43 protein-coding genes (2 of these 43 running past the window's edge) are annotated in these 57671 nt (G+C 71.9%); 13 read left to right on the top strand and 30 right to left on the bottom strand.

Translation table 11 applies throughout. The annotated features are described in order from the left end of the window. Window positions 1-702 carry the start of an alpha-glucan family phosphorylase gene (gene glgP / locus ASG95_RS06570; protein WP_057376941.1) on the bottom strand. Its footprint begins 1878 nt before the window's first position, so only the first 702 of its 2580 coding nucleotides appear in the window; it begins with the start codon at window positions 700-702; the stop codon falls past the left edge of the window. A gap of 155 nt (window positions 703-857) precedes the next feature. Here glgP and ASG95_RS06565 point away from each other — a divergent pair, with 155 nt between their 5' ends. From ASG95_RS06565 to pgm, 5 genes are read left to right on the top strand one after another with little or no spacing between them, the layout of a single operon-like run. Next, entirely contained in the window at window positions 858-2936 is a 2079-nt protein-coding gene (locus ASG95_RS06565; protein ID WP_082593083.1) for an alpha-1,4-glucan--maltose-1-phosphate maltosyltransferase, read from the top strand. Then, window positions 2936-4645, top strand: a complete 1710-nt coding sequence (gene treS / locus ASG95_RS06560; RefSeq protein ID WP_056922763.1) for a maltose alpha-D-glucosyltransferase — start codon at window positions 2936-2938, stop codon at window positions 4643-4645. The genes ASG95_RS06565 and treS overlap by 1 nt, the downstream gene beginning before the upstream one ends. After that, complete coding sequence (locus tag ASG95_RS06555) at window positions 4638-6074, top strand: hypothetical protein (protein WP_057378770.1); 1437 nt, start codon at window positions 4638-4640, stop codon at window positions 6072-6074. The genes treS and ASG95_RS06555 overlap by 8 nt, the downstream gene beginning before the upstream one ends. After that, window positions 6071-8689 (top strand): 1,4-alpha-glucan branching protein GlgB, encoded by a 2619-nt coding sequence (gene glgB / locus ASG95_RS06550; RefSeq protein WP_235543514.1) that lies wholly within the window; start codon window positions 6071-6073, stop codon window positions 8687-8689. The genes ASG95_RS06555 and glgB overlap by 4 nt, the downstream gene beginning before the upstream one ends. Then, a complete protein-coding gene (gene pgm, locus ASG95_RS06545; protein WP_057376939.1) occupies window positions 8682-10325 on the top strand; it encodes a phosphoglucomutase (alpha-D-glucose-1,6-bisphosphate-dependent) in 1644 nt (547 codons plus the stop codon). The genes glgB and pgm overlap by 8 nt, the downstream gene beginning before the upstream one ends. Window positions 10326-10707: 382 nt before the next feature. Here the strand turns inward: pgm and ASG95_RS06540 are convergent, their stop codons facing one another. The 4 genes from ASG95_RS06540 to ASG95_RS06525 form a co-directional block, all read right to left on the bottom strand. Beyond that, window positions 10708-12021: a RimK family alpha-L-glutamate ligase gene (locus ASG95_RS06540; RefSeq protein WP_057376938.1), complete on the bottom strand. Its 1314-nt coding sequence runs from the start codon at window positions 12019-12021 to the stop codon at window positions 10708-10710. Window positions 12022-12088: 67 nt separating this feature from the next. Next, the gene (locus tag ASG95_RS06535) at window positions 12089-13081 is read right to left on the bottom strand and encodes a tetratricopeptide repeat protein (protein WP_057376937.1); all 993 of its coding nucleotides are present in this window, start codon (window positions 13079-13081) and stop codon (window positions 12089-12091) included. Between the two features lie 15 nt (window positions 13082-13096). Further along, a complete protein-coding gene (locus tag ASG95_RS06530) occupies window positions 13097-14086 on the bottom strand; it encodes a hypothetical protein (RefSeq protein WP_057376936.1) in 990 nt (329 codons plus the stop codon). Continuing rightward, a complete protein-coding gene (locus ASG95_RS06525) occupies window positions 14083-14841 on the bottom strand; it encodes a hypothetical protein (RefSeq protein ID WP_057376935.1) in 759 nt (252 codons plus the stop codon). Before ASG95_RS06525 ends, ASG95_RS06530 begins: the two co-directional genes overlap by 4 nt. 161 nt (window positions 14842-15002) lie before the next feature. On the opposite strand from ASG95_RS06525, the gene ASG95_RS06520 reads away from it, so the two are divergent. Continuing rightward, the gene (locus ASG95_RS06520) at window positions 15003-15644 is read left to right on the top strand and encodes a TetR/AcrR family transcriptional regulator (protein WP_082593081.1); all 642 of its coding nucleotides are present in this window, start codon (window positions 15003-15005) and stop codon (window positions 15642-15644) included. A gap of 44 nt (window positions 15645-15688) precedes the next feature. Here the strand turns inward: ASG95_RS06520 and ASG95_RS06515 are convergent, their stop codons facing one another. The 11 genes from ASG95_RS06515 to ASG95_RS06470 form a co-directional block, all read right to left on the bottom strand. Continuing rightward, complete coding sequence (locus ASG95_RS06515) at window positions 15689-17428, bottom strand: methylmalonyl-CoA mutase (protein ID WP_057376933.1); 1740 nt, start codon at window positions 17426-17428, stop codon at window positions 15689-15691. A gap of 195 nt (window positions 17429-17623) precedes the next feature. Further along, the gene (locus ASG95_RS06510) at window positions 17624-18139 is read right to left on the bottom strand and encodes a MarR family winged helix-turn-helix transcriptional regulator (protein WP_056922771.1); all 516 of its coding nucleotides are present in this window, start codon (window positions 18137-18139) and stop codon (window positions 17624-17626) included. A 10-nt stretch (window positions 18140-18149) separates the two neighbouring features. Continuing rightward, window positions 18150-18860 carry an ABC transporter ATP-binding protein gene (locus tag ASG95_RS06505; protein WP_235543505.1) on the bottom strand — a complete coding sequence of 237 codons (711 nt, stop codon included), beginning with the start codon at window positions 18858-18860 and terminating at the stop codon, window positions 18150-18152. Beyond that, window positions 18853-19731, bottom strand: coding sequence for an ABC transporter ATP-binding protein (locus tag ASG95_RS06500; protein ID WP_235543494.1), 879 nt, complete (start codon window positions 19729-19731; stop codon window positions 18853-18855). Before ASG95_RS06500 ends, ASG95_RS06505 begins: the two co-directional genes overlap by 8 nt. Continuing rightward, complete coding sequence (locus tag ASG95_RS06495) at window positions 19728-22847, bottom strand: FtsX-like permease family protein (RefSeq protein WP_057376932.1); 3120 nt, start codon at window positions 22845-22847, stop codon at window positions 19728-19730. Before ASG95_RS06495 ends, ASG95_RS06500 begins: the two co-directional genes overlap by 4 nt. 150 nt (window positions 22848-22997) lie before the next feature. Further along, window positions 22998-23306, bottom strand: a complete 309-nt coding sequence (locus ASG95_RS06490; protein WP_057376931.1) for a thiamine-binding protein — start codon at window positions 23304-23306, stop codon at window positions 22998-23000. A 74-nt stretch (window positions 23307-23380) separates the two neighbouring features. Further along, on the bottom strand, window positions 23381-24442 hold the full coding sequence (locus tag ASG95_RS06485; RefSeq protein WP_082592390.1) for a GNAT family N-acetyltransferase: 1062 nt from the start codon (window positions 24440-24442) through the stop codon (window positions 23381-23383). 42 nt (window positions 24443-24484) lie between these two features. Beyond that, a complete protein-coding gene (locus tag ASG95_RS20750; protein WP_200961880.1) occupies window positions 24485-24631 on the bottom strand; it encodes a hypothetical protein in 147 nt (48 codons plus the stop codon). Between the two features lie 93 nt (window positions 24632-24724). Continuing rightward, the gene (locus ASG95_RS06480; RefSeq protein WP_057376930.1) at window positions 24725-25162 is read right to left on the bottom strand and encodes a DUF4265 domain-containing protein; all 438 of its coding nucleotides are present in this window, start codon (window positions 25160-25162) and stop codon (window positions 24725-24727) included. Window positions 25163-25176: 14 nt separating this feature from the next. Then, a complete protein-coding gene (locus ASG95_RS06475; RefSeq protein ID WP_057376929.1) occupies window positions 25177-26865 on the bottom strand; it encodes an FAD-dependent oxidoreductase in 1689 nt (562 codons plus the stop codon). A 10-nt stretch (window positions 26866-26875) separates the two neighbouring features. Further along, window positions 26876-28417 carry a serine/threonine-protein kinase gene (locus ASG95_RS06470; protein WP_057376928.1) on the bottom strand — a complete coding sequence of 514 codons (1542 nt, stop codon included), beginning with the start codon at window positions 28415-28417 and terminating at the stop codon, window positions 26876-26878. 89 nt (window positions 28418-28506) lie between these two features. Between ASG95_RS06470 and ASG95_RS06465 the strand changes: the two genes are divergently transcribed. Further along, on the top strand, window positions 28507-28974 hold the full coding sequence (locus ASG95_RS06465) for a group II truncated hemoglobin (RefSeq protein WP_057376927.1): 468 nt from the start codon (window positions 28507-28509) through the stop codon (window positions 28972-28974). A 76-nt stretch (window positions 28975-29050) separates the two neighbouring features. Here the strand turns inward: ASG95_RS06465 and meaB are convergent, their stop codons facing one another. Together meaB and ASG95_RS06455 are read right to left on the bottom strand one after the other, a co-directional pair. Next, window positions 29051-30013: a methylmalonyl Co-A mutase-associated GTPase MeaB gene (gene meaB / locus ASG95_RS06460; protein ID WP_056922778.1), complete on the bottom strand. Its 963-nt coding sequence runs from the start codon at window positions 30011-30013 to the stop codon at window positions 29051-29053. Window positions 30014-30016: 3 nt separating this feature from the next. Next, window positions 30017-31231 (bottom strand): acetyl-CoA C-acetyltransferase, encoded by a 1215-nt coding sequence (locus ASG95_RS06455; RefSeq protein WP_057376926.1) that lies wholly within the window; start codon window positions 31229-31231, stop codon window positions 30017-30019. A gap of 381 nt (window positions 31232-31612) precedes the next feature. Between ASG95_RS06455 and ASG95_RS06450 the strand changes: the two genes are divergently transcribed. Further along, on the top strand, window positions 31613-33484 hold the full coding sequence (locus ASG95_RS06450) for an HNH endonuclease signature motif containing protein (protein ID WP_157581771.1): 1872 nt from the start codon (window positions 31613-31615) through the stop codon (window positions 33482-33484). 45 nt (window positions 33485-33529) lie between these two features. Here the strand turns inward: ASG95_RS06450 and ASG95_RS06445 are convergent, their stop codons facing one another. Beyond that, window positions 33530-37348: a hypothetical protein gene (locus tag ASG95_RS06445; RefSeq protein WP_057376924.1), complete on the bottom strand. Its 3819-nt coding sequence runs from the start codon at window positions 37346-37348 to the stop codon at window positions 33530-33532. Then, window positions 37348-44163, bottom strand: coding sequence for a hypothetical protein (locus ASG95_RS06440; RefSeq protein ID WP_057376923.1), 6816 nt, complete (start codon window positions 44161-44163; stop codon window positions 37348-37350). Before ASG95_RS06440 ends, ASG95_RS06445 begins: the two co-directional genes overlap by 1 nt. Window positions 44164-44567: 404 nt before the next feature. On the opposite strand from ASG95_RS06440, the gene ASG95_RS22195 reads away from it, so the two are divergent. Then, window positions 44568-44690 (top strand): hypothetical protein, encoded by a 123-nt coding sequence (locus ASG95_RS22195; RefSeq protein ID WP_255358316.1) that lies wholly within the window; start codon window positions 44568-44570, stop codon window positions 44688-44690. Between the two features lie 45 nt (window positions 44691-44735). Here ASG95_RS22195 and ASG95_RS06435 read toward each other — a convergent pair whose 3' ends face one another. From ASG95_RS06435 to ASG95_RS06405, 7 genes are all read right to left on the bottom strand, one after another. Then, window positions 44736-45152 (bottom strand): pilus assembly protein TadG-related protein, encoded by a 417-nt coding sequence (locus ASG95_RS06435; protein ID WP_057376922.1) that lies wholly within the window; start codon window positions 45150-45152, stop codon window positions 44736-44738. Window positions 45153-45229: 77 nt separating this feature from the next. Then, entirely contained in the window at window positions 45230-45694 is a 465-nt protein-coding gene (locus tag ASG95_RS06430) for a pilus assembly protein (RefSeq protein ID WP_235543486.1), read from the bottom strand. Further along, a complete protein-coding gene (locus ASG95_RS06425; protein WP_057378764.1) occupies window positions 45691-46041 on the bottom strand; it encodes a TadE family protein in 351 nt (116 codons plus the stop codon). Before ASG95_RS06425 ends, ASG95_RS06430 begins: the two co-directional genes overlap by 4 nt. Window positions 46042-46094: 53 nt before the next feature. Then, complete coding sequence (locus ASG95_RS21995) at window positions 46095-46304, bottom strand: hypothetical protein (protein ID WP_235543484.1); 210 nt, start codon at window positions 46302-46304, stop codon at window positions 46095-46097. A gap of 37 nt (window positions 46305-46341) precedes the next feature. Further along, complete coding sequence (locus ASG95_RS06415; protein ID WP_057376921.1) at window positions 46342-47274, bottom strand: type II secretion system F family protein; 933 nt, start codon at window positions 47272-47274, stop codon at window positions 46342-46344. After that, entirely contained in the window at window positions 47271-48137 is an 867-nt protein-coding gene (locus ASG95_RS06410) for a type II secretion system F family protein (protein WP_057376920.1), read from the bottom strand. The genes ASG95_RS06415 and ASG95_RS06410 overlap by 4 nt, the downstream gene beginning before the upstream one ends. Window positions 48138-48141: 4 nt before the next feature. Further along, complete coding sequence (locus ASG95_RS06405; protein ID WP_057376919.1) at window positions 48142-49365, bottom strand: CpaF family protein; 1224 nt, start codon at window positions 49363-49365, stop codon at window positions 48142-48144. A 155-nt stretch (window positions 49366-49520) separates the two neighbouring features. On the opposite strand from ASG95_RS06405, the gene ASG95_RS06400 reads away from it, so the two are divergent. Then, the gene (locus ASG95_RS06400; protein WP_057376918.1) at window positions 49521-53870 is read left to right on the top strand and encodes an FtsK/SpoIIIE domain-containing protein; all 4350 of its coding nucleotides are present in this window, start codon (window positions 49521-49523) and stop codon (window positions 53868-53870) included. Then, window positions 53867-54277 carry a PPOX class F420-dependent oxidoreductase gene (locus ASG95_RS06395; protein WP_200961290.1) on the top strand — a complete coding sequence of 137 codons (411 nt, stop codon included), beginning with the start codon at window positions 53867-53869 and terminating at the stop codon, window positions 54275-54277. The genes ASG95_RS06400 and ASG95_RS06395 overlap by 4 nt, the downstream gene beginning before the upstream one ends. A gap of 21 nt (window positions 54278-54298) precedes the next feature. On the opposite strand, the gene ASG95_RS06390 is transcribed toward ASG95_RS06395, so the two are convergent. Beyond that, the gene (locus ASG95_RS06390; protein WP_235543482.1) at window positions 54299-54715 is read right to left on the bottom strand and encodes a hypothetical protein; all 417 of its coding nucleotides are present in this window, start codon (window positions 54713-54715) and stop codon (window positions 54299-54301) included. Window positions 54716-55148: 433 nt separating this feature from the next. Here ASG95_RS06390 and ASG95_RS06385 point away from each other — a divergent pair, with 433 nt between their 5' ends. Next, entirely contained in the window at window positions 55149-55397 is a 249-nt protein-coding gene (locus ASG95_RS06385) for a WhiB family transcriptional regulator (RefSeq protein ID WP_056922793.1), read from the top strand. 88 nt (window positions 55398-55485) lie between these two features. Here ASG95_RS06385 and ASG95_RS06380 read toward each other — a convergent pair whose 3' ends face one another. Next, window positions 55486-56979 (bottom strand): sensor histidine kinase, encoded by a 1494-nt coding sequence (locus tag ASG95_RS06380; RefSeq protein ID WP_056922794.1) that lies wholly within the window; start codon window positions 56977-56979, stop codon window positions 55486-55488. 89 nt (window positions 56980-57068) lie between these two features. Between ASG95_RS06380 and ASG95_RS06375 the strand changes: the two genes are divergently transcribed. Beyond that, a complete protein-coding gene (locus ASG95_RS06375) occupies window positions 57069-57620 on the top strand; it encodes a cyclic nucleotide-binding domain-containing protein (protein WP_056922795.1) in 552 nt (183 codons plus the stop codon). Here ASG95_RS06375 and ASG95_RS06370 read toward each other — a convergent pair. Then, window positions 57597-57671 carry the end of a metallophosphoesterase gene (locus ASG95_RS06370; RefSeq protein ID WP_056922796.1) on the bottom strand. Its footprint extends 645 nt past the window's final position, so 75 of the gene's 720 nt are visible here — the last part of the coding sequence; the start codon falls outside the window, past its right edge — the gene reads right to left on this strand; its stop codon occupies window positions 57597-57599. The genes ASG95_RS06375 and ASG95_RS06370 overlap by 24 nt on opposite strands.

The raw sequence follows: 57671 nt of genomic DNA, 5'->3' as shown, positions 1-57671 counted from the left end.
CTCGTCGTTGTCGGGCACGTCGGAGTCGAGCAGGAGCAGCGGCACGCGGCCGACCTGCGCCTTGAGGACGTGGGCGTGCAGCTCCCGGCCACCGGGCAGGTCGAGGGTGATGACGCAGGGGGTGCCGTCCTCCTCGCGCAGCAGGCTGAGCGGCAGGCCGTCCGGGTCGAGCACCGGGTAGGTCTCCTGCTGCCAGCCGTCGCGGTTGAGGCTCTGCTTGAAGTAGCCGGTCTTGTAGAACAGGCCCACGCCGACGATCGGGACGCCGAGGTCGGAGGCCGTCTTCAGGTGGTCACCCGCGAGGATGCCCAGGCCGCCGGAGTACTGCGGCAGCACCTCGGTGATGCCGAACTCGGGGCTGAAGTAGCCGATCGCCTTCGGGGCGCCACCCTCGACCTCGTCGGCCCAGGCCTGGAACCAGCGGGGCTCGGTCAGGTAGGTGTCGAGGTCTGCCTTCGCGGCGGCGACCGCCGAGACGAACTCGGCGTCGCCGGCGAGGTCACTCAGCTCCTGCGGGGACAGCGCCGACAGCAGCCGGACGGGGTCCTTGCGCACCTTGTCCCAGCGCTGCGGGTCGATGCGCTGGAACAGGTCACGGGTGGGTGGGTGCCAGGACCACCGAAGGTTGCTCGCCAGGTCGCCGAGGGCGGCGATGGGCGCGGGCAGGACTGTACGGACGCTGAAGCGTCGGATCGCCTTCACGTGGGGCATCCTAAGGCCTCGAGGGCAGAGTGAATGACGCGTTCTTGCAGAACTTTCAAGAATTTTCACGAGACCGTCCATCTCTGCACGTGGGGAGGTGCGCGAGGGGCCGACCGAGTAGCGTCGGGCGCGTGACAGCGAAGCCCCAGGCAGCCATGCCCAGCCCTCCTGACGCACCCAGTGCCGGCAGCACCGGCCAGAGACCCACGGTGACCAAGGCACCGACCACCTCGCACCCGCAGGTCCCCATCGGCCGGATCCCGGTCCAGGGGGTCAGCCCCGTCGTCGACGACGGCGCCCGGCCCGCCAAGGCGGTCGTCGGCGAGCAGTTCACGATCGGCGCCACGGTCTTCCGCGAGGGCCACGACGCGGTCAACGCGTCGGTCGTCCTGGTCGCCCCCGACGGGTCCGAGCGGGTCACCGCCATGACCCCCGTGAACCCCGGGCTCAACACCTGGGCGGCCGTGGTCGAGCCCGACGCCGTGGGCTGGTGGTCCTACCGCGTCGAGGGCTGGTCCGACCCCTACGGCACGTGGGACCACGACGCCACGATCAAGGTCGCCGCCGACGTCGACGCCGAGCTGATGCTCGAGGAGGGCGCCCGCACCCTCGAGCGCGCCCTGGCCGAGGTCAAGCGGTCCAAGGACCAGAAAGCCGTCCTGGCCGACGCGATCACGGCGCTGCGCGACACCCGGCGCCCACCCCTGGCGCGGCTGCACGCCGGCACCGACCCCTCCGTGCGCGCCGAGCTCGCCGCCCGCCCGCTGCGCGACTACGTGAGCCCGTCCGCGGCATACCCGTTGCTCGTGGAGCGCGAGCGGGCCCTGTATGGCGCGTGGTACGAGATCTTCCCGCGCTCCGAGGGTGCGGTGCAGGACCCCGAGACCGGCAAGTGGACCAGCGGCACGCTGCGCACGGCGGCGAAGCGGCTGCCGGCCATCGCGCGGATGGGGTTCGACGTGGTCTACCTGACCCCGATCCACCCGATCGGGACCACCAACCGCAAGGGGCCCAACAACACCCTCGAGGCCGGTCCCGACGACCCGGGCAGCCCCTACGGCATCGGCAGCGCCGCCGGTGGCCACGACGCCATCCACCCGGACCTGGGCGACTTCGACGACTTCGACTTCTTCGTCGCGCAGGCCGAGGAGCTGGGCCTGGAGGTCGCGATGGACATCGCGCTGCAGGCCTCCCCCGACCACCCCTACGTGACCACGCACCCCGAGTGGTTCAAGCACCGTGCCGACGGCACGATCGCCTACGCCGAGAACCCGCCCAAGAAGTACCAGGACATCTACCCGCTCTACTTCGACAACGACCCCGCCGGGTCGTACGCGGAGATGCGCCGGGTCATCCAGGTGTGGATCGACCACGGGGTCAAGATCTTCCGCGTCGACAACCCCCACACCAAGCCGGTGGAGTTCTGGCAGTGGCTGATCGCCGACGTGGCGCGCGACCACCCCGAGGTGATCTGGCTGGCCGAGGCGTTCACCAAGCCGGCGATGATGCACACCCTGGGCAAGACCGGGTTCCAGCAGTCCTACACCTACTACGCCTGGCGCAACCAGAAGTGGGAGCTCGAGGAGTACGTCACGGAGCTGGCCGGGGACGCCGCGTCCTACATGCGGCCGTCGTTCTGGCCGACCACGCACGACATCCTCACCCCCTACATGCAGTTCGGTGGTCCGGCCGCGTGGAAGCTGCGGGCCGCGCTCGCCGCCACCCTGGTCCCCACCTACGGCATCTACGCCGGCTACGAGCTCATCGAGCACGTGGCCCGGCCGGGCGCCGAGGAGCAGATCGACAACGAGAAGTACCAGTACAAGAACCGGCACTGGGAGGACTACGAGCCCGGCGGGGTCAAGGAGGGCCAGTCGCTGGCCGGCTACCTCACCCGCCTCAACGAGATCCGGCGCGAGCACCCCGCCCTGCACTGGCTGCGCAACATCACGTTCCACCACGTCGACGACGAGAACATCATGGCGTTCTCCAAGCGACGCGTGCTGGCCGACGGCACCGAGGACACCCTCGTGGTGGTCGCGAACCTCGACCCGCACAGCACCCGTGAGTCCACCATGCACCTCGACATGCCCGCCCTGGGCCTCGACTACCACGACGGGATCGCCGCGCAGGACCTCCTCACCGGGGCCTCCTGGCACTGGGGTGAGCACGTCTACGTCCGACTCGGGCCCGAGACCGAGCCCGTCCACATCGTCGCTATCCGGAGGTTCTGATGCAGGGTCTCAACCTCGCCCAGCCCGGGCTGAAGAACGACCCCGAGTGGTTCAAGACCGCCGTCTTCTACGAGGTGCTCGTCCGCGGGTTCGGTGACTCCAAGGGCTCCGGCTCCGGCGACTTCACCGGGCTGATGGCCCGGCTCGACTACCTCGCCTGGCTCGGGGTCGACTGCCTGTGGCTCCCGCCGTTCTACGCCTCACCGCTGCGCGACGGTGGCTACGACATCGCCGACTACACCGCGGTGCTGCCCGAGTTCGGCACGCTGCCCGACTTCCAGGAGCTGGTGTCGCAGGCGCACGCCCGTGGCATCCGGGTCATCACCGACTTCGTCATGAACCACACGAGCGACGCGCACCCGTGGTTCCAGGCCTCGCGATCCGACCCCGAGGGCCCGTTCGGCGACTTCTACGTGTGGTCCGACACCGACGAGCCCTACTCGGACGCCCGGATCATCTTCATCGACACCGAGGTCTCGAACTGGACCTTCGACCCGGTGCGCCGGCAGTTCTTCTGGCACCGGTTCTTCTCCCACCAGCCCGACCTCAACTTCGAGAACCCGGCCGTCCACGAGGCGATGTTCGACGTCGTCCGGTTCTGGATGGACATGGGCATCGACGGGTTCCGGCTCGACGCGGTCCCCTACCTCTACGAGGAGGAGGGCCACAACTGCGAGAACCACCCGAAGACGCACCAGTTCCTGGCCAAGCTCCGCAAGATGGTCGACACCGAGTACCCCGGGCGGATCCTGCTCGCCGAGGCGAACCAGCCCCCGGCCGACGTCGTGGACTACTTCGGCACCGAGGAGGAGCCGGAGTGCCAGATGTGCTTCCACTTCCCCGTCATGCCCATGCTCTACTACTCGCTGCGCGAGGAGAAGGCCGCGCCGATCGTCGACGTCATGGCCGACACCCCCGACAAGCCGGCCGGCACCCAGTGGGGCACCTTCCTGCGCAACCACGACGAGCTCACCCTCGAGATGGTCACGCCGGAGCAGCGCACCGCGATGTACGGCTGGTACGCACCCGACCCGCGGATGCGCGCCAACGTCGGCATCCGGCGACGGCTGTCACCGTTGCTGGACAACAGCCGCGCCGAGATCGAGCTGATCCACGCGCTGCTGCTCTCACTGCCGGGGTCACCGTGCCTCTACTACGGCGACGAGATCGGCATGGGCGACAACATCTGGCTCAACGACCGTGACGCCGTCCGCACCCCGATGCAGTGGACTCCCGACCGCAACTCGGGCTTCTCCTCGGCCGACCCCGGCAAGCTCTACCTGCCGGTCGTGTCGTCGCTCGTCTACCACTACAACAACGTCAACGTCGAAGCCCAGATGGCGAGCAGCTCGTCGCTGCTGCACTGGGTGCGGGCGATGCTCGAGATCCGCAAGCGCCACCCCGTCTTCGGGCTCGGTGACTTCGAGGTCTGCCCGTCGGACAACGAGGCGGTGCTGTCCTTCCTGCGCGTGACGTGGGACCACGACGGCAACAGCGACTCCGAGGCCGTGCTCTGCGTGAACAACCTCGCGAGCCGACCGCAGGCGACGACCGTCCGGGTGCCGGACGAGTTCCGGGGCGCCCACCTCGAGGACCTCTTCGGCGGCCAGGGGTTCCCGAAGATCAGCGACGACGGCACCATCACCCTGACCCTCGGCTCCCGCGACTTCTTCTGGCTCCGCCTGGTGCCGGGTGCAGCGCATGGCTGAGATCCACGACGCCACGCTCTCCCCCACGAAGCTCGAGCTCGTGGGGCCGTGGATGGCGCGCCAGCGCTGGTATGCCGCCAAGGGCAGGCTCCCGGTGCTGCGCAAGCTCTGGTCGTGGCGGCTCGACGACCCCGCTGGGCAGGTGGGCATCGAGACGCTCATCGTCGTGGACGAGGGTGGTCCCCAGCCGGTGGTCTACCAGGTGCCACTCACCTACCGCGGCGCGCCGTTGGAGGGCGGTCAGCAGGCCTTCGTCGGGACGATGGAGCACAGCGTCCTCGGTCCACGGTGGGTCTACGACGGACCCCACGACCCGGTCTACGCAGCGCAGCTCCTCGCGCTCGTGCTGGAGCAGGCCATCCCCCAGGCGGGCAGCGAGTCCGACACGGTGGAGCCCGACGTCGTGCCGCGCCGTCATCCGTCGTGGACGACCGAGACCGCCCTCCGCTCCTCGAAGGTGCTCTCGGGCGAGCAGTCGAACACCTCGATCGTGTTCGACTGCACCGACTCCGACGGTGCCGCGAAACCGTTGATCTGCAAGGTTTTCCGCATGCTGCAGTCGGGTGAGAACCCCGACGTGACGGTGCAGGGCGCGCTCTCCGAGGCCGGCTCGTCCCGGGTGCCCACCATGGTCGGCACCGTGAGTGCCGCCTGGCCGGCGGTGACCGGCGGCGACGAGCCCTCCCGTGGCCACCTGGCCTTCGCGCAGGAGTTCTTCCCCGGCACCGAGGACGCCTGGCGGGTCGCGCTGCGCGCCGTCGGCGCGCACGAGGACTTCGCCGAGCCGGCTCGCCAGCTCGGCGCCGCCACCGCTGAGGTGCACAAGCGGCTGGCGGAGATCCTGCCCACCGAGGCCGTGTCCGCCGAGGCGATCGCCACGGTCGCGGCCGGCATGCGGGCTCGCTACGTCGCGGCCGCCTCGGAGGTCCCGGCGCTGGCCGCCTACGAGCACCGGATCGCCGACGTCGTCGACCGGGCCGTCAACGCGAGCTGGCCCGCCCTGCAACGCATCCACGGCGACTACCACCTCGGCCAGGTGCTCAAGGTGGACGGCCGCGGCTGGGTGCTGCTCGACTTCGAGGGCGAGCCCCTCCGCCCGCTCTCCGAGCGCATGCTGCCCGACCTCGCGGTGCGTGACATCGCCGGCATGCTCCGCTCGTTCGACTACGCCGCGGGCTCGTGGGAGCAGTCCCACCCCGGCGGGAGTGCCCGCGACTGGGCCGAGAGCGCGCAGCGCGCCTTCCTCGACGGGTATGCCGCGGAGTCCGGTCGCGACCCGCGCGCGGACGCCGCGCTGCTCATCGCCTTCCAGCTCGACAAGGCGCTCTACGAGGTCGTGTACGAAGCCCGCAACCGGCCCACCTGGCTGACCATCCCCACGGCTGCCGTGGTCCGACTGCTCGACGACGCGAGGAAGGACCTGACGTGAGTCCACGGTTCGGCAAGAAGAAGCAGAAGCCCAGCTCCGACGAGACCCCCGAGGAGCAGGTCACCACCGAGACCGCTGCCACCCACGAGTCCTCGGAAGAATCACCGGGTCCTGACCCCGCAGATCTTCCGAACGACGACGAGGTGACGGCGACGGAGACGGCGACGGAGACGGCGACGGTGGCGGCGGCGGCGACGGAAGAGGCGACGCCGACGGCGACGGACGAGAGCCCGGCTGCACCCCCAGAGCCTGCTGCGGCCGAGGAAGAGCCCGCCAAGGGCTGGTTCGGCCTGACCGACCCCGCCGACCCGCAAGCGGCCGAGACGCCCACCAGCCGTTCGGCTGCGCGGCGTGCCGTCGAGCAGCCTGTGGAGCCCCCGGTCGAGCGCGTCCCCGAGCCGGTCCCCACGCCGTCGACCCCGGAGGAGGCCATCCGGGCCCTCGCCGACGGTCGCCACCAGCAGCCGCACGACCTGCTCGGGCACCACCTCGACGAGGAAGGGCTGCTGGTCCGCACCTACAAGCCGTTCGCGTCGTCGGTCGGCGTCCGGTTCCAGGACGGCGAGCGGATCGAGCTGCTGCACGAGTCCGACGGCGTCTGGGGCGGCATGCGGGTCGGGGCCACCCAGACCCAGGACTACCGCCTCCTCGTCGCCTATGCCGACGGCATCGAGCACGAGATGGACGACCCCTACCGGTTCGCGCCCACCCTCGGGCCGATCGACCTGCACCTCATCGGTGAGGGGCGGCACGAGGAGCTGTGGACCGTCCTCGGCGCCCACGTCCGCGAGTACCCCGGGCCGATGGGCACCGTCGTGGGCACGTCGTTCGCCGTGTGGGCCCCGCGCGCCCAGGCCGTGCACGTGGCCGGCGACTTCAACGGCTGGGACACCCGCAGCCACTCGATGCGGCTGCTCGGCGAGTCCGGCGTGTGGGAGCTGTTCGTGCCCGGCGTCGGTGACGGCACGCTCTACAAGTTCCTGGTCCGGGGCGCCGACGGCAAGGTGCGCGAGAAGGCCGACCCGATGGCCCAGGCCACCGAGCTCCCGCCCGGTCGAGCGTCCTCGGTCGTCCAGTCCCGCTATAGCTGGAGCGACGACGCCTGGATGGAGCAGCGAGCCGGCAACGACGCCCACAAGCAGCCGATGAGCGTCTACGAGGTGCACCTGGGCTCGTGGCGCAGCGGTCACGGCTACCGCGACCTGGCCGAGCACCTGGTCAACTACGTGGCCGACCTCGGCTTCACGCACGTCGAGTTCATGCCGGTGATGGAGCACCCCTACCCGCCGTCGTGGGGCTACCACGTGACCAGCTACTACGCCCCGAGCGCGCGGTTCGGCCGCCCCGACGACTTCCGCTACCTCGTGGACCGGCTGCACCAGGCCGGGATCGGCGTGATCCTCGACTGGGTGCCGGGACACTTCGCCACCGACCCGTGGGCGCTGGCCCGCTTCGACGGGCTCCCCCTCTACGAGCACGCCGACCCCCGCAAGGGCTGGCACCCGGAGTGGGGCTCCTACATCTTCGACTTCGGCCGGATGCAGGTGCGCAACTTCCTCGTCGCCAACGCGGTGTACTGGATGGAGGAGTTCCACGTCGACGGGCTGCGCGTCGACGGTGTCGCCTCGATGCTCTACCTCGACTACGCCCGCAAGGACGGCGAGTGGGTGCCCAACATCCACGGCGGCCGGGAGAACCTCGAAGCGGTGGGCCTGCTCCAGGAGGCCAACGCCACGGCATACAAGCGGGTGCCCGGGATCGTCACGATCGCCGAGGAGTCCACCTCCTGGCCGGGCGTCACGAAACCGACCGACAGCGGTGGTCTCGGGTTCGGGCTGAAGTGGAACATGGGCTGGATGAACGACTCCTTGAAGTACCTCAAGGAGGACCCGATCCACCGGCAGTACCACCACCACCTGCTGACCTTCTCGCTGATGTACGCCTACAGCGAGAACTACCTGCTGCCGATCAGCCACGACGAGGTCGTCCACGGCAAGGGCTCGCTGCTGCGCAAGGCCCCCGGCAGCCGCTACGACCAGCTCGCCACGGTGCGCGCCTTCCTGGCGTACATCTGGAGCCACCCCGGCAAGCAGCTGATCTTCATGGGCAGCGAGTTCGCGCAGGAGGCCGAGTGGGCCGACGGCCGACAGCTCGACTGGTGGCTGCTCGACCACGCCGCCCACTACCGGGTGCACAACCTGGTCAAGGAGCTCAACCGGGTCTACCGGGAGAACCCCGCGCTGTGGGCGCTGGACTCCGACCCTGCGGGTTTCGAGTGGCTCAACGCCGATGACAACGCGTGGAACACCTACTCCTACCTGCGTTTCGGCACGCCGGACCGGCAGGGCGCCGTGGTTGCCGTAGCGGTCAACTTCGGCGGCCTGGCCCGCGACCCCCTGCGGATCGGGGTGCCGCGACCGGGCGACTGGAAGGTCATCCTCGACACCAGCGGCTACGACGAGTTCGGCACGCCGAGCCAGGCGGAGGTCGTCGTGACCGCACAGGAGCACGGCGCGAACGGCCAGCCCTGGTCGGTCGAGGTCCGCGTCGCCGCGCTGTCCGCCGTCTACCTCGCACCGGTGGACGCCGACCGGAAGGCACTGGCCGATGAGTGACCCGCGTGCTGGACAGCTCGCCCAGCCCTCCGACCTGGTCGACGTCGCCCACCTGGTGACCGCCTACTACACGCTCGACCCCGACCCCGACGACCTCGACCAGCAGGTCGCGTTCGGCACCTCCGGGCATCGGGGCTCGAGCCTGCGGACGGCGTTCAACGAGGCGCACATCCTCGCGACCACGCAGGCGATCTGCGACTACCGGAAGTCGCAGGGCTACGACGGCCCGCTGTTCATCGGCCGGGACACCCATGGGCTCTCCGAGCCGGCGTGGGCCACCGCGCTGGAGGTGCTCGCCGCCAACGACGTCATCGTGCTCGTCGACGACCGCGACGGCTACACCCCCACGCCGGCGGTGAGCCACGCCATCATCCGCGCCAACGAGGGCCGCACCACGGGCCCGGTCCTCGCTGACGGCATCGTCGTCACCCCGTCGCACAACCCGCCCTCCGACGGTGGCTTCAAGTACAACCCGCCGCATGGCGGCCCCGCCGACAGCGACGCCACCAAGGTCATCGCCGCCCGCGCCAACGAGCTGATCGCGAGTGGTCTCGAGGGCGTCCGCCGTATGCCGTTCAGCCGGGCCCGCGCGCACGCGCAGCCCTACGACTTCCTGGGCACCTACGTCGACGACCTGCCGAATGTCGTTGACCTGCAACGAATCAAGGACGCCGGCGTCCGGATCGGCGCGGACCCCTTGGGCGGCGCCTCGGTCCACTACTGGGGCGAGATCGCCGATCGCCACGGGCTGGACCTCACCGTGGTCAACCCGCTGGTCGACCCGACCTGGCGGTTCATGACCCTCGACTGGGACGGCAAGATCCGGATGGACTGCTCGTCGCCGTCGGCGATGGCGTCGCTGATCGCCCGCAAGGACGAGTACGACATCGCCACCGGCAACGACGCCGACTCGGACCGCCACGGGATCGTCACCCCCGACGGCGGCCTGATGAACCCCAACCACTTCCTCGCCGTCGCCATCCAGTACCTCTTCGGCGGCGCCCGTCCCGACTGGCCGGCGGATGCCGCGATCGGCAAGACGCTGGTCTCGTCGTCGATGATCGACCGGGTCGCGGCCGACGTGGGCGGCCGACTCGTCGAGGTGCCGGTGGGTTTCAAGTGGTTCGTCCCCGGCCTCATCGACGGCAGCTTCGGCTTCGGCGGCGAGGAGTCCGCAGGGGCCTCGTTCCTGCGTCGCGACGGCAGGGCCTGGACCACCGACAAGGACGGCATCCTCCTGGCCCTGCTGGCCTCCGAGATCCTCGCCGCGACCGGCCAGAGCCCGAGCCAGCACTACCGCGAGCTCACCGCCCGGCACGGTGACCCGGCCTACGCCCGCATCGACGCAGCCGCCAACCGCGAGCAGAAGGCCAAGCTCGCGGCGCTGTCCCCCGGCGACGTCGCGGCGGACTCCCTGGCTGGGGAGCCGATCACGGCCAAGCTCACCGAGGCTCCCGGCAACGGCGCGGCCATCGGCGGCCTCAAGGTGACGACGGCGAGCGCCTGGTTCGCGGCCCGCCCGTCCGGGACCGAGGACGTGTACAAGATCTACGCCGAGTCCTTCCAGGGCCCCGAGCACCTCGCGCAGGTGCAGGCCGAGGCCAAGGAGGTCGTGGGCGCCGCCCTCGGCGGCTGACAGCGGGCTCACCGACGCCGGGCACGGCCCGACCAGCAGCACCGAAATTCGGAGGCATCCTCCGGAACAAACCGGAGGCACGCTCCGTTGGACCAAACATGACGCCCACGAACACGCACCAGACGCCCGGGCCTCGCAGTGTGCCTCGCACGGGCAGCTCCCGTCCCAACCTCGCCACCCTCGACCAGCTGCGCGGCCTGCGCCGTCCCCGGCTGATGCAGCCGGAGGCTCGCCGACACCAGATCGAGCAGGAGTGTCGGGCCTGTTGAGGTCCACCTCCGCGCCTGACCGTGCACGACCCGCCTGACCCGAACGGGCCCCGCCAGCTGGCGGGGCCCGTTCGTGCGTCTGGGCTCAGTCGATGATGCTCAGTCGACGAAGCTCAGTCGGTGGTGACAGCCGGCGCGGGGCCGCTCACGACGGTCTCGTCCACCGCCGAGCTGCCGGAGCCGAGCCGGGACTGCTCGTCCTTGACCCACATGCGGGTCAGCCCACCGAAGTGCCCCTCGAACTTGTCCCACTCGTGCTTCGGGTAGGTCGTTTGGATGGTCTCGCTGAGCAGGCTGCGGAAGTCGTCGGAGTCGACCCACTCCAGCACCATCTCGTCGATGTGCGGCAGCGCCGCGTCGCAGAACTCGCGGTAGCGGTCGGTGTCGAAGTGCGCGTCGGCGAGCCCCTGGTAGGCGGACAGCTTGCCGCCGTAGTCGAGGTCGGCGTCGTCGGCCACGCTGAACCACGGGTCGGTGTCGACCTGGGTGCGCGCCTTGCGTCCCGTGGCCACGCAGAACACCGACCACTTGATCAGGGCCTTCATCGCCCACGGGAAGTAGTAGTGCAGCGAGGTGACCGCCACGTCGGGGCAGGCGTTGGCGTAGTCGATCGGGTAGACCACCCCGTCCTTGACGAGCATCTCGCAGGAGTTGAACTCCCAGCGGAAGAACGCGTTGACGGTCTGCGCGATGGTGACCGCCTCGGTCCCGACGCCCTCGGACAGGAAGCCGTGCTGCACGGCATACCGGTTGTGCATGGGCTCATCCGGCTGGAACTTCATCACCATGGTCTCGGGCCCGATGGTCAGCGCCCGCGCGAACACCTCGAAGTCCTTCACCGAGGCCTGCAGGTGCATGAGCATCTCGCCGGAGTCGTCGTAGGCACTGTGCAGGTCGTCGACGTTCTTGACCTGGGACACCCCGCGCCAGCCGCCACCGTCGAACGGCTTCATGAACAGCGGGTAGCCGATCTCCTCGGCGATCTGGTCGAGGTCGAAGGACTTGTTGTAGCGCTCGGCGGTGTAGGCCCACCGGACGTTGTCGATCGGGTTCTTGTAGGGCACCAGGACGGTCTCGGGGACGTGCATGCCGAGCCGCAGCAGCGCGCAGTACGCGGAGTGCTTCTCCATGGACTGGAAGGTGAACGGGCTGTTGAGCAGGTAGACGTCGTCCATCAGCGCGACCTTCTTGAGCCACTCGCGCGGGTGGTAGTACCAGTAGGCCAACCGGTCGATGACCAGGTCGTGCCGTGGTTTGTCGCGCAGGTTGAACGGCTCGATGGTCACGCGCTCGGTGTTGACCTGGTGGCTCGCGCCGTCGGGTCCGGTCAGGACGCCGAGCCTGGCCGCGAGGGTCTCGAACGCGCGCGGCCAGTCACCCTCCGCGCCCAGCAACAGTCCGATGAGGTGTTCCTGAGTCTTCGCCATGCGACCCATCCTGTCGGCTCAGGAGTCCGGCCGCGACCCCTCGGGGCCCGCTCGCTGCCCGGGTGGGTCAGAACAGGGCGCTCATCAGCGCGGTCCGCGCCTTGCGCACGCGCTCGTCGTGCGAGCCGACCACGGCGAACAGCTGCAGCAGGTGGTTCCGGGCCGCTTCGCGCTCGTCACCGGAGGTCGCTCGCACGAGGTCGATGAGGCGCAGGAACGCGTCCTCCACGTGCCCACCGAGCACGTCGAGGTCGGCGACGAGTCCCTGTGCAGCGACGTCCGTGGGGCGGTCCGCTGCGGCGGCGCGGGCTTGCTGCAGGTCGGCACCTTCGGTGCGCTGCATCAGGCCCACCTGGGCCAGGCCCAGCTCGGCGTCGGAGTCCGTGGGGTTCTGCTTGAGCGCCTGCTGGTATGCCGCGGCGGCAGCGTCGAGGTCGCCGCGCTCGATGGCGTCGTAGGCCTCCTGGTGCAGGGGCGGGAGCGGCTGCTCGACCGCCTCACCATCGGCCGTCGGCGCGGCGGCGGCGATCTCCACCCGGCCGGTCACGCCGTGTTGCACGGCCAGGGCGAGGAACTCGTCGAGCACCGGCCGCAGCGCCGACTCCGGCTGGAGGCCGGCGAACATCGGGACCGGCTGGCCCTGGATCAGCCCCATCGTCATCGGGACGCTCTGCACCTGGAAGGCGCGCAGGAGCGTGGGGTTCTGCTCGACGTCGATGCTGACGACCTGGAAGCGGCCGTCGTACGTCCCGGCCACCGCCACCACGGTGTCGAGGTAGTCGCGCGACTCGGGGATCTGGGCAGCCCACAGGACGAGCAGCATCGGCACGCCCACCGAGGCGTTCGCGATCTCCTGGAAGGTGGCGTCGCTGCCCTCCACGACGACCCCGCTGCGGCCGGGGACCCCGCCGGACGACGGTCCCGCGGCAGCACCCGGGGCAGCAGGAGCCGAGCCGCCCGCTGGGCCGGCCGGCTGGCCTCCCGACGGGGGCTGGTTGCGCAGGGCGGTCAGGTCAACGGCGCCACGCAGGCCACCGGAGGTCAACGGCTGGTCACTCATGGCGGTGATTCTCCCTCACGAGCCCTTGGCCGAGAACAGCACCTCGTCCGCGGCGACGACACTGGCCTTGCCCTCGGCGGGCACGGTGAAGACGACGGTCTCGTAGGTCCGCAGCGTGGCGCTCTTCGTGAGCGTCTTCTTGCGCACCAGGCGCTGGAAGTCGGTGCTCGGCGTGAGCGACTTCCCGCCCTTGCCCAAGGTGATCGTGTCGGTGCGCTCGACCAGCCCGAAGACCAGCGCTCCCCCGCCCCGCAGCGCGATGGCGACGGTGCTCTGCGGCTCCACGGTGTGGACCTGCTTGAGGGAGGCGAGCTTCCCGAACGCCTTGGCCTGCTCCGCCGCGTGGGCGCGGACGGCCGCGGAGAACGGGTCGGCGGGGTCGATGTCCTTGGCAGCGGCGGGCTTCGGGTAGGCGAGGCTCGCGGCATACTCCGTCATCAGCGCGGCGGGCTGCACGGGGAGGGTGCTGCCCGTGGTCACCACTGGCGACCCGGCGTTGAGCGAGTCGAGGGCGGCGACGCTCGCCCCCGGTTGCATGGGTGCGGCAACGCTGAGCCGGAACGGCGTCCTGGCGTCCGGCGAGACGAGCAGGTTGAGCACGGCCCCGCCGTCGGCGGTCGCGGTCTGCACCAGGATGAGCCGCGGCCAGGCCGTGCCGCGGGAGACCGCGAGGACCTTCGGCGGCTCGGTGCGGGTGAGCGGGGTCGGGGCGGCGGCCGCACCGGACTCGAGCCGGCTGGCAGCGTTGGCGACCGCGAGGGCGCTGCCGGTGAGCGCCTCGGTGCGCAGCTTCTGGGCATCGGCGGGCTTGGCTGCCGCGGCCTCGGCCGCCTTCGCGAGGACCCGGGCAGCGATGGCCTGGGCCGTGTCGGGGGAGATCGGTGCGGTGGTCGTCACCTGGGCGGGGGCGTCGTGCACCCCGGCCAAGCCGGTGCCGACACCGCACCCGGCGAGGGCGAGGCTGAGGGCGGCCACGGCAGCCAGCTGAGTGGTGCTGCGGCTCATGCGGTCACCTCCGGGGTCGGTGCGTCGGTGCTCGTGGGGGTCTCGGCCTGCTTCGCCGCGTCGGGCTGCTTCGCCGCGTCGGGCTGCTTCGCCGCGTCGGCCTGCTTCGCCGCGTCGGCCTGCTTCGGTGGCGCGTCGGTCTGGCGCCGGCGCCGAGGTCGGGTCTGCCAGAGGGTGGCCACTCCGGTGACCGCCGCGAGCAGTCCGACCAGCGTCACGAGCAGCGCCTGGAAGAACCACGTGCGCCGCTCGACCGTGACGGTCAGGGAGGTCAGGTCGACGGGGCTGCCGTCCGGTGCAGCGATGACGATGGACTCCGGGGCGCCGGTCTGCTCGACGCTGAGGTGCACCCGGCCCGGTCCGGTCGCGGTCTGGCGCCAGACGTCTGCACCGGCGAGGTCGGGGGCGGGCCCGGCCCCGGCCCGCGATGCGACGAGGCTCCAGTCCCGGAGGTGGGCACCGGTGACCGACGTGCGGTCGGCGCCACCCACGATCGCGTCGGCGTCGGCGGGGGTGGTCCGCCCCATCCAGATCGTCGTTCCGGGTGCGGCGACCGCCGTCACGGTGGCCGGTGCGTCGACCCGGTTGAGCACGGACGGCTCCACGACGACCAGGGCCCCGTGGGCAGGGGTGCTGCGCAGCGTGGCGCTGCCGGACGAACCGAGGTGCACGGTGAGCCAGGCACCGAGGGACACGAGCACGAGTCCGATCACCGTCAGCGCCGCGGACAGCACGCGCTTGGCGACCATCGACACAGTAGAAATCCTTACGTGAGCGGGCCGGCCAACGGGGGTTCCCCGCAGCCGGCATTCACACCACCATGACTCAGTCTCCCCCACGACGACAAATCCCCGACCCCGTCCTCACCCCCGGAAGCACCGCGTGGTCCACGGGTTCGGTGGCATGATCACGCGTGATGACCACACGCCCACGGCAGGACCGAAGTCGCCGCCCGGGACGCCCCCGTGAGGAGGCCACCGAGCAGGCGATCACCGCAGCAGCACGCCAGGTGCTCGCGGACAAGGGCGTGGCCCGGATGTCCATGGAGCACGTCGCCGCCAAGGCGGGTGTGGCGAAGAGCACGCTCTACCGGCGCTGGCCGTCGAAGATAGAGCTCGCGGTGCACGCGGTCGCCGCCACCTTCGACGAGATCGAGATCGAGGACCACGGTTCGCTGGAGGCCGACATGCGTGCGGGCATCGGCGAGGCGGCCCGCCTGCTGCGCGACCCCTCCACCGGCGGTGCGTATGCCGCGTTGCTGGCCGAGTCGGCCCGTGACCCCGAGGGCGTCGGCCAGCGCGTCCGCGCGTCGCTGTCGACGCGCCTGCACGCGCTGGTCGCGCTCTCGGTCGAACGCGCCATCGAGCGGGGCGAGATCCGCCGCGACATGATCGACGTCGACCTGCTCGCGGACGTGGTGGTCGGGTCGGTGATGCACCGGGCGCTGGCCACCGGCGAGCCCGACGAGGCGTTCGTCGACGGGCTCATCGCCCTGCTGGCCGATGTCGCCTACGCCCGACTCCGCCGCGAGCAGCGTGAGGTCGGCGAGGCCGGCTAGCGCTGCTGACAACGCCGGCCGGCCACGCGGCATACCTCTGGTCTCTAGAAGCGGGCGGGCTCGCGGTAGACGCCCCACTCGTCGCGCAGCGCGTCGCAGATCTCGCCCAGCGTGGCCTCGGCGCGGACCGCGTCGAGCATGGCGGGCACCATGTTGTCGTCGGTGCGGGCGACCTCGACCATGTGTCGCACGGCGGCGCGCACGGCGTCCTCGTTGCGGTCGGTCTTGCGGGTCTTGAGGGTGGCGACCTGCTCGCGCTCGACCTCGTGGCTGACCCGCAGGATCTCCAGCTCGTGGGTCACGGAGGCGGTGTGGCAGTTGACGCCGACGACCTTCTTGTCACCCTTCTCCAGCGACACCTGGTACTGGAAGGCCGCCTCGGCGATCTCGGACATGAACCAGCCGTCCTCGATGCCGCGGAGGATGCCGGAGGTCATCGGGCCGACGGCGTGGTCGACCCCGCCCTCGGAGTTGAGCGGCTTGCCGAGCTCGCCCATCGCCCGGATCTTGTCGAAGATCGCCTCGGCCTCGGCCTCGATCTTGTCGGTGAGCGCCTCGACGTAGTAGCTGCCGCCGAGCGGGTCCGCGACGTTGACGACGCCGGTCTCCTCCATGATCACCTGCTGGGTGCGCAGCGCGATCTCGGCCGCCTGCTCGCTGGGGAGGGCCAGCGTCTCGTCGAGGGCGTTGGTGTGCAACGAGTTCGTGCCGCCGAGCACCGCCGCGAGCGCCTCGACGGCGGTGCGGACGACGTTGTTGTACGGCTGCTGCGCGGTGAGCGAGACCCCGGCCGTCTGGGTGTGGAACCGCAGCCACTGGGCCTTGTCGGTCTTGGCGCCGTAGACGTCGCGGAGCCAGCGCGCCCAGATCCGGCGGGCGGCGCGGAACTTGGCGATCTCCTCGAAGAAGTCGAGGTGGCTGTCGAAGAAGAACGACAGGCCGGGCGCGAAGGTCTCGATGTCGAGACCGCGGGACAGCCCGAGCTCGACGTAGCCGAAGCCGTCGGCGAGGGTGAACGCGAGCTCCTGCGCGGCCGTCGAGCCGGCCTCGCGGATGTGGTAGCCGGAGACCGACAGCGGCTTGTAGGCCGGGATGTTCTCGGCGCAGTACTCCATCAGGTCGCCGATCAGGCGCAGGTGCGGCTCGGGGGCGAACAGCCACTCCTTCTGCGCGATGTACTCCTTGAAGATGTCGGTCTGCAGCGTCCCGTTGAGGACCCCGAGGTCGACGCCCTGGCGCTCGGCGGCGACGAGGTACATGCAGAACACCGGGACCGCCGGGCCACTGATCGTCATCGACGTGGTGATGTCCTCGAGCGGCAGCCCGTCGAAGAGCACCTCCATGTCCTTGGCCGAGTCGATCGCCACCCCGCAGTGACCGACCTCGCCGAGGCTCATCGGGTCGTCGGAGTCGCGCCCCATCAGCGTGGGCATGTCGAACGCGACCGAGAGGCCGCCGCCCCCGCGCTCGAGGATCATCTTGTAGCGCTCGTTGGTCTGCACCGCGTTGCCGAAGCCGGCGAACTGGCGGATCGTCCAGGTGCGGCCGCGGTAGCCGGTCGGGTAGAGACCACGGGTGAAGGGGTACTCCCCCGGCCACCCGATCCGCTCGGGCACCTCGGAGCCGTCGGCCGGCCCGTAGACCGGCTCGACCTCCATCTGCGACAGCGTGGTGAAGTCGGCGTCCCGCACCTGTCCCTTGGCCTGGGCCGCGTCGTAGCGGGCCTGCCAGCGGGCGGCGCCGTCGCTCGTCGCGGGGGTGGTGGGTGCGGGGTTCTCGGCCATGCGCGCCAATTTACTAGGACGTCCTAGTAAATGTCCAAGCCGCCCGCGGCCGACACCGCGCTTTCACAGCTTTATCGGGTCTAGGGACAAGGTTGACCTTCACCCCGGTTCGGAAGCCGGGTGAAGGTCAACGTTCCTGCTAGACCCGATAAAGCTGGGACGGGTGGTGCGGGCGAGGTATGCCGCGGGGCTGGGTCAGGCGTCGAAGTCACTGGCTCCGAGCCGCACCTTGCGCAGCAGGTCGAAGAGCTGCTCGTGCTCGGCCGCGGACAGCATCCCCAGGCCGAACTTGCGCTGTACGAGGTCGGCCGTCGCGGCCTCCATCGCGTCGCGACCCGCAGGCGTGATGATCGCCAGGGTGCCGCGTCCGTCATCGGGGTTGGGGACCCGCTCGACGAAGCCCTGGGCGTCGAGCCGCTGGACGATGTTCGTGGCGCTCGTCGGGTGGACCATCAGGCGCTGCCCGATCTTGCTCATGCCGAGCCGGCCGTCCCGGCTGAACGCGAGGAGCACCAGCGCCTCGTAGCGGGCGAAGGTGAGGCCGTGTCGCCCGACGATCGCGTCGTAGTCGGTGATCAGCAGCTGCTGGACCCGCATGATCGACGTGGCGCTGGCCATCGCCAGGGGTTGCGAGGTGCGCCCCCACCGGCGGGTCCAGAGCTGCGCCGCACGCGTGATGGGGTCGAACGGCAGGCGGATCGGCTTCGGCACGCGCAGCAGGCTAGCCCTGGGGGGTGCGGATCGTCTCGAGCTGTCCATCATCGAGACGGACCTCGCCGTCGGCCTCCTCGGCCGCTTCGGGGTCGTGCGTCGCCATGATGACGATGGCGCCGCGGCGCGCCGCGGCCCGCAGGAGGGCGAGGACCCGCTCGCGGTTGTCGTGGTCGAGCTCGGAGGTGGGCTCGTCGGCGAGCAGGACGTGGCCGCGCAGGGCCAGGCCGCGGGCGACCGCGACCCGCTGCTGCTGGCCGCCGCTCAGCTCCTCGGCCAGGTGGCTGCCGGACTCGTGCAGACCCACCGACGCCAGGGCGGACTGCGCCCGGCGCTGGGCGTGGTCCGGCCGCACCCCGCGGGCCAGCAGGGGCAGGGCGACGTTCTCCTGGGCGGAGAGAAGGACGGCCAGCGCGCTGCCCTGCGGGATCACCTCGATCCCCAGCCGGGCCGCCTGCGCGCGGTCCCGCACGTCGTCGTCGCCGAGGCGCACCACGCCGTCGAACCCGACGGCGCCACCGATGGCCCACAGAAGCGAGGACTTGCCGGCGCCGCTGTGGCCGGTGACGGCGATGAACTCACCCGGGTAGGCATCGAAGCTCGCCTCGGACACCGCGACCGTCGAGCCGTAGCGGACGGTCACGCCATCGACGCGCAGCGGCGGCGACTCGACGTCCTCGAGCAGCTCCGGGCCGTCGGCCCAGCTGGTCCGGTCACCCACCGGTCTCACCCCTCCCCTGCGGGATCAGCGTCCAGACCCCATCGACCTCCGCGACCCGCACCAGCGCACCGGGCGGGAACGCATCCACCGCCGCAGGCGGGAGGGGCAGGGACCCGTCGGCCGACACCACGGCATACGCCTCGCCGGACCGGCCCTCGCCACCGACGCGGCCGTCGCGGATGGTGACCGTGCGCGGCAGTCGCGCGGCCACCTCGGGGTCGTGGGTGACGACGACGACGGTGGTCCCCCACTCCCGGTTGACCCGGTGCAAGGTGTCGAGCACGAGGTCGCGCGATGAGTGGTGCAGCTGGGAGGTGGGTTCGTCGCCGAGCAGGAGACCCGGCCGGCTGGCCAGGGCGACCGCGAGCGCCGCGAGCTGGAGCTGCCCCGGCGGCAGCGAGTCGAGGGGCGCGGTGGCCGCGTGGTCGAGCCCCACGAGCTCCAGCACCTCTCCGGGAGGCGGCACCTCGCGGCCGGCCCGGCGAGCGGACCGCTGCGCGAACTCGACGTTCTGGCGGGCGGTCAGGTAGGGCAACAGGTTGCGCGCGGCGCCCTGGAGGACCAGTCCCACCTCGGCGGCCCGGAACCGGTCGAGGTCGGCCTCGGTCATCGTCGAGAGCTCGTGCTCACCCACGAGCACCCGCCCTGCGCTCGGTCGCATGAGGCCGCCGAACAAGGTGAGCAGGGTCGACTTGCCGGCGCCGGACGGACCGAGCAGGCCGACCACCTCACCGGGGTGGACGGTGAGGTCGACCCCGGACAGGGCGGCCACGTCGTGGCCCTCGGCGCGGTAGATGTGGACCAGGCCGCGGGTGCTCACCCGCAGCCCGCCGGCGCGCGTCGTCGTCGTCACAAGGCCGTCGGTGCTCACAGTGACTCCCTGATCCGGCGCAAGGTGATCCGTCGGCCGGCACCGACCGCGGCCAGCCAGCCGACGGCGACGAGCACGAGGGCGGCCCCGACGGCCGAGCCGACGATGGCCGGGACGTCCGGCGCCAGCTCCAGCGCGGGCACCGGGTCGGCGGCGCTGTCGAACAGCGGCACCAGCGGCATGGCCACCCACGAGCTGACCGCCCCGCAGACGACGCCGACGACCGTGCCGACGAGGACCAGCACGACCTGCTCGCGCACGAGCGACCGACGCAGCTCCTTGAGCGGCACGCCCGACATGTGGAGCGCGGCGAGGTCACGGGCCACCACGCGCCATCCGGTCACGGTCATGACCAGGACGACGAGGGCGGCCAGCAGCACACCCATCCCGCCGGTGAAGACGGCCAGGCGCAGCCCCCACGCGGAGGCCGACTCGTCGAGGCGGTCCTTGGCGGCGGCCGTGCTGTGCCGGGCGAGCACCCCGACGCCCTGGGCCTGCAGCTGCGTGGCCACGGAGTCGGCCTCGGCCGGGTCGGCGACCCACACCGAGAGGGTGCCGGCGTCGGGGAGGCGACCGCCGAGGCGGGCCAGCGTCTCGTAGTCCACGAGGACGCCCTGGCTGCCCAGGACGGGAAGGGTGTCGACGGTCTGCTGCGCTGCGGCGACCATCGGCGCACCGTTGAGGCCGATGGCGTCGAACCCCTGTGCGGTGCCGCCCGGCGGGACCGGTCCGGCGAGCAGTCCGGGCACGACAGCCGGCACATCGGCGTGTGACAGCGCGACCGCGAACCCGGTGCTGTTCAGCTCGAGCGCCAGCGTGTCGGCCCCCGCGGGCACTTGTTCGAGCTTGTCGCTGGTGCTGGTCGGCGGGGCGACGAAGGGGTTCCACTGGTTCGGGGCGGAGATGCCGAGCGACTTCCCGTCGATGCCGAGCCCGGTGATGCTCAGCGTGCCGCTCACCTGGCTGACCTGCTCGTCGGTCTTCCGGAACTCCAGGCCGTCGAGCCGGCAACCGTCGGGGCAGAGGAGCAGCCCGTTGAGCTCGGCAGATCCCTTGCCGCGCAACGGGATCTGCGCGATGAGCCTGGTCAGTCTCTGGCCGGTTGGACTGGTCACCGAGACCCGCAGCTCGTTCGGCTCCTCGGAGCCGGGGCCGATCGTGGGCGACACCGGGGCGCCGGACTGCCCGGCCGGTCGGGGCGTCGAGTCGTCCCCGGGGATGGTGAGGTCCCACGCGAGCCGGCCGGTCACCCTGCTGCCGGAGAGCTGCACGGGCGGGATGTCGGGAGGGGCGAGCGCCCCGAGCCGGTAGGGCTCACCCGGAGGGGCGAAGGAGGTCTCCTCGAAGTCCTTCGTGACGACCGCCATCGTGGCGGTCGAGCTCCGGTCGGTCTGCCGCACGATCGCGACGGGGCTGGCCAGGGTGCCGGTCGGGTCGATGGTGCGGACGGTGGCGAGCAGGCTGGTCGGGTTGTGGCTGTCGGTGTCGATCACCGCCGGGGCACCGGTCTGGACCTCTGCCCGGGCCTGCCAGTTGCGGTCACCCACGACGAGGGCGTTCGCCGCGAAGACGGTGAGGGCCACCGCGACGCTGACCACCGTGACGACCTTGCGCAAGGTGGGTCGACGCTCCAGCCCGAAGGCGGTGAGGGCCGGCCCGATCCGCCCGCGGCGCAGGTTCGCGCGTCCGCTGGCCCCGGCGACCGGGACCGCCAGCCGCGAGGCGACCAGCCCTGCAGCCAGCGCGACGAGGGTGGGGGTCACGAGCGCGAGCGGGCCTTCGAGCGAACCGGTCGCGAGCCCGATCAGGCCGAACACGGCGAGCGCCACGGCCAGGATGTCAACGATCCCGAAGGCCCGCGCGCGTTCCCTCGACACTCGGCGCAGGAGCGCCGACACGGTGAGCCGCTGGACCGGCCGCGCGGCCAGCCAGATGGCCATTGCACACACGACGGCAGAGGCAGCCAGCGCGACCACGGAGTACCAGGGCACCTCGAAGGGAACACCGTCAGGGAGGAGGAACCACCGCACCAGCGTCGTCAGCAGCAGCGCGAGGCCGAAGCCGATCGGCAGGCCGATCGCCACGGTCGCGGCCAGCTCGCCCATGACGATGCGCCCGGCGCCCTCACGGCTGCGGCCGCGGAGCCTGGCCAGCGCCACCTCCGGTCGGCGCTGTTCCACGGCGGCCTGCGCTACCAGTAGCAGGATGGCGGCGGCGAGCAGACCGAGCTGGGCCATGAGCAACGGCACGATGACCCGCAGCTGGTGCTGGCCGACCCTGATGCCGTCGATGATCGTCGGCAGCTGGGTCTCGACGAGCGCGCCGTCGATGCCCTCGCCGGCCGACCGGTCGCCGCCCTTGGCCGCGAGCACGTCCGAGATCTGCTGCAGGTTGCCGAGCGTGAACAGGTCGCGCTTGAGGGGAAACGTCAGGGTCGACTGCGCCACGCTCCAGTCGCGGGTGAAGGTGGCCTCGGTGGTGACGAAGTCGTCGATGCCCGGCACCTGCTCCAGGCCCACGGTGATGAGCGTGCCCGACTTGCCGTCCAGCTGGGTGCGTTGCCAGTACGCCGCGTCGGGGACCACCTCGTAGGCGCCGACGACCTTCAGGGTCGCGGTGGGTCGCTCGGTCTGGCTGATGCTCGGCACCGGCGTCGTGAGCTTGGTGCCGACCGGCCACTTCCAGGCCGCCAGGTCCTTGGCCGACACGAGGATCTCCCCCGCAGCGCGCGGGCAGGTCCCCGTGGTGATCTTCAGGTGCTGGCACACCTGGTCGCGAGCGACGAGGTCACCCGGCGACGGCTTCAGCCCGGCCCTCGGCACGATGTTGATCGAGTCGGCCAGCTGCCCGACCGGGGCGCCGTAGAGGACGCGCACCGACCCCGGCACGTTGCCGCTGAGGGCGGAGGGCCCGAACACCGGGTTGGCAGTGCCGCGGCCCGCGCGCACCACGAGCGCGGTGTCGGCGACGCTGGCCGAGCTGATGCTGGAGCGCAGCAGCGACTGCTCGAGGGCCCGCTGGTAGAGCGGTGCGAAGACGGCGCAGGTGGCGACCAGCGCAGCGAGCAGGACGAGCACGACCGCCTGGGCCCGGCGATATCTGATCGCAGCCCACATGCCGTCAGTGCCTCCGTGTGTCCGGCGGAAGAAACCCCCACGGGCCGTCCCGTACCCGCTCGACCCTAAGGCGGATTCGTCCGGGAGCGGGCCACATTCCGGCAACGATTCACGGTCCCGGACCTACGACGGCACAGGTGTTGCGGCGGGCTACTCCTGCGCGTCGATGGCTGCCTCCAGGCGGTCGAGCTTGGCGGTGAGCTCACCGGCATACCCGTCGCGGATGTCGGCCTTGAGCACCAGGCTGACGCGCGGACCGAACCGGGCCACGGCGTCGACGGCGCCCTTCACGACGGCCATCACCTCGTCCCACTCCCCCTCGACCTCGGTGAACATCGACGAGGTGCGGTGTGGCAGCCCCGACTCGCGCACGACGGTGACGGCGGCGGCGACCGCCTCACTGACCGAACCGGTGGAGTCGGCGGGCATGGACGGGGCGACGGAGAAGGCGACGAGCATGAGCCCACCGTATGCCGCGTGCCTGAGCCCCGTCGCACCCCCCGGTGCGACGGGGCCCGGCCCCCGGTCTCGGCTCAGCCGTCGAGGTGGCGCTGGTAGGCCAGCAGGGCCTCGACGCGACGGAAGCCGAGCTCGACGTTGACGCCGACCATGTGGGCGTTCTGCTCGGCGTTGCAGGTCTGCACCCGCTTCGCCTCGGGAGCCACCTCGGCCAGGCCCTGCAGGCCGCGCGCCTTGACCGCCATGCCGAGCCGGTGGCCCCGGTGGTCCTTGCGGACGAGGGTGCCCCACTGCATGACCTCGTCGGGGTCGTCGGCCGACACGACCAGGTCGTTGTAGGCCACGACCTCGCCCGAGGGTGCGATCGCCACGGTGTGCAGCATCGTGCGGCCCTGGGCCTGCAGCCGACCCAGCTCCTCGAGATAGGTCTCCGGGCTGAGCGCCTCCTCCTCGAAGTCGACCTCGCCGGTCGGGGCGTCGACAGCCAGCTGGTTCCAGCACTCGCAGTAGGACGCCTGCAGCTCCTCCGGGAGCGAGCCGCGGTGGAACTCGATGCGGTACCCCTCGTGGTGCGCTGCCGCCCCGGCGGCGAGCTCGGTCAGCCGACCCGGGTCGAGCGGCAGGTCGAGGATGCGGCGGATCTCGGTGTTGGCGTAGGTGAAGCCGTGTCGCTCGGCGAACCGCGCATGGGGGTGGCCCTCGCGGGCGTCGTCGGGCACGTTGGTCTCGACGAGGACCGTCCGGCGTCCCTCTTCGCGGGTCCGCTCGATCATCCGCTCGATCAGGGCACTGCCGGCTCCCCGGTGGCGCAGCTCGGGATCGACGTCGAGCTCGGCCCAGGTGAACTGGGTGTTGTCGAGCAGCGGGAACCACAGCAGCGCGAGGCCCGCGACGCGACCGTCCACCAGCGCGACGATCGGCTCGAGACGCTCGACCGTGCTCTCCGACCGGAGCTGGACGGTCATCTCGCGCAGGGACCACGTCTTGCCCCACGGGCGCTGGTACTTCTTGGAGGCGTTGCTCGCCTCGTGGGCCGCCGCGACCTCCGCGTCGTCGTGGATGTCGAGCGGGCGGACGACGACGCCGTGCGCCACGTCGTCGCGCAGGGTCACGGGTGAGTCCGTCGTCGTCTCCATACCCCGAGTGTCCGACCTGGACCGGTCCCGCGACAACGGGTTTTAGCCAGCGGCGACGGGGTGGCCGTGGTGGGTGGCCCACTCGTGGTCGAGCACGGCCATCACGATCGAGTCGACCCACTCGCCGTCGAGGCGCAGCGCGTCGCGCCGGACCCCTTCGCGCACGAAGCCGGTGGTTTCGTCCGGCACGTCCGCAGCCCCGGCGCTGGCGCAGCACCACGAGATCGCCGGTGAGGGTGGGCTTCTCGGCGAACGTGGTCGTGGCCTCGAAAGACCTCTCGCTCACTCCGTGGCGCCCACGGGAACGCCGATGTCGTAGTCCCACCGTCCCGCCGACCGGCCGGCCTCGAGAACCCGGTCGAGCGCGTCGGGGTCCACGTCCGCGGGCACGTCGACGGCGACCAACCCGTGCTCGGTGCCCTGGGCCGCGCACCCGATGGCCTCCAGCTCGGCGACGACCTCCTCGAAGGTCGTCTCGGCGAACGGCACCACCCTGACCGTCCCGTGCCCGGACGCCAGCAGCACCGAGGTGACCCACCACCGGTCGTCGTCCTCGGTCTGGACCACCGACACGATGTCGTCCACCGCGATGCCGTTGGTGAAGACGGGCACGCCGACCACCGTGCAGGCACCGTCGTGGCGCAGCTCGACGTCGAGCTCCTCGCTGTCGAACGGCGGGTAGCCGTCCTCGTCCTGCTCGAGCGACACGTAGGCGTGCATGGGGACCTTTCGGGTCAGGGGGCGAGGTAGGCGTGGACCAGGGCGACCGTCGCGGCGCCCTCACCGCTGGCGGAGGCGACCCGCTTCATCGAGCCGGCCCGCAGGTCCCCGGCCGCGAAGATGCCGGGCACCGTGGTCTCGAGGGCGGCGGGCGGGCGGCCGTCGGACCAGTGCTCCATCGGCACCTCCCGTCCGGTGTAGACGAAGCCACGGTCGTCGCGGACGACCTCCGTGGGCAGCCAGTCGCCGCAGGGGTCGGCCCCGAGCAGCAGGAAGAGCCCGCCCGCGTCGACGCGCTCCGAGCCGTCCGGCCCCCTGAGCTGGAGCCACTGGAGCGACGAGTCACCTCCGCCGCCGACGACCTGCGTGGAGGTCCGGACGCTGATTCGGGACGTCGAGGCGATCTCACGGATCAGGTAGTCCGACATGGTCGCCGCGAGGTCGGGGCGACGCACGCAGAGGGTGACGCTCGCGGCATACCGGGCGAGGTAGACCGCCGCCTGTCCCGCGGAGTTGCCACCGCCGACGACGAAAGCGTCGCGCCCCTCCATCTCGCGGGCCGCACTGGTCGCGGCGCCGTAGTAGACGCCGAGGCCGACCAGCTCTTCGAGCGAGTCGATGCCGAGGCGCCGGTAGGTCACGCCGGTGGCGACCAGCACGGCTCGCGCCTGCAGCTCACCACCCTCGGTGCGCACCACGTGGGGGTCGCCCGGCCCTACTCCGGGGACGATGCCCTCGGCGGCGACCCCGGTGTAGATCCGCGCTCCGAACCGGGTCGCCTGGAAGCGCGCCCGCTGGGCCAGCCGCATGCCGGAGATCCCGCGGGGGAAGCCGAGGTAGTTGCGGATCATCGAGCTGGTCCCGGCCTGTCCCCCCACGGCGTCGGACTCGATGACGACGGTGTCGAGGCCCTCGGACGCGCCGTAGACCGCGGCGGCGAGGCCGGCCGGTCCGGAGCCGATGACGACGAGGTCGATCAGGTCGTCGGCGTCCATCGTCTGGGGCGAGCCGTAGACAGCGCGCGCCACCATGCGGGCGGTCGCGCCTTCGATGACCTGGTTGATCACCCCGGACGCCACGACGGGGAACGCCGGGGAGGCGCCGCTCTGCACCGACGGCAGCTCGGACAGCACCCGTCGGCCGACCTCGCTGTCAGGTGAGTAGACCCGGTGCGGGAGGCCCATCCGGTCGAGGAAGTCCCGGATGCGGGCGACCTCGGCCCGCGACCCACCCTCGATGATCTGCACGCCCTCGACCTCGGGGGTCGAGGCGGTCCAGCCCCAGTCGGAGAGGTACTCGGTGACGGCGGTGTGGAACTCCTCGTCGCGGGGTCCTTGCGGAATCAGCAGGTAGGTGTCGATCCGCCCGCGCCCCAACGCTTCCCGGAGCTTGGCCAGCGAGAGGTTGTAGTCGCCCCGGGTGGTGAGGCAGATCCGTCGGGCGGCCGGCAGCAGGGTGTGCAGCTCGTCGAGCAGGTCGAGCCCCACCTCCACACCCGGCAGGGTCCACCCGACCCCGAGCAACGCCACGGGCTGCTGGTCCTCGAGCGCCTGGCGCACCAGCTCGCGCCCACCGGCCGCATCGTCGGCGCACAGGATGTCGTAATCCCTTGCGTAGCGCCCGAACTCGCTGTCTACCACGGGGATGTGTTCGGCCGCGACGACGAGGACGATCGCCGGACGAACGCGAGCCGGGGTGGTCATGGCCTTCGGGTCACTGCTTGTCGCTGTCGATGAGCCACGAGTCGCCGTCCCGGACGAAGGTCAGCGTGTGGGTCTCGTCGCTCTTGTCGCCGTCCTTGGGCTTGAAGGTCAGCTCGACGACTGCCTTGTCGTTGGCCGAGTCAGCCTCGACGTTGCCGACGTCCACCGACTCGATGCTGTCCCAGAAGGTCTCGTACCCCTCGCGCCCGTCGGAGTCCTGCTGCATCTTCGGGGTCAGCTGGGCGAAGGTGTCGTCGCGCTTGTTCGCCTTCGTGACGTCGCGGTAGTAGGACTCGACGAACCGGGTCAGCCTCGCGTCGTCCTGGGCCGTGTCGGCCGTCGTGGCGGTCGTCGTGGTGGACGACGACGAGCTCGACGAGCTGCTCGACGACGACGTCTTCGAGGGGGTCTGGGTCTGCGTCTTGGTGGAGGTCACCGTGGTGGTCTGGCCGGGGGTCGGCCTGTTCGTGCCGAAGCCGTCGGTCAGCGCGTAGGCGATGCCGAGGGCGAGCAGCGCCAGCACGACGAGTGCCACGATCCAGGCGGTGGACCGCGAGCGCCCGTCGTCACGACGGTCGTCGTAGCGACCACCGCGTTCGTCGTAGGCCTGGTCCCGCGGAGGTGCCGGCGGGGGCAGCGGAGGTGTCTCGAGCCGCTGGGTGCTCTCGAGGGGTGTGCCGAGGACCTCGGTGGCTGCGGCAGCGGCCCCAGCGCCAGCCAGCGCCGTCCCGGCGGGCAGCGCCATCGTGGCGTCGCCGTGGGCGATCCGGTCGAGCCGCTCGGAGGCGGTGGCCATGTCCCAGCGGCGCTCGGGGTCCTGGTCCATCATCGCGGCGATCGCGCCACCCATCGGGCCGGCCTTCTGCACGGGCCGCGCGTCGCCGCGCGCGATCGCCTGCAGGGTGGCCAGCGGGTTGGCCTGCGACTCGTAGGGAGGCTGTCCCTCGACCGCGTAGTAGAGCGTCGCCCCCAGGGCCCAGACGTCCGACGCCGGGGTCGGATTGCCGCCGCGGGCCAGCTCGGGCGAGAGGTAGCCGGGCGTGCCGGTCATGAACCCGGTCTGGGTCAGCTGGTCGTCGGCGTGGGCCCGGGCGATCCCGAAGTCGCTGATCTTCGGCGTGCCCGCCAGGTCGATGAGGATGTTGCCGGGCTTGATGTCGCGGTGCACGATGCCCCGCTCGTGGGCGGTCGCGAGCGCACTCGCCACCGCCGACCCGATCTCAGCGACCCGGGTCGGGGGCAGGGCGCCGACGTCGCGGATCCGCTCGGCGAGGCTCTGCCCTTCGACGTACTCCATGACCAGCCAGTGCGAGTCGTTCTCGTCGACCACGTCGAAGACCCCGACGGCGTGCGGGTCGTTGAGCGACGCCGCGATCCGCGCTTCCCGCATGGCCCGCGCGGCTGCAGCCGGCTCGCCCGGCAGGGCACCGATCTGCTTCACCGCGACCTCTCGACCGAGCACCGTGTCGAGGCACAGCCACACCGTGCCCATCCCGCCGCTGCCGATGGGACGGACCACCTCGTAGCGTCCGGCGATGACCTGGGGCTGCACTGGGGTCCTTTCGATGGGGTCCGACGATCACCCTATTCGCCGCGGCTGTTCCTTGACACTCGGCGGGACCCCCGTGCCACGCTCCGGAGATGCGGCCGAGCCTGTACGAGTTCGCCGGGGGCGACGAGGCGTTCCTCGCCCTCGCCCGCGCGCACCACGAGCGGTGCGTCGCCGACCCCCTCCTCAACCACCCGTTCAGCAAGGAAGACCTGAACCCGCACCACGTGGAGCGTCTCGCCGCCTACTGGGCCGAGGTGCTGGGTGGGCCGCCGCGCTTCTCCGAGCAGCTGAGCGACCACTCGTCGCTGCTCCGGCTGCACGCCGGCAACGGCCCCGGCATGCTGGAGCTCGGGCCACGGTTCGTCGACTGCTTCGTGGCCGCCGCAGACGACGTGGGCCTGCCCGCCGACCCCGAGTTCCGCGCGGCCCTGCGGGCCTACATGGAGTGGGCGGTCGCCGACGTCAACGAGTTCCACGACGAGGGCGCCACCGTCCCCGACGGCTTCGGTATGCCGCGCTGGGACTGGGACGGGTTGGTCACCTCCGGCCGTCAATGACCCCACCCACGCCCGTTGTTCGGAAGATCCGGCGTGCCTGGACCCGGTGGATCCTCCGAACAACGGCGGGGGGAGGTCAGGCGAGGGCGTCGACGACCTGGTCGGCGGCGGCATACGGGTCGGTCGTGCCGTCCACGACCGCGGCGGCGAGCTCCTCGACCCCGTTGCCGTGGCGCAGGTCGCCCATCTTGGCGCGCAGCGCCTGGAGGGCGATCGACTCGATCTCGTCTCCGGCCCGGCGGATCCGGCGCTCGCGCAGGGTGCCGGACTCCTCCATCCACGACGTGTGCTTCTCGATCGCCTCGATGACCTCGTCGATGCCCTGCCCTTGCTGCGCGACGGTCTTGATGACCGGTGGGCGCCAGAGCCCGGGTTCGGTGCGGTCGCCGAGCGAGATCATGTGGCGGATGTCGCGCACCGTGGCGTCGGCGCCGTCACGGTCGGCCTTGTTGACGACGAACACGTCGCCGATCTCGAGGATGCCCGCCTTGGCGGCCTGGATGCCGTCACCCATGCCCGGCGCCAGCAGGACGATCGTCGTGTCGGCCAGACCGGCCACCTCGACCTCCGACTGCCCGACTCCCACGGTCTCGACGAGGATCACGTCGCACCCGGCTGCGTCGAGCACCCGCAGGGCCTGCGGCGTCGTCCACGACAGGCCGCCGAGGTGTCCGCGGCTCGCCATCGAGCGGATGTAGACATCGGGGTCGAGCGCGTGGTCCTGCATCCGCACGCGGTCTCCGAGCAGCGCGCCGCCCGAGAAGGGTGACGACGGGTCGACCGCGAGGATGCCGATTCGCTTGCCCTGCTTGCGAAGAGCGCCGACGAGGGCATTCGTCGAGGTGGACTTGCCGACGCCGGGACTGCCGGTGATCCCGATGATGTGCGCCTGCCCGGAGTGGGGGGCGAGCGCTGCCATCACCTCGCGGAGGGCGGGATGGCCGTCCTCGACGAGGGAGATCAACCGCGCGACGGCGCGAGGCGACCCTGCCCTGGCCGACTCGACCAGGGCAGGGACGTCGACGGTGCGGGGAGCCAAGCGTCAGGCGCTGTCGGAGGAGGTCCGTGGGACGCGCACGATCAGCGCATCGCCCTGACCGCCACCACCACAGAGGGCAGCCGCGCCGATCCCGCCGCCACGCCGTCCCAGCTCGAGCGCGAGGTGGAGGGCGATGCGGGCGCCGGACATGCCGATCGGGTGGCCGAGCGCGATCGCGCCGCCGTTGACGTTGACCTTGTCGACGTCGATGCCGAGCTCCTTGGCGGAGGCCAGTCCGACGGCGGCGAACGCCTCGTTGATCTCGACGAGGTCGAGGTCGGCGGGCGTGATGCCCTCGCGCTCGCAGGCCCTGGCGATGGCGCGGGCGGGCTGCTGCTGGAGCGTGGAGTCCGGTCCGGCGACGACGCCGTGGGCGCCGATCTCGGCGATCCAGGTGAGCCCGAGCTCCTCCGCCTTCGCCTTGCTCATGACCACGACCGCTGCGGCGCCGTCGCTGATCTGGCTGGCCGAGCCGGCCGTGATGGTGCCGTCCTTGGAGAAGGCCGGACGCAGCTTGCCGAGCGTCTCAGTGGTCGTGTCGGCGCGGATGCCCTCGTCGGTCTTGAACTCGAGCGGGTCACCCTTGCGCTGCGGGATGGAGACCGCGACGACCTCGTCGTCGAAGAGGCCGTCCTTCCAGGCGCGCGCGGCGAGCTGGTGGCTGCGGGCGCTGAACTCGTCCTGCTGCTCGCGGGTGAACGCCTGGTCGCCGGTGTTGGCCTGCTCGGTGAGCAGCCCCATGGCCTGGTCGGTGAACGCGTCCCAGAGGCCGTCGAAGGCCATGTGGTCGCGCATCGTGACGTCGCCGTACTTGAAGCCCTCGCGGGACTTCTCGAGCAGGTGGGGCGCGTTGGTCATCGACTCCTGGCCACCGGCGACCACGACGTCGAACTCACCGGCGCGGATCAGCTGGTCGGCCATCGCGATGGCGTTGATGCCCGAGAGGCAGACCTTGTTGATGGTCAGCGCGGGGACGGTCATCGGGATGCCGGCCTTGGCGGCGGCCTGGCGCGCGGGGATCTGACCCGCGCCGGCCTGCAGCACCTGGCCCATGATCACGTAGTCGACCTGGTCGGGGCTGACCCCGGCCTTCTCGAGGGCGCCCTTGATGGCGAAGCCGCCGAGGTCTGCGCCCGAGAAGTCCTTGAGCGAGCCGAGCAGGCGGCCCATGGGCGTGCGGGCACCCGCGACGATGACGGAAACGGGACGGTCAGACATGGTTGGAGGCCTCCAGCGCCATTGGGGATTACCTCCGTTCACTCTAATGCGGCGGGCCGCGCCCGGGTCCGCCCGGGCTGGTGGTGCTGACCACACTCGGGTATGCCGCGTGGTGGCCTCCCAGCCCACCGTGCCTGCGCCCATGGAGCCTTGCAGGCCGTCACGCGGGCGGCCCCGGCTCGGGCCGCGGCCAGGCTGTCGTCGGCGCACCCGAGCCCTGCGCAGCGTGGCGAATCCGGTTGCGCGACAGCCGAATTGGTTGGTCGACAGGGGTTGACCAGCCGCCCTCCGTCACCTAGACTTCGAACACACGTTCGAATGGATGGCGAAGAGACCCGGGGGGTGATGGCTGTGGGAGGCGTGGTCAGGGCTGAGCGACTGGTGACGGCAGCACCGGCGGCGATCACCTTCGGTTCCGGGCTGGTCACCGCTGCGCTGGTGCGCGACGTCGACCCCGACACCCTGGCCCCAGCGGTGTGCTCGCTCTCGAAGTCCGACGTCGCAGGCCTCGACCGGGTCGAGGCGGAGGCTTACGTCATCGCCTGTGAGCGCGTCACGGCCGCCATCGAGGCGCGCCAGTCGCTCGCCATGGACACCATGGCCAGCCGCGTCGAGGACGACCACTTCCGAAGACTCGAGGAGTCAGACCTGCCGGTGGGGGCCGCCGGGATCGACACCCACGGGCTGGTGGCCTCAACCCTGTCCCCCGCCCTGCACTGCGCGACCCGCACGGTGCAGCGGCGACTGGTCGCTGCCCGGTGGCTGGCCTGCGAGTTCGGCGCCACGTTCGACGCCGCCTGGGACGGCGACCTCGAGCGTCGCCGCACCGAGGTCGTGGTCGAGGCTGGTCTGTCAGTGCCGGCGGAGCTGCGCGGCGCCTTCGAGGCCCTGGTGCTGGAGTCCTCGGTCGACGAGGTCACCGGCGAGTACGTCGTGATGTCCGACCGGGTCCGCGAGCTGTCGCGGTCCGAGCTGACGAGCCGGGCGACCAAGATCGCCCGCGAGCTCGACCCGAGCAGCGAGGAGACCTCCGCCGCCAGGGCCCGGGATGCCCGCCGGGTCGTCATCCAGCCCGACCGCGGCAACCCGGGCCTGGCTCGCTGGGTGGTGACGCTCCCCACCGAGGCGAGCCAGCAGATGGCTGCGGCCGTCGACGCGCTGGCCGGGCAGTACGCGCGGGCCAACCCCGGCACCCCGATCGACGCCGCGCGGGCGGATGCGCTGACCGACCTGGTGCTCTCCAGCGCCGAGGTGTCGACGGTGGTCGAGCTGCTGGTCCCGGCCCTCCCGACCACGGCCGTGCTGGTCGCGGCGAAGTCCGGCGACCCGGCGACACCTTCGCTCGAAAGCGTGACGTCGGCGACGGCGGCATCCTCGGACGAGGCAGCAACGTCGGACGCGGCACCAACCTCGACCGGGGCGGCAACAGCGACCGGCACGGCAACCGCGGACGAGGTTCCTGGCACCGAGCAGGGACAGGGCGTCCGCTGGGTCATCCCCGGAGTCGTCGACGACCCCCGGCACGGCGCACTCGCTCCCGAGGCCGTCGCCCGGCTCCTGAGCGACCCGGACGTCACGCTGCGGCTCGCCCGTCTCGACCTTGATGGGTCGATCGTGCAAGACCCGACCAGCTACCGACCGAGCGCCTCGGTCAGGCGTCGGGTCAGGTCGAGGGATGGTGGGTGCCGCTTCCCCGGGTGCCACACGCCCGCGCGCAACACCGACCTCGACCACGTCATCGCGTTCCCCCACGGTCCCACCGACCCGGCCAACCTGGTCTGCCTGTGCCGCACCCACCACGGGTTCAAGCACCACGGTGGGTGGAGCCTGGGCCTGGCCGGCGACGGCACGGCCACCTGGCGCGCGCCCGACGGTCGCAGCTGGGTCACCGAACCGCGGCCGCATGGCCTCCGCGAGGACCTGCGCCTCACTGACCGGCTGGACCCCGAGCGGCTGCACGACCTGCGTCGGGGCTGGTTGCCGGGGCTGCCCGTGGGCATGACGCCGGCCGACCTCCTCAACGCCGAGCGCTGTCTCCCCGACGACCCGCCCGAGAGCCCGACGACGCCCTCGGCGCCGGCCGACTGGGCTCGCCTCGACCACGCGGACCCTGACTTGGTCGCCGCTGACCACGCCGAAACGGCTGACACCACCCCCGACCGTGCGCCTGCGCCGTCGGCACTGAGTGATCCGGCGAGCTGGCCATCAGCCCTCGAACGTCACCTCGAACGCCAGCTGGCCCTCGCCGCCTGACGTCATGCGGTCGGCGCCCGGTGTCAGTCCGTCCACCGTCCGACGTCAGTCGGTGTAGACGTCGGTGACCCGCTGGCCCTCCGGCGTGATGATCGAGACGGTGATCCGAAGTGGTCCGGCCAGCGGGATGAACGCCTCGTAGGGGGGCGGCGGGTTGAGTCCGCGGCGCAGCCGGTTGCGCACGACGACGATCTCGGTGGTGCGGGGGAAGCCATCGCCTGCCAGCGGGATCTCGTCGAGGGGGAACGACCCACTGAGGGTCCGCGGCCGCAGAGCTGGACCGATCGGCGGCCGGAAGGGTTCGCGAGGCAGGAACGGACCACCGGGCCGGACCCCTTCGCCCGGGACTCGTCCAGGCACCGGGTTGAGAGGTTCGCGACCGATCGGCATCGGGAGCGGGCCCAGCAGCCGCTGCTGGGCGACGATCTCCATCACGTAGGGCGGCCGGCGGCGATAGCTCGCGTCGGTGATGATGCCCACGTGGACGCCCCGCCCGGCGATCGCGAACACGTCGACGATCGAGACCGTCACGTCCGGGGGTGGGGGCACCCAGCCGGGCACGGTCAGCTCGCGGACCACCTCTCGGCCGAAGGGGTCCACCAGCCGCACGCGGACGTCCACCGGGTCGGCGGCGACCGGTCGGGTGAACCACAGCGCCAACGGTGAGCGGCCGGTCACCCTGGTCCCCTGCTCGAGCACCGGGGTGGTCGCAGCGGCCGCGGGGGCGCTCGTGAGCGGGGTCACCGGCACCGCCTGCAGCTCGACCGACGCGATCGGCTGGGCGCCCGCGTCACCGTCGATCCGGTGGACGCCGGCCGGCAGCACGCGGGGTGGCGCCGTCGTGGCGGTCCGCACCACCACGCCGCGGTGGTCGCCGCCCCAGACGTCGGCGGCGAGCGGTTCCAGCTCGGGAGGTCCGGGTGGCACGAGCAGCCCGACCACGTCGGAGGCCGCAGAGGGCAGCCCGCGCTCGCCCTTCTGCGGGACGACGTCGACGGGCACTGCGACGGCGCGCAGCAGCCACTGGTCCCACCGGCCGGGCAGGGTGCCGGTCCAGGTCGCGGAGTAGATCGGCTGGCCCAGCACCGGGTCGACCTCGGTCGGCAGCGGGGCCGTGGTCACGACCGCGTCGGCGAAAGCCGGTCCCATCGTCGAGACCTCCCTGGCCGCCTCCTCGGAGGTGGTGCGGTAGATCCGGAAGCGTTGCACTGCAATGGAGCTCGCGGCATACAGGGCGATGGTGACGGTGCCGTCGACGGCGATGGACGGTCGCGTCACCGGGGGCGCGGGGCGGCGCAGCCGCGGTGCCATGACGGCTTGGAAGTGATCGTGCGGCGTGCCACTCGACGGCCACGGGCTCTCGATGCCGGTCTTCGTCATCGTGGTGACGATGAAGAGGTGGATGTCGTTGGACCCCTTCGGCAGCGTGACGTCGTGCGAGCGCACCGCCCCGTCGACCTCGACCAGCCGACGGAACGACGCGCGGCGTTGCGTGGGGGTCATCGCGTCGTACGCGGTCCGCAGGTCGACGAGCCGCTGGCCCGGCAGGGTCGAGTCGGATGGGCGCGCGGGCAGCCCGGCCCGCTGGCGCAGCGACGTCTCGTTGACCTCCCAGATGATGCAGGTGCGCACGTCCGCACCGCCGGGCAGGGACCACGCAACGCGCACGTGGCTGCATCCTTGCGCGTCGACGGTGCTCCCGAGCGGCACACCGGGCAGCGGTGGCGGCGGCAGCGGGAGGACGGGCACGGGGCTGGCAGCGCTGGTGCGCGCGGGGTTCGGGTCCACCGGCGACCACGGGGTGGGGCTCGACCCGACCAGCAAGTGCCGCCGCGCCCACACCTGCACGCCCCACCGGGAGGTGCTCCCGAAGTCGAGGGACGGGACGGCTGCCACCACGGCATACCGGCGTCCGCCGTCGCCTTGGCCCGGTCCGGGGGTGACCGCCTCGGTGCCGTCGGCGCTGAGGGGTTGCACCGTGCACCCACTCGGCACTGGCGTGTCCCCGGCGAAGGTGAAGCCGAGGTCGCGACGGAAGCAGCCGACCGGGATCGGAGCGGCCGGCGACATCCCGAACGGCGGCACGTCGGTCGCCGCAGCCATGGGGAAGTACATCGCGACGATCTCGACCTGGGTGGGCGTGCGCTCGAGCCACTCGACGGCCACCTCGGCCTTGAGGGTGCCCGGGCAGCTGGGGCTCCCGGCATAGTGGGTGTCGAGGGCGACCGAGATGAGGCGGGTCGGCTGCGGCGCCGGTTCGGTGCCGTTCCACGGCACGTCCTGCCACGGCGACCAGATGCCGTGCACATCGCTCACTGCCACCGCGTAGCCGACGTGCCGCCCGCCGCTGCCGATCACGATCTCCTGGCCACCGTCCACGAGCGCCACCCGGTTGAAGCCGGTGTTGCCCTCGGAGCCGTCCGGGCTGATGAGCAGGGGTCGGTCTCCCCCGGCGTCGCGCTTGGGCAGCAGCGACTGGGCCGGGCCGGCACTCCCCAGCTCGTAGCGCGCGAGCGCCGACTCGGTGACCGGCGACGCGGCGGCGTTCTTGGGCACCCGGTCCCAGGTGAGCCGGATCGACTCGCGCCAGGGCGCGTCGGCGGTGATCGGGCCGACCAGACCGGCCCGCTCGGACAGCAGCGCGGTCGGCGTCGGCACCACGAGGTGGGGGTCCGGGGCCGGGGCGTAGGCCGCGAACTCGGCACCTCCGCGGTCCGGCGGGGCGAGCCGCGAGTACTTGCCGGTGACCAGGAAGTCGCAGTGGCCCACCGAGACCTGGAGGTCGTCGAGCCGCTCCATCGTGTACGACGCCCCGAACCCCGTGGCGAGGTTGAGGAACGGGTCACTCAGCGCGGGGAGCATCAGCATCGGCCACGGTCCGGTGTCGGCCTGGGTCGTCATCGACGAGTACTTCCCGTCCTGCTGCGGCGGGTCGACGGCGCGCGGGCTGGTGACGGCGAACTGCTGGTACTCGCGCACCGACAGGTCGTACATCGGCGGCAGCTCGGGGAACAGGTCGCGGCGGACCTCCTCGACGAGGAGCTTGGGGTCGGGCGCGGCCCATGGCGGGGCGATCCGGCCGGCCTGGGTGACCGGCCCCCAGCCGATCGGTGGCCCGCCACGCAGGAGCCGGTGCACGGCGGCGTCGACCGGCGACATCGGGGTCGCGACCGGTCCCTGGTCGCTGGTGTCGTACTCGAACCCTGCCCCGGGCTGGTCGACGGGCAGGCCGACGACCTCGAGCGGCGTCCAGCTCGGGTCGTTGACGATGTCGGCCAGTGGCTGGATCGCCACGCTGATGTCGGTGCCGTTCCAGACCTTGGCGTAGGTCGCGCCCGAGGTGCGGACGGTGATGCTCAGCGGGTCCGCGTTGACCGGCTGGACCGACCCCGCCGCCACCGCGTGGTCGGCGTCCTCACCGGTACGGAAGAGGTAGACCGCCACGGGCGCCGAGGGGTCGAGCGGCCGACAGGTGACCCGCACGCACCCCGCCTCGACCGGACCCCACGTGACGAACGGGATGCTGTCGCCGGAGACCGAGATCCGCGCGCGCTTGGGTGCGTCCTTCGGGCTGCGCGTCCAGACCGTGAAGGGGCCACGCGGCACCCCGAGCGCCGGTCCGCACGCCCAGCTGAGGTGGATGTCGAGCGAGCGCAGCTTGAGCTGGCGGTCGTCGAACTCGGGAGCGAGGGCAGCGCGCGGAGCGACGTGGGTCAGGGCGTGCGTGCCGAACGCGTCCGTGTCGGCCAGGCCGAGGTCGAGGTCGAACTGTCGCGCCAGCTCCCGCTGGCGCGCGGCGAGGGTGGCCCAGGGCAGCCGGACGGCCTTGGCGCGGAACCGCGACGAGTCTGACCTGCGTGCCATCAGAGCTCCTCCTCCCAGGGTGCGCGCTGCAGCGGGACGTCCACGGCCACGGCCCGGGACTCGGCGCTGCCCGCGAGGGCGTCCGCGGCGACGACGAGGTCGAGGGCGGCGCGGGTGCCGCGGGCTCCGGGGGCGAGGAGGACGACGGCGCGCCCCAGGCCGGGCCCACGGATGATGCGGGTGATCCCGGCGGCAGGGAGCGAGCCGGCCGGTGCGGGTGCCGTGCTGGGCTTGAGCGACAGCCAGTCGGTCATCCGCGCGGCCCACCAGTGGTGCGTCGGGTCGACGGAGTCGATCGGGCCCTGCACCTGCGTGGGCATCAGCCGCGACCGCCACAACGTCTCGCTGCACTCGACGACCAGCGCGAGCGGTGCGGGCGTGGCGTCGGTCGACCAGAGCACCTGCACCATCGGCGCACCGGGCGTCTGGGGTGTGGTGAGCCCGGCGGCCTGGAAGGCCGCGTCGAGCTGGTCACCGGTGGGTGCGTCCGGCAGCGCCGTGAGTGGTCCGATCGCCGGCACCACGGTATGCCGCCAGCGCGCCTCCCGGAGCAAGCTCGCCAGCTGAGCGACGGTGCCGAAAGCGCTGGTGGTGAAGCCGATCCGGTGGACCAGGCCGCGAGCGCTGGCGGCTGATCCCTTCGGCACGGCGTGGACGTCGATGAGGTAGTCGGTCAGCGGCTCGAGGTCGTAGGGCAGCTCGAGCACGTCGTGCCGCACCCGCTCGCCGCTGATGTCGATGCAGCGCTGGCCCTCGCCGAGGACCTCCAGCACGGCCTCCTCCCAGGGCGTCGAGACGGCCAGGCCCTTGAGCTTCTTGAGGTGGATGCCGTCGACCTCCAGCGGGATCGTGAAGCCCGTGCCGGGGGCCCCGCCACCGGGAGGCGCGGGGTGCTTGCCGGAGGCCGACAGGACGATGACCCGCAGCTCCTTGTCGTAGGCGTCGAAGAGGGCCGCGACGTTCTGCGTGGCGAGGGCGATCCGGATCGGCTCGGCACACAGGACGCCGACGTCGTCCATGCCGGGCGCGGACGCGAGCAGCCACGGCGAGAGGTCCTTCGGCGACTCGTCGGCCCCGTCGGCGGTGAACCGGTAGCTGTCGGTGTGCCCGCCGTCCCACGACGGCGCGGAGGTCGGCTGGGTGTCCTGCTTGACCGAGGCGGCCCGCCAGTTGACGGCCACCGTGTAGGCCCGACCCGGGACGAGCAGCGCGTGGTCGTCGGGGTCCTGGGTGAGGGCGGTGGAGATGGCCTCCTGCTCGCTGGTGACGACCGAGGTGTCCCACGACCAGCGGGTGGCCTCGCTGGTGAGGACGCCCGTCATGGCGACGAGGTAGAACGCCGGTGGCTGCTGGTCCTTCGGGAAACGCGTTGCGTCCCAGCCGATCTCGACCGTCGCCACACCCTGGACGTCGCGCGAGTGCACGAGCAGCAGGGTGTGCGGCCAGGTGGCCCGGGAGGCGACGCGCGCCGCGACCTGCCCGGCGCGGCATACCGGGTCGAACCACGGGCCGTCGCCGTCGACCCAAGCGGCCGGCAGAGGGTTGTCACTGTCGAGGCGGTCGTCGCTGTCGAGCGCACGCTGGTCGAGGACGGTGCCCTTCTCGTCGAGCCAGCGCACGACGAGGCGTTGCATGAAGACTTCCTCGGGCACGAGCAGCAGCATGGTGAGGTCGCCCGCACCGCCGTCCGGGCGCACGCGCAGGGTGTCGCGCAGGTCGCTGGGGGTGAACTTGAGGCGGTCCCAGGCGCGCTTGACGCGGCCCATGTCCTCCTCGGTGCCCATCGGTGCGGGCTGGTCGGAGTCGCGCACCGGCGAGCGGAGGATGCGACCCTCGCAGCCGAGCCCGGTCGTCGCCGCCGCGGGGGTCACGGCGAGGGTCGCGCTGGCCGCGGTCGCCGCCCGGTTGAGCTGCGGGTCCCAGCCCTGCGCTAGCCGCACGGCCTGCACGTCGCCGAGGCTGGCACCGGCGGCGAGCGCCTGTGCGACCTCGCCCAGCGCGCTGTCGTCGTTGCCCGACGCCCGGGTCGACCAGTCCGAGCCCGCGGTCGCGACCCACGCCTTGAGGGGGTTGGGCACGTCGCGTCCACGGCGGGGCGTGCAGCAGCGCACCGAGTCGCCGACGACCACGGCGGGCGTGGTGCCCTGGAGGATGTCGATGGCCGGGTCGCCGGAGCGCCACGCCTCGGTGACGTCGCACTCGCCGTGGACCGGCCGGGTGCGCAGGGTGTCGGGCGGGTCGGGCCACGGGATGCCGTCGAGGTCCCAGCCGACGCTGCTCGGACCCGGCGGCTTGCCGTCGAACGTCCAGAGCACCGGCGCCGGTGGGGCGGCCGGGTTGCAGACCGTCCCCCACCGGTCGGTGACGCTGGTGGTGAGGGCCTCGCCGTAGGGCAGCGCGCGGCTGAACGGCGTGGGCAGCCAGTTTAGGAGGGCGATCGCGGGGCCGGACGACGGGTCGGCGGGTGAGGTCTGCTTCCACCACGAGCTCGGGGTCTTGCCGGCCGGGGGCGCCGGCTGGAGGTCGCCGGTCAGCGTGACCGAGGTGATCTCGTAGGTCCACCAGCGGTCGCCGAGCCGCACCCACGGCCGGGCGCCGCTGTTGCCGAGCGGGGTGCCGCCCATGACCTGGCCGCCGACGTTGGGGGCGGTGTTGAACAGCACGACGGGGATGGCGTCCAGCGGCACCGAGGGGGGTGTGCCGCTGGCGCCGGTCCGCAGGGCGTCGGCGAGCTTGCCGTCGATGGCGCGCTCGGCCCCGGTGCCCTCGACGAGGGCGGGCGAGCGCGAGACCAGGCTGACGCCGGCGACGAGGGGCGGTGGGGTGAGGGTCTCCGAGGGCTGGGTGCCGATCGTGAGCGAGACACAGCCCTTGACGGAGAAGAAGAAGAAGTCGACCTCGCCACAGACCTCGCCGTGGACGTAGGTGACGTCGGGGCTGCTCGGGGTGGTGCGACCGACGAGGACGTCGAGCTCGGCGCTGGCCCCGATGCTGATGATGAACAGCCGCAGCTCGCCGCGCACGTAGATCTTGCCGGCCAGGAAGAACGGGTCGAAGCCGAGGATCGCGTCGAAGCCACCGGCGACCTCGAGGTAGAGCCCGATGCTCTTGCTGCCCATGAGCACGCAGCTGATGTGGAAGCCGGTGGCGATGGCCATGCCGCCCGTGACCGGCGGGAGCACCGGGATGGTGATGCCGTTGCCGTGCACCATGAGGTAGCCGCTGCCCTTGATGACGTCGAGCACCTCGATGGTCACCCGGTCGTCGTAGGAGCCGAGGTCGACGAGCCAGTTCTGGGGGTTGCGGGTGTCGAAGAACGCCGTGACCGGCACCCGGATCTTCAGCAGCTTCTGGATCTCGTATGCCGCGACGATGCCGAGCGTGATCGTGCCCCGGCCGAAGTCGATGTCGAGGACGGCGAGGAAGGTCGCGCTCTGGCTGGCGTCCTTGAGCACCGGCGGCAGCTTGAGGACGTCGGCCTTCATCACCAGCAGCAGCCGTGGCCCTGGCACCTCGATGAGGATGATGCCCTTGAGGTGCACCACGAAGCCGCCGTCGACGGTACCGAGAAGCATGCCCGCCGCGAATGCGTAGGAGCCGGCCGTGTGGGTCCACCCGTCGGGGTGCATGACGTGGCCGCGCTGGAGCTGCGCCTGGAGCCAGTCGAGCGAGGGGACCGGCCTGGTCGCGTAGGGCGACTCGTCGCGCGCGTAGTTGATGCCGACGCCGCCGAGGAAGCCGTAGATGCCCAGCCCCGAGTTGCCCAGCAGCAGCGGCACGGGCAGCTCGACCTCGGCGCCGATGAGCACGCCGGTGACACCGTTCTTGGTCTCGACCGCGAGGACCGCACTGGCACGCAGGTTGATCGGCGTGACGGTGAGGTCGAAGTAGCCCTTGAAACCGAACGGCGTGAACTCCAGCGACCCCTTGCCGTGCAGCACCCCCGGCACCTCGAGCGAGGCGGCCAGCTTGGTCAGGGTGATCTCGAACGGCCCGTCGAGCCGGGCCCTGACGCGGACCGTGTCGACGGTGACGATGCCGAGGTCGAGCCCGAGGCCGACCTCGACCTCCATGTAGGTGGGGTTGTCGCGGCTGACCCGGAAGCCCAGCACCCGCAGCAGCTCGTCGAGCGGCGGGCTGGCGCTGAGGGCACCGGCCGGGATGTCGAGGGTGTAGCCCTTGCTGGGGTCGAAGACCGGGATCGGCAGGTAGTCGATGTGGCCGGGGTGGGCTGGGTCGGGGGCGGTGTTCCACGACGACCGCACGCCGATCGCCTTGTAGCGCGTGGTGACCGGGTGCGCCGGGTTCACCTTGACGATGCCGAGGTCGAAGGTGAACGTGACCTCGATGTCGAGCAGCACACTGACCGTGGTGCCGCGCGGGTCGACGGTGGCCGAGCCGTCGGAGGCGATGATGCCCTGGCTGACGACGAGCTCGCCGCCGCGCAGGATCAGCTTCTGGGTGTTGATCAGGCTGCTCGCGCCCAGGGCGATGCTGCCGATCGAGACGAGCGCCCCGGCGGCGGGTGACAGCTCGGCGGCGGCGGAGCTGAGCGGCGCGAGGACGCTGAGCGCGCCGAGCACGTTGAGGGCGTTGGGGTTGGAGTGCGCCAGGTCCATCTGGGCGAGTCCGTCGAGGTCGGCCTCGGCCGCGCGGAACTCGGCACTGACCAGCCACGACTCGCGGTCCTCGGCGATCCGCAACCGGACGAGGAAGTTGCAGATCCCGTCGGACGGGTTGCGGGGGCCGTTGCGCAGCGCGGGTTGGGAGTGCTGGCGCAGGGCGGTCTCGGCGGCCGTCTCGATGTCGAACTCGCCGTAGACCTCAGCCCGGATGAAGGTGCTGCGGAGCAGCTCGACCCGGACCCCGAGCTTGCGGAAGCAGTCAGGGCGACCCCCGGTCGGCGGCGTACGGTCCACCTCGCGGGCCGGTGGCCGCACGACTCGCTCCACCCGGGCGGTGATGGTCTCCTGGCCGTTGCCGGCCGTGGTGGCGCGAGCCCGCCACCAGGCGCCGCTGCCGGCGGCTGGTGGCGGGGTGGTTCCCTCCGCCGAAGTCGTCTGGGCCTTGGCCTGGGTGAAGCCATCCGCTGCACCGGCCGTGACGTTGGTGAACCCCTTGTGCAGCAACAGCTCGACGAGCACGTCACGGCGTCGCTCGCTGAGCAGCCGGTTGTAGGTCGCGTCGCTCGCGGAGTCGTGCTGCGGCCCCTCCCACGAGGCGTACCCCTTGACGGTCAACGCGGTGGCCGCACCGATCTCGGTGACGACCTGCGCGGTGATCGCGTCGAGCAGGGCACCTCCGGTGGGCGCGGCGCCCTGGGCCGGTGCGCGGGCGGTGCCGACGTTGTCGGAGTTGGTGGCGAAGAGGTGCACCGGGGTGGCGGGGCGCCCACAGACGGCGCAGTTGTTGGGGGCGCCGGTGCTGGTGTTGAAGGGATCCGGCTTCGCGAACCGGAAGAACGCGTCGACCGCCTGCGGCTGGGTGGGCGGCAGGGTGGCCGTGACGTCGACCCGCGCGCCGGCAGCCACCGGCACGTCGGCCTGCACCGATGGGCCGGCCCCTCCACCGGCCCAGGACCAGTTGGCGGCCACCGGTGGGTCGGTCGTCAGCTTCACGTGGGTGGCGGTCTCCGACACCCTGCGTATGCCGTGCGGCCGGCTGTTCGTCGGCGTGACCGTGACCGTCGACGAGCCCGAGCCGGCGCCTGTGGGCGCGCTGCGGCGGACCACGGTGAAGGTGCGGGTGGTCGGCGAGCCCGTGCCGGGGGTAGCCGTGACCGTGATGCTGAGGTTGCCGCTGGAGGGGACGGTGAGCTCGACCCGGTCGTCGGCGGTGACGACGCCGTCGACGCTGATGCTGATGGTGATCGGCGCCAGCCCGCCGGCGGTGTCGACGAAGAGGGTCGCGTGCTCCGGCAGCTCGGCGGCGCCGGTGCCCGGGTCGCCGATCCACTCCCCCGAGGCCGTCCGGAAGCTGACCGTGATGACCGGCGCCGCGCCGCGGTTGACCACCTCGGCCTCGAAGATGCCGGTGACGCCCGCGTGCACGCCGAGGCCGATCCAGAGGCTGCGCACGCCGGCGCTGACGGCGAGGCCGGTCAGCCCGGTCGGGGCGACGAAGAGCCGCGCCTCGGGGAGGTAGAAGCCCTGCCAGTCGGCGGGCATCGAGCGGGCCTCGGCCGGGACGGCAGGGACGTTGGGGCCGGCCGTGCCGGACAGGTCGAGGACGGCGGTGCGGAAGGCGAAGCCGACGACGTCGGAGGGGCCGACGAGCGCGTAGGGCGGGTTCATCGAGATGAACTCGTAGATGTGGTCGACCGGGGTGCCACCGGTCTCGGCCGACAGCAGCTCGACGCCGACGGACTGGCCGGCGAGCTGCTTGGCGCGGATCCGCAGTGACGGCAGCGTGAACGTGACGGGGAGGCCGTTGGCCCGGAGCTGGCCCTGGCCGTCGAGCTCGGCACCGCGCAGGAACGGCAGCCGCACCAGCACGATCGGCACCCTCAGGGTGACCCGCCAGCCGCCGTCACCGACCCCGCCGGTCTGGTGCAGGCCGAGCTCGACGCTGACGCTCGGGTCGGGGAACTCGATCGGGGTGGTCGAGGTGGTGCCGCCGTTGCCGAAGCCACCCGAGCCCGGGTCGAGGGTGATCGGGGTCGGCCAGGTGCCGGTGGCCGTGTAGACGTGCCAGGTGCCGTCGTCGTCGGTCTGCAGGCCGTCGTCGGTGCCGGTCAGGCCCTGCAGGAGGGGTCGCACCTGGTCGAGGGCACCGGAGTTCCGCGCGCTCGAGGGAACGTCGTCCCACAGCGTCACAGCACACCTCCCCGGGGGCGGCGCGAACCTCAGGAGGACGGCACACGGGTGCCGCCCGGTGCGAAGCTGGCTGCGGGTCCCCTCGTAGCCACTCCAAGCGAATGCAAGCCAGTGGTGCTCCCTGCAGGTAACCAGTGGCCACCCGCGACGGTCAACGGGCTGTCACAGAACCGCCATCCGGGGCGACGCAAACCTCGACATTCACGGCACCGCCGCCACGTCGCCAACGGGTGTCGAAAATCGTCACCGCGCAACGGTCTGTGCGGCCGGTGCCCGACATGTGACGCTGTGTCCCGATAACGTCTGTCGGCCTTTCGTCTCGCGGTTCTCCCCTTTTTGGTGGACTTTCGATGTCCCACAGCGGGGTGACGCGTGGCACCGACTGGCGCGGCTAACCTTCACGCATGCGCAACCCCAGCCACCAGAACGACGACGCCCGGACCCTCTCAGAGGTCGAGCGCGCGGAGCTGATCCAGCTGCTCCGTGGTGGCTCCTGGCGCGTCCTCGGCGGCGTCTCGCACGGCTGAGCGGCTGAGGCCCCGCGGGCGACACGGCCTCGCGAACGACGAGCTCTAGCCGAGGTCTGCTCGGGCCCGTGACTCCACGGTGATCGTGACCGAGCCGCCGACCGACTCCAGCAACCCGCCGACCAGCGGCACCCTCGCCTCGCCCGAGATCCGCACCACGGCGGTCTCCCCGTCCGGGCTTCCCGTGCCGCCAACCACCTCCCAGCCGAGCAGGCTCTCGGGCCGAGGTCGCTGCGCGAGGTAGTCGACCGCGGTGCGGCGGACAGTCCTGTCGCTGAGGGTGACAGCACCCCCGAGGCCCTGGTGGTAGGCGCCGACGTCGAGCGAGTCGGCGGCATCGAGGGCCGCCCCGTCGGCGACGTCGAGCAGGCGCATCCGCGACAGCTGGACGGAGGTCACCGCCACCGTCCCCACGATGAGCAGGATCGCGACGACGCTGAAGCCCAGGACCAGCAGCGTCACCTGGCCAGACTCGGATCGCCCAGGACGGCCCCGGCGGACCGACCGGGGCCACCACGGCCGATCGGCGCCGCCCGGCCTCACCGCTCGCCCCGGAAGCGGTCGACCACGGCCACGTGGCTGGCCGTGATCGGCACGTCGAGCGGCACCACTCGTCGCGCGAACGACGGCACCAGCGGCAGGGGGACCACGACCGTCGTGGTCACCTCCACCCGTCCTTCCGGTCGCAGGCAGGGGTCCCCGTCGCAGACCATCGCCAGCTGCGCGTCAGCGGGGCCGAAGCCCTGGTCCTCGAACGCCACCCGGGCTGCAGCGTGGGCTCGGTCCTCTGCCGAGTCCTGGTCGCGAGCCGTGACGTACGCGCGCCCGGCCTCGCGGGCTGCGGTTGACGCGGCATACGACCCGGCTTGGACTCGCGAGACCGTCATCACGAGGTAGAACAACGGCACCATCAACAGCACGGTGAGGAACACGAACTCCACCACGGCACTGCCGCTCTCGAGCGGGCAGCGCGCGGCCAGCCTGCGACGCATCGCTGTGCTCACTGCGCCTCCAGGAAGGCACGACCGACGAGGTCGAAGCCGTCGTCGAGACCGAGGGGTCCGAGGACCGGCAGCGGCGCCCGGACCCGGATCGCCACCACCTGCACGCCACCATCGACGGTCAGGTCGGCGGACACGTCCCTCGCGAACCGTGCCGACAGCGACGTCGAGATGAGCGCCCGGGTCCGGGCAGCCCCCTCCTCCGGGCTGGACCCGTCACGCGCCCCGAGGCGCGCACCCTCCGAGGCGCAGGAGATCAACGTGTTCCGCACGTGGAGGGTGAGCCCCACCTGGAGGACCGCGACGAACAGGACCGACACCAGCGCCGAGACGAGGACGAAGTCCGCCACCGCCGACCCGGCCTCACCGTGCGGCCGGAGGGCAGGTACCGGGACCACGACGGTCAGCGACGGGCGCTGTCGAGGGCGTCCGTGAAGAGCGCCTTGAGCTGGTCCTCGGCGACGGCCCACAGCACCGCCACGAGCCCGGCGGTCATCAGGGTGATCAGCACCCATCCGGGGACGTCGCCGCGTTCGCCTCGGGCACAGGCCCGACGGCTGGCTCGGACCAGGGCGAGCTGGGACCGCAGCAGGGTTCGGTGGAGACAGGTCATGGCGTTCCTCTCATGGGCTGCACGGGTGTCACCGGGGTCAGATCTGGAACCGCAGGAAGGCGAATCCGGGGAAGACGGCGAAGAGCACAGTGATCGGGAGCACGAGGAAGACGACCGGCACCATCATCGCGATCTCCTTCTTGCCGCCGGCCTCCAGCACCGCTCGTCGGCCGTCCTCCCGCACGTCCTGGGCCTGCGCGCGGAGGACCTCCGCGAGCGGGGTGCCGCGCTCGACCGCGATGACCATGCCGTCCACGAACCGCGAGAGGCTCACCAGCCCGGTCCGGTCGCCGAGGCCCTGCAGAGCCGTGGGCAGCGGCGCCCCCGCGCGCGCGTCGGCGAGGCACCGCCTGAGCTCGGCGGACAGGTCGCCCTGGGACAGCCGACACACGCGCTCCAGGGCTCCCACCGCGCCCTCGCCAGCGCTGACCGCGAGGGCCAGCAGCTCGGCGATCGTGGGGAACTCGCTGAGCATCCGTTGCTCACGGACGGTGGCCTCGTGGCTGAGCCACTGGTCGCGCGCCACGACGCCCGCCCCCGTCCCACAGACGACGATGAGGAGGGGACGCACCACCGAACCGCCCTGTCCCAGCCAGACCATGCTGCCGAGGGCGAGTCCGACGCCCATGCCCGCCGCACCCCACACCACCTGCTCCGCACGGAACCGGTCGACGTCCGGAGCCTTCCCGGCGCGGAGCAACCGCCTCGCGACCGAGGCCGACCCGCCGAGCACGGACTCGACGCGCCTGGCCAGGTCGGTGACCACCGGCCGGGCGAGGACGTGGAGGACGCCGCTGCCGCCCACCTGCCGCGCGGTGAGCAGCCGGGACGGCTGCGGAGCATCGCGCAGGTAGGGGAACAGTCGGTCGTCGAGCGTGGCGCGGCGGCGGGTCGGGAGCCGCGCCCAGACCAGGACGAACCCGATCCCGAGGGTCAGCCCCAGGAGCGCACCGGCCAGCGGCGGGCTCACCGCAGCACCCGCTCGTCCTCGGGCAGCCGCCCGACGAAGATCATGATCCGGTATGCCGCGACGGAGGCGACCGCGCCCACCACCAGGACCAGCGCGCCGGTCGAGCTCGCGTACGCCTGGATGGACTCCGGTCGAGTGCACAACATGCCGAGCACGACCCAGGGCGCGGCGACCGCGAGCCTGGCCGCATTCACCGTCCAGCCTTGCCGCGCTTCCAGCTCGGAGCGGGTGCGGCTGTCCTCGCGCAGGAAGGTCGACAGCGTGCGGAGGAGCGTGCCCAGGTCGCTCCCGCCGACCTCCCTCGCGATCCGCAGGGACTCGACCAGCCGATCACCGACGGGGTCGCTCAGGCTCGCCTTCAGGCGGTCGAGGCAGTCGTGGAAGCGCCCAGTGGATCGATAGTCCTCGGCAAAGACCTGGAAGGCCGGCCTGAGCTCCTCGGGTCCCCGGATCGCCAGCTGGCTCAACGCCTCCGGGAGCGCGAGGCCAGCCCTCACCCCCGAGGTGATGTTGTCGACGGCGTCCGGCCACAGCTCCCGCAGGTTGGCCCGGCGCCGGCGCGCACGCATCCGCACGAGGGCAACCGGCGCGTACCCGGCCATGGCGGCGAAGCAGAGGGCGACCGGGGCAACGCGCGTCGCGGCATACAGGAGGAGACCGAGGAGACCGAACGCCAGCAGGCACGCGGCCAGCAGCCCCCGCGGCCCGAGCGTCTCGTAGCCGGCCTGGGCGAGCTGGTCGCGCGTGCGGCCCACCAGCGAGACCCGACGGGCGGCTCGGGGCGTGGCACCGGGCACCCAGCAGGCCCACCACACGCAGAACAGCCCGCACCCCAGCAGCAGGCCCACGACGATCCCGCTCATCTCATCACTCCGGGGCCAGAAGAGCCGCGACGTCGTAGCCGGTCCGCCGAAAACGCTCGGCGTGCGGAGGGAAGCCGTCGGCGCGGCTGAGGACGCCCTCGCGCTGGGTGAAGATGTCGGCGGTCTCGACCACGTCTCCCTCGACCCGACCCGGGATCGCCACGACCTCCCGGACCCGGCGGACCCCGTCGTGCTCGAGGGCTGCGTGGACGACGAGGTCGATCGACCCCGCGACCGTCGGGACGACGAACCGGCTGCCGACGTTCTCGCCTGCGAGCAGGGGCAGCGTGCACATCTTCGTGATGGCTTCGCGAGCACTGTTCGCATGGATGGTGCACATGCCCGGCAGCCCACTGTTGAGCGCGATGAGCAGGTCGAGGCTCTCTCCCTGACGGACCTCGCCGACGATGATCCGGGATGGGCGCATCCGCAGCGCCTCCTTGACCAGCCGCCGCAGCGGGATCTCACCCGTCCCCTCGAGGCTGGGCTGTCGACACTGCATGGAGGCGACGTCACGCAAGGGGATCTTCAGCTCGAAGACCTCCTCACAGGTCACCACGCGTTCCCGGGGTGGGATCGCGGCGCTCAGGCAGTTGAGCAGGGTGGTCTTACCTGCCTGGGTGCCACCGGCGACGAGGATGTTCAATCCCGACGCGACTGCTGCGCCGAGGAACCGCGCCGCGTGGGCGGTCAGGGTCCCGAGGCCCACGAGGTCGTCCAGATGGGCTGCGCGGACCACGAACTTCCGGACGTTGACCGACCAGTGCTTCCTCGTGATGTCGGGGATGACGACGTGCAGCCGCGAACCGTCCGGCAGGACGGCGTCGACGAAGGGGCTCGACAGGTCGACCCGGCGCCCGCTGGTCTTGAGCATGCGCTCGACGAGGTCGCGCACGCCGTCTGCCGTGAGCATGGTCGTGGTGAGCTCGGCGACGCCCCCACGGGCCACGAACACCTTCGACGGCTCGTTGATCCAGATCTCCTCGACGCTGGGGTCGTCGAAGTACTGCTGCAGCGGACCGAACCCGGCGACAGCGTCCTTCACCGACTTGACCGCGTCGTCGATGCTGGGCAGCGCAGGGAGGCTGCCGTGCAGTGACCGCTCGTCGTAGTCGGCGACCGCGTCACGGACCAGGCGATCGAGCTCCCCGACATCGCGCGCCGGGTCCACCCCGGAGCGGCGGATCAGCTCCCGCACCTCGGACTCGACCGTCACGAGCGCGTCCATGACCTCGCCCCCCCCTTCGATCGCCAATCATCACGATCACGTTCGTTTGCCTTCGTTTGCGGAATGATAGGTGCGGTGAGGGTGCGATGCGGTCCTTTGTCCACAGCTGTGGACGACGTGGGCGTGCGCCGGTCGCCCGTCCCTACCGTCGCCGGATGCGTCTCCAGCTCACCGTCCTGCTGTCGGCGCCCGACGGCGAACCTCCCGCCGCGCCGGTGGAGGTCGAGGTGGAGGCCGCCCCCGCGGCCACGGCCGGTCAGCTGGCCAGCGCGCTCGCTGCTGCCTTCGTCGACCCCGCGACCGTCGACCGCACCCCTCCCCCTGGTCCGACCCTCTCGGTGGGCGGAGCCATCGTCGGGGCGGGGGCGGCGCTGGGGCGGTCACCCCTGGTCGACGGCGCAGCCGTCACCCTCCTCCTCGGCCCGGCTCCGCTGCCACGACCACGTCCGACGAACCCTCGGGCGCCCGTCGCGGTGGCGATCACCCACGGCCCGGATGCGGGGCGCACGATCGAGCTGGTCCTCGGCGCACACACACTCGGACGCGGCTCAGAGGCCGCGATCGTGATCGACGACCCGCGGATCTCGCGAGTCCATGCCGTGCTCACCGTCGCCGCCGACTCCATCACGGTCGCCGACCTGGGGTCGACGAACGGCACCGAGCTGGACGGCGTGCCCGTCTCGGCGCATCCTCGCCCGACCCGGATCGGAGCCACCGTCCGGGTCGGCGACAGCTTGGTGGTGCTCCGCGCGGGAGGCGGCGAACCGGCTGCCGTGGTGGCGCGGGACGACGGCACGTTGACCGTCAGCCGCAGACCACGACTCATGGGGGCACCAGGTCGACGGTCGATCTCGCTGCCGGCTCCGCCCGCTGCGCCCCACGCCACTCGCGTGCCGTGGCTACCCATGCTGCTGCCGCTTCCGATCGCGGGGGTCATGGCGCTGGTCTTCGGCCCGATGATGCTCGCCTTCGCCCTCATGAGCCCAGTTCTCATGGCAGGCAACGTCATCGGCGATCGGTTGACCACCAAACGCAGGTATGCCGCGGAGCACGCGGCCTACGTGCATCGCCGCAGAGAGGCCGAGGACCAGGTGCAAACCGCCTGCCGCGATGAGGCCGACCTGCTGGCCCGTGCGTTGCCCGATCCGGCGCAGGTCTTGGTGGCCGCCACGACGCCGACGGTGCAGGTCTGGGAACGGCGGAGCACCGATCCTGACGCACTCACCGCGAGCGTCGGGTGGTGCAGCAAAACGGCCTCCGTGCGAGTGGTCAGCGAGATCGGCGCCGACACGCCGGAAGCCCCTCTGCTGCAACGGGTTCCCTGCGCCCTCCCCCTGGCCGAGCTGGGGGTCACGGGCATCTGTGGCGAGCGCACCGCCGTGATGGGTGCGCTGCGAGCCCTGGTGGGCCAGCTCGTCACCCTGCACTCCCCTCGCGACCTCGAGCTGGTCCTCGTCACGGGACCGGGTCCCGCCGACCCTGCCTGGTCCTGGGTCGGCCGGCTGCCCCACATCCGCACCGCCGACGGGCACCCGCGCCCCGACTGGCTGCTGGCGTTCGAGCACCCCCACGCCACACGGGCCGACGCCGCACGGGCCGGCGTCGCCGCGCTCGCGGCCGTGGTCCGACACCGGATCGCCCACCGCGACGTCGTGGCCGAGGCCCGGTCGGGGGCACGCATCCTCGTCGTGCTCGACGGGTCCGGCCTGGATGGGCTGCCCGACCTCGCCACCGTGCTCGAGCACGGCCCATCCGTGGGGATCGTCGTCGTGGCCGTCGCCGACCAGCGGCCCCGACTGCCCTCTGAGTGTCGGGCGGTCCTCGACCTCGACCTCCCCACGTCAGTGCTGCACGTTCCCGGCGCCGCCCCCACCCACCTCGTGGTGGACCGGGTCGGGCCGTGGTGGGCGGACCGGCTGAGCCGTGGCCTCGCGCCACTGCGCGACGCCACCCCCGCACGCGCGGCCGGCTCGCCTCCGGTCGGGCTCGGGCTCCGCGAGCTGCTCGGTCTGGAGGGCCCCGAGTCGATGGGCGCGACCATCGCCCGCATCTGGTCGGAGAGCCCGGGGAGCACCTCGGTGCCGATCGGTCACACCGGAGAAGGCGCCTTCCGTGTCGACCTCGCGTCCGACGGCCCGCACGTGCTGGTGGCCGGCACCACCGGCGCCGGCAAGTCCGAGCTCCTGCGCACCCTCGTGGCCTCGCTGGCGGTGCACCGCCGCCCGGAGCACCTGTCGCTCGTGCTCGTCGACTACAAGGGCGGGGCCGCCTTCCGCGACTGCTCCCCGCTCCCCCACGTCGCCGCCGTGGTCACCGACCTCGACGAGCACCTCGCCGCCCGAGCCCTCACCTCGCTCCGGGCCGAGCTCAAGCGGCGGGAGCGAGTGCTGGCCGCCGCCGAGGTCGCGGACTTCCGGTCGTACCAGTCAGCTTCGGCCTCCGCCTCGAGTCCCCTGCCCCGGCTGGTCGTCGTCATCGACGAGTTCCGGGCTCTCGCGGAGGAGCTGCCCCAGTTCATCGACGGCATGGTGGCCTTGGCGGCCCTCGGACGATCCTTGGGGATCCACCTGGTCCTTGCCACGCAACGACCAGCCGGCGTGGTCACGGCGGACATCAAGGCGAACATGAACCTGCGGATCGGGCTGCGGCTGCGCGACCGCTCCGACTCGGTCGACGTCATCGACGACCCGGATGCCGCGGCACTGGACCCGGGTGCGCCCGGACGCGCGCTCGCCCGGGTGGCGGACGGAGCGGTCGTTGCCTTCCAGACGGCGTTCGCCGGGGCCAAGTCCGGGGGCACGCGGGAGGCCCCCGACGGCATACGGGTGAGGCGACTGCCGTGGGGTGCGGCACCGCCGCCGTGGCCGGGGCCCGCACCCGGCCACGAGGATGTCGGCGGCTCCACGGACCTGGCAGCCGTGGTCGCTGGCGTGTCGGCCGCCGTCGCCAGGACCGGGGCGCGTCGGGCCGCGAGTCCATGGCTCGCGCCACTCCCCCACCGGGTTGACGCTCAGTGCCTGCCGCGGTCGGGGGACGCCATGCGACTCCCGATCGGCCTCGTCGACGAGCCTGCCCTGCAACGGCAGCGGCCGCTGGAGGTAGCCCTGGACGAGCCAGGTCACTGGGGTTTCGTCGGCGGTCCGGGGAGCGGGCGCAGCACGGCCCTGCTCACGGTGGCGGGATCGGCGACCGTCTCGCACGGCCCGGGAGACCTCCATGTGTATGCCGTGAGCGGTGGTTCGCTCACGGCGGTCCAGTCCTTGCCCCACTGCGGTGCGCACGTGGGAATCGACGACCTCCCCCGTCTCACCCGGCTGGTCGCCCGGATGTCGGAGGAGCTGGCCACCCGGCGCGAGCGGCTTGCCACCGCTGGCCACCCGTCGATGGCCCACTGGCGCCGGGTCGACCCGACGACCGCTCCCGTCCCGGTGGTGCTATTGGTCGACGACTGGGACCTGCTCGTGCAGCGAGCCGACGACCAGCACGGCGGCCAGGTGGTCACGAAGCTGCTGGGCCTGTTGCGGGAGGGCGCCGGCCTCGGCCTCACCTGCGTGCTGGCCGGTGACCGGGCGCTCCTGGTCGGTCGGGCCGCCTCCGCCCTGGCCCACCGGGTCCTGCTCCGGCTGAACGACCCCACCGACCTGCTCCTGGCCGGTCTGCCGCCGCGAGCGGTCCCTGCCGAGCAGCCGGCCGGCCGCGGACTGCTGCTGGACGGCACGGAGGTCCAGGTCGCAGTATCCGCGGCGTCCGCACAGCAGCCGGCGACGCTCGGGAGGTCGATCGGCGGCGCCGCCGACAGCGGACACAACCGGCCGTGGCGGGTCGACGCCTTGCCGGAACGCGTGTCCCTGCAGTCGTTGCGGCAGTCGCAGCCACTCGGGACCGACGCGGACGACCTCGTCCTGGTGGGAATGGGTGGCGACGAGCTCGCTCCCCGAGGGCTGGGTCCGGGTCGCGACGGGCGGCGGTGGGCCGTCATCGGCGGGAACGGTTCAGGAGTCAGCTCCACCCTCGCGACGGTCGTGTCAGGCCTGGTGACCACGGGCCGCCAGGTCTGCGTGGTCGCGGTCCCGTCCGCTCCCTGGGAGGTGCTGCGCCAGGACTCGCGAATCCTCTGGTGCGAGGATCCGGGTCGCATCGACGAGCTCGTGGAGCTGCGGCGGCACGTGCCCGATCTCGCCGTGGTGGTCGACGACGCCGACCAGCTGCTCGACACACCGCTCGACGCGGCCGTGCGGGGCGTGGCTGCCTCGGTCGACCGCGACCGAGGGCTGGTCGTGGTGGGGGCCAAGGACGACGCCGTGTCCGTGCAGTACCGAGGGGTGGCGGTCAGCGTGGCACGACACCGCACGGGCATTCTGCTCGGCCCTTCCGGCGCGACGGCTGCCGACCTCCTCGGCGTGCGGGTCCCGGTGGACCGGCAGGCGCCGCCGGGGCGTGGCTACCTGGTGCGGTCAGGGGCCGCGCTGCCGATCCAGGTCGCCTCGCGTACGGTCAGGAGGTGACCCTTCCCCCTGACCTGGCCGCCCTCGGTGACGAGAAGTTCGTCTCCCTCACCACGTTCCGCACGTCCGGCGAGGCCGTGGACACCACCGTGTGGATCGGTCGGGACGGCGACACGCTGATCGTCACGACCCCGAGCGGCAGCGGGAAGGTCAAGCGGCTGCGGAACGACGAGCGCATCTCCCTGCGCCCCTCGAGCCGCCGGGGCAAGGCCGACACCTCGGTGCCACCGGTCGCCGGCGTGGCCGAGGTCGTCGAGGGCCGGGAGGCGATGTACCGGCTCGACTCGGTCATGGGAGCCAAGTACCCCCTCGAGTACCGCCTCGTCATGGGAATCGAGCGACTCATCCGCCGTGGCGCACCCGAGCGGGTCATGCTGCGCATCACGGCAGCCGACGAAGCTGCCTGACCCGAGCGGCCTGAGCGAGGCTCAGTCTCTGCCGGTGTCCTCCGCCGTGTCGTCGTCCCTCGTGTCCGCCCGGATCGCCGCGAGGATGCCGACCAGGGCGATGACGATGACCAGGGCACCGACCAGCCCACGGTCGCTCTGGATGAGGCTCCAGCCGACGGGTAGCAGCAGCGCGTTCCAGACGGCCGTCGGGGTGCTGGGCCAGTTGTCGCCACGCACCCAGCCGCGAGCGAGTGCGCCGATGCCCACCGCGAAGACGAGGATCAGCAGGGCCGACATCACGACCCGGGTCGCGTCGTCCGAGGAGTCCTGGGTCAGCTCCCACAGGTAGAACCCGACGAACCCGAGCAGCGCCAGCGCCTGCAGGGCGCAGATGCCAGCCGCGACGGCACGGAACAGGTCGCGCGGACGGGACGGGGCAGGGGCCGGACTGGTCACGGCACTCAGGCTAGGCCCGGGCGCGGAAGGCGCGCACGCGGCATACCGAGGTCTGCGGGTCGGTCCTGCGCGCGGGGACGCGTGGTCCGAACTGCATGGAGGTGACGCGGTTCGTCCGACATGTGACCAACACCTCACTGTTACCCCGATGAAATGTCGTGCCGAGGGTGTCCATTCGAGCGTGGATGCGTCAGGCTGGAACAGAAAGCCGCGGCAACCCGTTGGCAGAAGTGCGTCCACCCCCTCAAACTGGGTGCGCACGCGTTTCACCCTGTGCGCAACTGGGTCGGCTAGTGTTTGCCGTTGGCCCCTGACCAGCTCAGGCGCACGACCCCCTGCACACCCCCGCAATGACGCGTCCGTGCTGTGAGGTCCGCACCCCAGGGCCCACACCGCGCGGATGCGACCCCCTGCACTACAAGGAGCACCCTTCATGGATTGGCGCGATCGCGCTGCCTGCCTCGACGAGGACCCCGAGCTGTTCTTCCCGATTGGGAACACCGGCCCGGCCATCCTCCAGATCGAGGAGGCCAAGGCCGTCTGCCGGCGATGCACCGTCGTCGACGTCTGCCTGAAGTGGGCCATCGAGTCCGGCCAGGACGCCGGCGTCTGGGGCGGCATGTCCGAGGACGAGCGCCGCGCCCTCAAGCGTCGCAACGCCCGCGCACGCCGCGCCGGCTGACCGAGCCCACGGGTTCACCAGGCTCAGGCCGCCGACCCCCGTCGGCGAACCCCGCACCACCACAACTCAAGACGACCGGGATCCCGCCTCAGGCGGAGTCCCTCCCCAGTGGTCGAAGCCGCGCGATGAAACGCACCCGCGTACCGCGCGGCTTTGCTGCGTCCCAGGCGATCCGGCCGCGCAGGTCCTGCACGAGCGACTGCACGATCTGGGTGCCGAGCCCCGACCCGCCCGGCTTGAAGTCGGCGGGCAGGCCCGCGCCGTCGTCGGTGATCGTCACCGTGAGCAGCTCGTCGCCGCGGTCGTCGGCCGACCGCTCCGCCTCGATGTCCACGGTGCCGCCACCGGTCTCGGCGAGGCCGTGCTCGACGGCGTTCTGCACCAGCTCGGAGAGCACCATCGCGAGCGCCGTCGCGTCCTCGGCGCGCAGCGTGCCGAACGACCCCCGCACCTGGGAGGTGATCGGGTGCTCGACCTTGGCGACCTCGGTGATCGCCTGCAGCCCGCGCACCGCGATGTCGTCGAAGTCCACCAGCTCGTCGAAACCCTGGCTCAGCGTCTCGTGCACCAGCGCGATCACCCCGACGCGACGGACCGCCTCGTCCAGCGCCGCCCGGCCGGCCTCCCCCTCGGGGAGCCGCCGGGCCTGCAGCCGCAGCAACGCCGCGACGGTCTGGAGGTTGTTCTTCACCCGGTGGTGGATCTCGCGGATCGTCGCATCCTTGGTGAGCAGCTCGAGCTCGCGCCGACGCAGCTCGGACACGTCGCGCAGGAGCAGCAGCGCCCCGACCCGGATGCCGCCCTCGGTGATCGGGATGGCGCGCATCGAGACGCTCGCCCCACGTGAGGTGACCTCGGTACGCCACGGGGCCCGGCCGGTCACCACCAGGGCCAGGGACTCGTCGACCGGCGACTCGTCACGCAGGAGGTCGGCGACCACCTTGGCCAGCAGCTCCCCGATGACGTCGCCGACGTGGCCGAGCCGGTGGACGGCGGAGAGCGCGTTGGGGCTGGCGTAGGACACGATGCCGTTGACGTCGAGGCGCATGACGCCATCACCGACCCGCGGCGCACCACGCCGCTGACCAGTCGGGGCGGAGCTGTTGGGGAACTCGCCCGCCGCGATCATCCGCGCCAGCGCGTCGGCGAGGGCCTGATAGGTCAGCTCGAGCCGGCTCGGCGTCCGCATCGCCGCAAGATTGGTATGCCGCGTGATCACCGCGAGCGCGCGCCCCTCCCGCACGACGGGGATGGCCTCCTCACGGACCGGCATGTCGTCGCGGAAGATCGGGTCCTTCTCGCGCACGATCCGCTGGTCGAGGTAGGCCTGGTCGAGCAGCGACTGCCGGCCACGGTGGGTCCGCCGGCCGACGACGTCCTCGAAGAACACCATCTGGCCGGTGGTGGGCCGCACGTGCGCCACCGCCAGCCAGCCCTCGAGGCCACCCGGCACCCAGAGCACGAGGTCGCCGAAGGAGAGGTCCGAGATCAGCTGCCAGTCACCGACGAGCAGCTGCAGCCACTCGACCTCTGCGGGGGCGAGGTCGGTGGCGGACTGGAGCACCTCGTTGAGGGTGGGCACGCGGGAAGCCTAATCGCGGGCGCGGAGCGGGCTGTTCGACGGGTGGGCGGCACCTGTCTGCGACGCCGATCGTGCACGACACTGGGTCGGTGACCGACCTGCTGCGTCTCGCCGCCGACCTGCCGTCGGAAACCGTCGACGCCGGTGACGTGCTCATCGCGGAGGGCTCACCCGCCGGACGGATGCTGGTGCTGGTGTCCGGCTCGGTCGTCATCGAGCACGACGGGGTGCCCTTCGCACGCATCGACTCCCCCGGCGCGGTGTTCGGGGAGATGTCCGCCGTGCTGGGTCGCACCGCGACGGCGACGGTCCGCGCGGTCGAGGACGTCGTGGTGCACGTCGTCGAGGACCCGCTCGACTTCCTGTCCGAGCGACCGGGAGCAGCGCTCGCCGTCCTGCGGACGACTGCCTCGCGCCTGGATGGGATGACGCACTACCTCGTCGACGTCAAGAGGCAGTTCGCCGACCAAGCCGGTCACCTGGGGCTGGTCGACCAGATCCTCGACGTGCTCGTCCATCACCAGGGCCCGGCCGCCCGCACCGGCTCCGCGCGCGACCCCGAGGGCGACCACCACGGCGACGACGCCGGTGGCCACCGCGATGACCACGAGCACCCGTCAGGCGAGGCTGAGCAGCTCTGAGTCGAAGACGCCGAACCAGGTCGCGGTGGCGGCGTCGGTGTCGAGGGTGAT

This window comes from Phycicoccus sp. Soil803 (genome assembly GCF_001429685.1).
In the GTDB taxonomy this organism is placed as follows: Bacteria; Actinomycetota; Actinomycetes; order Actinomycetales; family Dermatophilaceae; genus Pedococcus.
This window is presented reverse-complemented; position numbering and strand designations above follow the sequence as displayed.

Coding starts and splice junctions, on each gene's coding strand:
- ASG95_RS06445 (WP_057376924.1), bottom strand. CDS start 37,348: ATGGCACGCAGGTCAGACTCGTCGCGGTTCCGCGCCAAGGCCGTCCGG.
- ASG95_RS06465 (WP_057376927.1), top strand. CDS start 28,507: ATGCGGCCGAGCCTGTACGAGTTCGCCGGGGGCGACGAGGCGTTCCTC.
- ASG95_RS06410 (WP_057376920.1), bottom strand. CDS start 48,137: ATGAGCGGGATCGTCGTGGGCCTGCTGCTGGGGTGCGGGCTGTTCTGC.
- ASG95_RS06480 (WP_057376930.1), bottom strand. CDS start 25,162: ATGCACGCCTACGTGTCGCTCGAGCAGGACGAGGACGGCTACCCGCCG.
- ASG95_RS06400 (WP_057376918.1), top strand. CDS start 49,521: ATGCGTCTCCAGCTCACCGTCCTGCTGTCGGCGCCCGACGGCGAACCT.
- ASG95_RS06495 (WP_057376932.1), bottom strand. CDS start 22,847: ATGTGGGCTGCGATCAGATATCGCCGGGCCCAGGCGGTCGTGCTCGTC.
- ASG95_RS06540 (WP_057376938.1), bottom strand. CDS start 12,021: ATGGCGAAGACTCAGGAACACCTCATCGGACTGTTGCTGGGCGCGGAG.
- ASG95_RS06485 (WP_082592390.1), bottom strand. CDS start 24,442: ATGGAGACGACGACGGACTCACCCGTGACCCTGCGCGACGACGTGGCG.
- ASG95_RS22195 (WP_255358316.1), top strand. CDS start 44,568: ATGCGCAACCCCAGCCACCAGAACGACGACGCCCGGACCCTCTCAGAG.
- ASG95_RS06490 (WP_057376931.1), bottom strand. CDS start 23,306: ATGCTCGTCGCCTTCTCCGTCGCCCCGTCCATGCCCGCCGACTCCACC.
- ASG95_RS06475 (WP_057376929.1), bottom strand. CDS start 26,865: ATGACCACCCCGGCTCGCGTTCGTCCGGCGATCGTCCTCGTCGTCGCG.
- treS (WP_056922763.1), top strand. CDS start 2,936: ATGCAGGGTCTCAACCTCGCCCAGCCCGGGCTGAAGAACGACCCCGAG.
- ASG95_RS06530 (WP_057376936.1), bottom strand. CDS start 14,086: ATGAGCCGCAGCACCACTCAGCTGGCTGCCGTGGCCGCCCTCAGCCTC.
- ASG95_RS06535 (WP_057376937.1), bottom strand. CDS start 13,081: ATGAGTGACCAGCCGTTGACCTCCGGTGGCCTGCGTGGCGCCGTTGAC.
- ASG95_RS06455 (WP_057376926.1), bottom strand. CDS start 31,231: ATGTCTGACCGTCCCGTTTCCGTCATCGTCGCGGGTGCCCGCACGCCC.
- ASG95_RS06565 (WP_082593083.1), top strand. CDS start 858: ATGCCCAGCCCTCCTGACGCACCCAGTGCCGGCAGCACCGGCCAGAGA.
- ASG95_RS06405 (WP_057376919.1), bottom strand. CDS start 49,365: ATGGACGCGCTCGTGACGGTCGAGTCCGAGGTGCGGGAGCTGATCCGC.
- ASG95_RS06555 (WP_057378770.1), top strand. CDS start 4,638: ATGGCTGAGATCCACGACGCCACGCTCTCCCCCACGAAGCTCGAGCTC.
- ASG95_RS06385 (WP_056922793.1), top strand. CDS start 55,149: ATGGATTGGCGCGATCGCGCTGCCTGCCTCGACGAGGACCCCGAGCTG.
- ASG95_RS06515 (WP_057376933.1), bottom strand. CDS start 17,428: ATGGCCGAGAACCCCGCACCCACCACCCCCGCGACGAGCGACGGCGCC.
- ASG95_RS06520 (WP_082593081.1), top strand. CDS start 15,003: ATGACCACACGCCCACGGCAGGACCGAAGTCGCCGCCCGGGACGCCCC.
- pgm (WP_057376939.1), top strand. CDS start 8,682: ATGAGTGACCCGCGTGCTGGACAGCTCGCCCAGCCCTCCGACCTGGTC.
- ASG95_RS21995 (WP_235543484.1), bottom strand. CDS start 46,304: ATGACCTGTCTCCACCGAACCCTGCTGCGGTCCCAGCTCGCCCTGGTC.